Origin of the sequence: Rhizobium sp. P32RR-XVIII (assembly GCF_012641395.1) — a bacterium.
GTDB lineage: Bacteria > Pseudomonadota > Alphaproteobacteria > Rhizobiales > Rhizobiaceae > Rhizobium.
On record NZ_JABAIH010000016.1, the window covers coordinates 1 to 57246 of the forward strand.

General features: G+C 59.3%; 53 protein-coding genes and 4 pseudogenes. 24 read left to right on the forward strand and 33 right to left on the reverse strand.

What is annotated here, in order from left to right; translation table 11 throughout:
- Positions 1–238 precede the first annotated feature (238 nt).
- The gene (locus HGP14_RS28295) at positions 239–847 is read right to left on the reverse strand and encodes a J domain-containing protein (RefSeq protein ID WP_168833198.1); all 609 of its coding nucleotides are present in this window, start codon (positions 845–847) and stop codon (positions 239–241) included.
- Positions 848–1333: 486 nt separating this feature from the next.
- Here HGP14_RS28295 and HGP14_RS28300 point away from each other — a divergent pair, with 486 nt between their 5' ends.
- From HGP14_RS28300 to HGP14_RS28330, 8 genes and pseudogenes are all read left to right on the forward strand, one after another.
- The gene (locus tag HGP14_RS28300; protein ID WP_018902430.1) at positions 1334–1543 is read left to right on the forward strand and encodes a cold-shock protein; all 210 of its coding nucleotides are present in this window, start codon (positions 1334–1336) and stop codon (positions 1541–1543) included.
- A gap of 148 nt (positions 1544–1691) precedes the next feature.
- Positions 1692–1877, forward strand: a complete 186-nt coding sequence (locus HGP14_RS35790; protein ID WP_168833282.1) for a hypothetical protein — start codon at positions 1692–1694, stop codon at positions 1875–1877.
- 56 nt (positions 1878–1933) lie between these two features.
- Complete coding sequence (locus tag HGP14_RS28310; RefSeq protein ID WP_168833199.1) at positions 1934–2209, forward strand: hypothetical protein; 276 nt, start codon at positions 1934–1936, stop codon at positions 2207–2209.
- A 22-nt stretch (positions 2210–2231) separates the two neighbouring features.
- Positions 2232–2532 (forward strand): annotated as a pseudogene (locus HGP14_RS36785) (metal-dependent phosphohydrolase); the annotation flags it as partial.
- 149 nt (positions 2533–2681) lie between these two features.
- On the forward strand, positions 2682–2978 hold the full coding sequence (gene groES / locus HGP14_RS28315) for a co-chaperone GroES (protein WP_168833200.1): 297 nt from the start codon (positions 2682–2684) through the stop codon (positions 2976–2978).
- Positions 2979–3040: 62 nt separating this feature from the next.
- Positions 3041–4669 carry a chaperonin GroEL gene (gene groL, locus HGP14_RS28320; RefSeq protein ID WP_168833201.1) on the forward strand — a complete coding sequence of 543 codons (1629 nt, stop codon included), beginning with the start codon at positions 3041–3043 and terminating at the stop codon, positions 4667–4669.
- Positions 4670–4938: 269 nt separating this feature from the next.
- Positions 4939–5847, forward strand: a complete 909-nt coding sequence (locus HGP14_RS28325) for a beta-1,6-N-acetylglucosaminyltransferase (RefSeq protein ID WP_168833202.1) — start codon at positions 4939–4941, stop codon at positions 5845–5847.
- A gap of 366 nt (positions 5848–6213) precedes the next feature.
- Entirely contained in the window at positions 6214–6477 is a 264-nt protein-coding gene (locus HGP14_RS28330; RefSeq protein WP_168833203.1) for a DUF1488 domain-containing protein, read from the forward strand.
- Between the two features lie 333 nt (positions 6478–6810).
- On the opposite strand, the gene HGP14_RS28335 is transcribed toward HGP14_RS28330, so the two are convergent.
- From HGP14_RS28335 to HGP14_RS28370, 8 genes are all read right to left on the reverse strand, one after another.
- Positions 6811–7131, reverse strand: a complete 321-nt coding sequence (locus HGP14_RS28335) for a Na+/H+ antiporter NhaA (protein ID WP_205927385.1) — start codon at positions 7129–7131, stop codon at positions 6811–6813.
- A gap of 627 nt (positions 7132–7758) precedes the next feature.
- Entirely contained in the window at positions 7759–8946 is a 1188-nt protein-coding gene (locus HGP14_RS28340; RefSeq protein WP_168833204.1) for a mandelate racemase/muconate lactonizing enzyme family protein, read from the reverse strand.
- Positions 8947–8966: 20 nt separating this feature from the next.
- A complete protein-coding gene (locus HGP14_RS28345; protein WP_168833205.1) occupies positions 8967–10004 on the reverse strand; it encodes an ABC transporter ATP-binding protein in 1038 nt (345 codons plus the stop codon).
- Entirely contained in the window at positions 10001–10996 is a 996-nt protein-coding gene (locus HGP14_RS28350; RefSeq protein ID WP_168833206.1) for an ABC transporter ATP-binding protein, read from the reverse strand. The genes HGP14_RS28345 and HGP14_RS28350 overlap by 4 nt, the downstream gene beginning before the upstream one ends.
- Positions 10993–11364 carry an ABC transporter permease subunit gene (locus tag HGP14_RS28355; protein ID WP_168833207.1) on the reverse strand — a complete coding sequence of 124 codons (372 nt, stop codon included), beginning with the start codon at positions 11362–11364 and terminating at the stop codon, positions 10993–10995. Before HGP14_RS28355 ends, HGP14_RS28350 begins: the two co-directional genes overlap by 4 nt.
- Positions 11319–11834 carry an ABC transporter permease gene (locus HGP14_RS28360; RefSeq protein ID WP_168833208.1) on the reverse strand — a complete coding sequence of 172 codons (516 nt, stop codon included), beginning with the start codon at positions 11832–11834 and terminating at the stop codon, positions 11319–11321. The genes HGP14_RS28355 and HGP14_RS28360 overlap by 46 nt, the downstream gene beginning before the upstream one ends.
- A gap of 8 nt (positions 11835–11842) precedes the next feature.
- Positions 11843–12769: an ABC transporter permease gene (locus HGP14_RS28365; RefSeq protein WP_168833209.1), complete on the reverse strand. Its 927-nt coding sequence runs from the start codon at positions 12767–12769 to the stop codon at positions 11843–11845.
- Between the two features lie 32 nt (positions 12770–12801).
- Positions 12802–14316, reverse strand: coding sequence for an ABC transporter substrate-binding protein (locus HGP14_RS28370; RefSeq protein WP_168833210.1), 1515 nt, complete (start codon positions 14314–14316; stop codon positions 12802–12804).
- A 133-nt stretch (positions 14317–14449) separates the two neighbouring features.
- Between HGP14_RS28370 and HGP14_RS28375 the strand changes: the two genes are divergently transcribed.
- Positions 14450–15376, forward strand: coding sequence for a LysR family transcriptional regulator (locus HGP14_RS28375; RefSeq protein WP_168833211.1), 927 nt, complete (start codon positions 14450–14452; stop codon positions 15374–15376).
- A gap of 38 nt (positions 15377–15414) precedes the next feature.
- Here the strand turns inward: HGP14_RS28375 and HGP14_RS28380 are convergent, their stop codons facing one another.
- The 6 genes from HGP14_RS28380 to HGP14_RS28405 form a co-directional block, all read right to left on the reverse strand.
- A complete protein-coding gene (locus HGP14_RS28380) occupies positions 15415–17544 on the reverse strand; it encodes a beta-galactosidase trimerization domain-containing protein (RefSeq protein WP_168833212.1) in 2130 nt (709 codons plus the stop codon).
- A 97-nt stretch (positions 17545–17641) separates the two neighbouring features.
- Complete coding sequence (locus HGP14_RS28385; protein WP_168833213.1) at positions 17642–19264, reverse strand: ABC transporter ATP-binding protein; 1623 nt, start codon at positions 19262–19264, stop codon at positions 17642–17644.
- On the reverse strand, positions 19261–20184 hold the full coding sequence (locus tag HGP14_RS28390; RefSeq protein WP_168833214.1) for an ABC transporter permease: 924 nt from the start codon (positions 20182–20184) through the stop codon (positions 19261–19263). Before HGP14_RS28390 ends, HGP14_RS28385 begins: the two co-directional genes overlap by 4 nt.
- A gap of 5 nt (positions 20185–20189) precedes the next feature.
- A complete protein-coding gene (locus HGP14_RS28395; protein WP_168833215.1) occupies positions 20190–21107 on the reverse strand; it encodes an ABC transporter permease in 918 nt (305 codons plus the stop codon).
- An 88-nt stretch (positions 21108–21195) separates the two neighbouring features.
- Complete coding sequence (locus tag HGP14_RS28400; RefSeq protein WP_168833216.1) at positions 21196–22281, reverse strand: PD40 domain-containing protein; 1086 nt, start codon at positions 22279–22281, stop codon at positions 21196–21198.
- 84 nt (positions 22282–22365) lie between these two features.
- Positions 22366–23877: an ABC transporter substrate-binding protein gene (locus HGP14_RS28405; RefSeq protein WP_168833217.1), complete on the reverse strand. Its 1512-nt coding sequence runs from the start codon at positions 23875–23877 to the stop codon at positions 22366–22368.
- 161 nt (positions 23878–24038) lie between these two features.
- Between HGP14_RS28405 and HGP14_RS28410 the strand changes: the two genes are divergently transcribed.
- A complete protein-coding gene (locus tag HGP14_RS28410; RefSeq protein WP_168833218.1) occupies positions 24039–24947 on the forward strand; it encodes a LysR family transcriptional regulator in 909 nt (302 codons plus the stop codon).
- Positions 24944–25849 carry a LysR family transcriptional regulator gene (locus HGP14_RS28415; protein ID WP_168833219.1) on the forward strand — a complete coding sequence of 302 codons (906 nt, stop codon included), beginning with the start codon at positions 24944–24946 and terminating at the stop codon, positions 25847–25849. The genes HGP14_RS28410 and HGP14_RS28415 overlap by 4 nt, the downstream gene beginning before the upstream one ends.
- 22 nt (positions 25850–25871) lie before the next feature.
- Here the strand turns inward: HGP14_RS28415 and HGP14_RS28420 are convergent, their stop codons facing one another.
- On the reverse strand, positions 25872–26591 hold the full coding sequence (locus HGP14_RS28420; RefSeq protein WP_168833220.1) for an MBL fold metallo-hydrolase: 720 nt from the start codon (positions 26589–26591) through the stop codon (positions 25872–25874).
- A gap of 470 nt (positions 26592–27061) precedes the next feature.
- On the opposite strand from HGP14_RS28420, the gene HGP14_RS28425 reads away from it, so the two are divergent.
- Entirely contained in the window at positions 27062–27301 is a 240-nt protein-coding gene (locus HGP14_RS28425) for a hypothetical protein (RefSeq protein WP_168833221.1), read from the forward strand.
- Positions 27302–27355: 54 nt separating this feature from the next.
- Here HGP14_RS28425 and HGP14_RS28430 read toward each other — a convergent pair whose 3' ends face one another.
- From HGP14_RS28430 to HGP14_RS28455, 6 genes are all read right to left on the reverse strand, one after another.
- Entirely contained in the window at positions 27356–29143 is a 1788-nt protein-coding gene (locus HGP14_RS28430) for a gamma-glutamyltransferase family protein (protein WP_168833222.1), read from the reverse strand.
- Positions 29144–29153: 10 nt separating this feature from the next.
- A complete protein-coding gene (locus tag HGP14_RS28435; protein ID WP_168833223.1) occupies positions 29154–29936 on the reverse strand; it encodes an ABC transporter permease in 783 nt (260 codons plus the stop codon).
- A 3-nt stretch (positions 29937–29939) separates the two neighbouring features.
- The gene (locus tag HGP14_RS28440) at positions 29940–30803 is read right to left on the reverse strand and encodes an ABC transporter permease (RefSeq protein ID WP_168833224.1); all 864 of its coding nucleotides are present in this window, start codon (positions 30801–30803) and stop codon (positions 29940–29942) included.
- Positions 30800–31885 (reverse strand): ABC transporter ATP-binding protein, encoded by a 1086-nt coding sequence (locus tag HGP14_RS28445; RefSeq protein ID WP_168833225.1) that lies wholly within the window; start codon positions 31883–31885, stop codon positions 30800–30802. The genes HGP14_RS28440 and HGP14_RS28445 overlap by 4 nt, the downstream gene beginning before the upstream one ends.
- Positions 31885–33282 (reverse strand): hypothetical protein, encoded by a 1398-nt coding sequence (locus HGP14_RS28450; protein ID WP_168833226.1) that lies wholly within the window; start codon positions 33280–33282, stop codon positions 31885–31887. The genes HGP14_RS28445 and HGP14_RS28450 overlap by 1 nt, the downstream gene beginning before the upstream one ends.
- 66 nt (positions 33283–33348) lie before the next feature.
- Positions 33349–34413, reverse strand: a complete 1065-nt coding sequence (locus HGP14_RS28455; protein WP_168833227.1) for a PotD/PotF family extracellular solute-binding protein — start codon at positions 34411–34413, stop codon at positions 33349–33351.
- Between the two features lie 228 nt (positions 34414–34641).
- Here HGP14_RS28455 and HGP14_RS28460 point away from each other — a divergent pair, with 228 nt between their 5' ends.
- Positions 34642–35331, forward strand: a complete 690-nt coding sequence (locus tag HGP14_RS28460; protein WP_168833228.1) for a FadR/GntR family transcriptional regulator — start codon at positions 34642–34644, stop codon at positions 35329–35331.
- A gap of 429 nt (positions 35332–35760) precedes the next feature.
- Here HGP14_RS28460 and dhaL (HGP14_RS28465) read toward each other — a convergent pair whose 3' ends face one another.
- From dhaL (HGP14_RS28465) to HGP14_RS28500, 8 genes are all read right to left on the reverse strand, one after another.
- Entirely contained in the window at positions 35761–36417 is a 657-nt protein-coding gene (gene dhaL / locus HGP14_RS28465) for a dihydroxyacetone kinase subunit DhaL (RefSeq protein ID WP_168833229.1), read from the reverse strand.
- A gap of 54 nt (positions 36418–36471) precedes the next feature.
- Positions 36472–38556, reverse strand: a complete 2085-nt coding sequence (locus tag HGP14_RS28470) for a bifunctional sugar-binding transcriptional regulator/dihydroxyacetone kinase subunit DhaK (protein WP_168833230.1) — start codon at positions 38554–38556, stop codon at positions 36472–36474.
- 151 nt (positions 38557–38707) lie between these two features.
- Entirely contained in the window at positions 38708–39355 is a 648-nt protein-coding gene (gene dhaL, locus HGP14_RS28475; RefSeq protein WP_168833231.1) for a dihydroxyacetone kinase subunit DhaL, read from the reverse strand.
- A 15-nt stretch (positions 39356–39370) separates the two neighbouring features.
- On the reverse strand, positions 39371–40366 hold the full coding sequence (locus HGP14_RS28480) for a dihydroxyacetone kinase subunit DhaK (protein WP_168833232.1): 996 nt from the start codon (positions 40364–40366) through the stop codon (positions 39371–39373).
- Between the two features lie 22 nt (positions 40367–40388).
- Positions 40389–41159: an SDR family oxidoreductase gene (locus HGP14_RS28485; protein ID WP_168833233.1), complete on the reverse strand. Its 771-nt coding sequence runs from the start codon at positions 41157–41159 to the stop codon at positions 40389–40391.
- 59 nt (positions 41160–41218) lie between these two features.
- A complete protein-coding gene (locus HGP14_RS28490; protein ID WP_168833234.1) occupies positions 41219–42205 on the reverse strand; it encodes a substrate-binding domain-containing protein in 987 nt (328 codons plus the stop codon).
- 95 nt (positions 42206–42300) lie between these two features.
- On the reverse strand, positions 42301–43305 hold the full coding sequence (locus tag HGP14_RS28495; protein ID WP_168833235.1) for an ABC transporter permease: 1005 nt from the start codon (positions 43303–43305) through the stop codon (positions 42301–42303).
- Between the two features lie 40 nt (positions 43306–43345).
- On the reverse strand, positions 43346–44824 hold the full coding sequence (locus HGP14_RS28500) for a sugar ABC transporter ATP-binding protein (RefSeq protein WP_168833283.1): 1479 nt from the start codon (positions 44822–44824) through the stop codon (positions 43346–43348).
- Between the two features lie 187 nt (positions 44825–45011).
- Between HGP14_RS28500 and HGP14_RS28505 the strand changes: the two genes are divergently transcribed.
- The 5 genes from HGP14_RS28505 (at position 45012) to HGP14_RS28525 (ending at position 50032) form a co-directional block, all read left to right on the forward strand.
- Complete coding sequence (locus HGP14_RS28505) at positions 45012–45434, forward strand: RpiB/LacA/LacB family sugar-phosphate isomerase (protein ID WP_168833236.1); 423 nt, start codon at positions 45012–45014, stop codon at positions 45432–45434.
- Between the two features lie 161 nt (positions 45435–45595).
- Positions 45596–46231 (forward strand): PdxA family protein, encoded by a 636-nt coding sequence (locus HGP14_RS28510; protein WP_409527113.1) that lies wholly within the window; start codon positions 45596–45598, stop codon positions 46229–46231.
- A 105-nt stretch (positions 46232–46336) separates the two neighbouring features.
- Positions 46337–47410, forward strand: a complete 1074-nt coding sequence (locus HGP14_RS28515) for an ABC transporter substrate-binding protein (protein ID WP_168833238.1) — start codon at positions 46337–46339, stop codon at positions 47408–47410.
- 151 nt (positions 47411–47561) lie between these two features.
- On the forward strand, positions 47562–49037 hold the full coding sequence (locus tag HGP14_RS28520) for a sugar ABC transporter ATP-binding protein (RefSeq protein WP_168833239.1): 1476 nt from the start codon (positions 47562–47564) through the stop codon (positions 49035–49037).
- Positions 49038–49048: 11 nt separating this feature from the next.
- Complete coding sequence (locus HGP14_RS28525) at positions 49049–50032, forward strand: ABC transporter permease (protein WP_168833240.1); 984 nt, start codon at positions 49049–49051, stop codon at positions 50030–50032.
- A 324-nt stretch (positions 50033–50356) separates the two neighbouring features.
- On the opposite strand, the gene HGP14_RS28530 is transcribed toward HGP14_RS28525, so the two are convergent.
- Positions 50357–50614, reverse strand: coding sequence for a hypothetical protein (locus HGP14_RS28530; protein WP_168833241.1), 258 nt, complete (start codon positions 50612–50614; stop codon positions 50357–50359).
- Between the two features lie 490 nt (positions 50615–51104).
- On the opposite strand from HGP14_RS28530, the gene HGP14_RS28535 reads away from it, so the two are divergent.
- Complete coding sequence (locus HGP14_RS28535) at positions 51105–52262, forward strand: HlyD family secretion protein (protein WP_168833242.1); 1158 nt, start codon at positions 51105–51107, stop codon at positions 52260–52262.
- Positions 52263–52573: 311 nt separating this feature from the next.
- On the opposite strand, the pseudogene HGP14_RS28540 reads toward HGP14_RS28535, so the two are convergent.
- Positions 52574–52750, reverse strand: a pseudogene (locus tag HGP14_RS28540) (IS5/IS1182 family transposase); the annotation flags it as partial.
- A gap of 270 nt (positions 52751–53020) precedes the next feature.
- Between HGP14_RS28540 and HGP14_RS28545 the strand changes: the two are divergent.
- From HGP14_RS28545 to HGP14_RS28565, 5 genes and pseudogenes are all read left to right on the forward strand, one after another.
- Positions 53021–53202, forward strand: a pseudogene (locus tag HGP14_RS28545) (hypothetical protein); the annotation flags it as partial.
- 138 nt (positions 53203–53340) lie between these two features.
- Positions 53341–53862 (forward strand): hypothetical protein, encoded by a 522-nt coding sequence (locus HGP14_RS28550; RefSeq protein WP_168833243.1) that lies wholly within the window; start codon positions 53341–53343, stop codon positions 53860–53862.
- 424 nt (positions 53863–54286) lie between these two features.
- Entirely contained in the window at positions 54287–54508 is a 222-nt protein-coding gene (locus tag HGP14_RS28555) for a hypothetical protein (protein ID WP_168833244.1), read from the forward strand.
- 131 nt (positions 54509–54639) lie between these two features.
- Positions 54640–55016: pseudogene (locus HGP14_RS28560) on the forward strand (thermonuclease family protein).
- A 1154-nt stretch (positions 55017–56170) separates the two neighbouring features.
- Positions 56171–56395 (forward strand): hypothetical protein, encoded by a 225-nt coding sequence (locus HGP14_RS28565; RefSeq protein WP_168833245.1) that lies wholly within the window; start codon positions 56171–56173, stop codon positions 56393–56395.
- Positions 56396–56580: 185 nt separating this feature from the next.
- Here the strand turns inward: HGP14_RS28565 and HGP14_RS28570 are convergent, their stop codons facing one another.
- Positions 56581–56781: a hypothetical protein gene (locus HGP14_RS28570; RefSeq protein ID WP_168833246.1), complete on the reverse strand. Its 201-nt coding sequence runs from the start codon at positions 56779–56781 to the stop codon at positions 56581–56583.
- Positions 56782–57246 lie beyond the last annotated feature (465 nt).

Sequence of the window (57246 nt, forward strand, 5' to 3'; positions counted from 1 at the left end):
GCTCCTCAGCAGACCCCATACAGCAGCGACCCCGCGTCGACTGCGGACAGAAGCAAGCACTCGGCGAGGGATTGAGCTCATAAGGGATTGACTCGGGAAAGCCCGTTACAGAAGCGACCTCACTCTGCCACTGCGCAGGCCGCTACTCACCCCTGATGGGATCTCAAGGCGTTCGATTGCGCAATAGAAGGGTCGGCGGTTCGGTTCCCATTAAGACCACCAACGGGCAGTGTAGCACCTAGCAGAAGCCGTTCAGCTTGAGGATCTTATGGGCGTCGATCGTCGCCCTGAGGCTATCCTCTGACTTGCGATCTCCATCATTGGCGTCGGGATGATGCATCTTGAGCAATTGCTTGTAGCGGCTTTTGATCTCATCTGGCGTTGCATCCGGTGAAAGACCGAGCCTCTCAAAAGCTTTGGCTTCCAGCACCTTGAGTTTGCGCAGCTGAAAAGCTGCTCTGGCCGCCTGGCTTTGAGCAGTGTTTTTTCGCGAATTTATCGCCTTCGCAGTTCCGGAGCGAACCGAGGAGGGGAGCGGAATTTCCGAGGCCTGATCGATTCGAGTGCCCCAAGTCGGGCGGCTGCCGCTTGCCGCTTCTCTCTGATAGCGGGCCGTCAGAGGGTCAGACAGCTTCGTCACGAAGTTGTAGCCTTTGCTGTACTCACTTACGTGCCGGGGGCAAAACAACAGATACAGCCCCTCGGCATCCGCTCCGACGGGAGCGCGATGAGTGCCTTCCTCATCGCAGCCGTCCCATTGGCATTTCGGGCCTTTCGGTCCGCGGTGGGGATCCGGTTTTTTGCGGGTCGGTCGTAGACCAACGAAGATCTTTGAATCAGAAGTCATCGCGCCTTATATGGCTGCCCTGCCCGACCGGGCAAGATACAAGGGCATCGCCAACGGCAGTCGCCGAGCCCGTGTAAAGGGCGTTTAAGGGATCATTCGCCTTCAAGGCGAAGGATCCGGTTTAAAGGAATTCACACGTGTTTTGTCGGCTTTCGGCGCCAAAGCAGCTGTGGCTGAGATCCGAGACATGGTACTTCCCAATCCAGGCCTCATGGCTCACGGTTAACCGACCACGGCTTCACGACATATGGCATGCCTTGAGTGAATGCAACTCATAGACGCAAACGACAAATCTCGAAAACTAAACGTTGACGCGGCATTCTCGGTGCCGTATACGATGTGTCATCGATCTTTTGCTTGCCGAGCTTTGTCTACCGCGCGATTGGCAACGCGCTCTAAGCGAACTTCCGTTTCAAAAATAGTCGGTTTCTATCCGCGTGGCGTCCGCTCCGCGGTCCCTCACTCTATGCTTTGAAAGGGTTCATCATGACCACTGGCACAGTAAAATGGTTCAATTCCACCAAAGGCTTCGGCTTCATTCAGCCTGATAATGGCGGCGCTGACGCCTTCGTTCACATCTCGGCTGTCGAACGCGCTGGAATGCGCGAACTCGTCGAAGGCCAAAAGATCGGCTTCGAACTTGAGCGCGACATGAAGTCGGGCAAGATGTCGGCCTGCAATCTGCAGTCCGCCTGATTGGTATCTGCTTCCCTTTGACCACGGATGTACTGGCACTGCCGGAAGCACGTATCACTCCGAGGCCAGGCAGTTTGCCTGGCCTTTTTCATTCGGTTCCCTAGGTGGACTACGCCAGGAGTTCTCATGACAAAGACCTACAGCAGAGATTGCCTTCGGTAATCTTCAGGCCCCGTTTTTTGTCAAAAATCACGTAATGGACGAACTCGAAGCGATCACTCAGTCCCGAGACGCGAAGACGCTGAGGCTGCGGGAAGCGCGGCTATCAAAAGAACTCGCTGACCGGACCTCTGCTACGTCCGCCCTGCTTGCCAAATGTGGCCGAGCGGGCTGATCGCACCTCCGCATCGACAGGCTATTCTCGACTGCATTCCAACAACGGGAGCTCTTATGGCACTGCCTACGAACGAGATCCAGGCGATCAACACGGCTTGGCAGATCGCGATCCAGGAGATCCTCAGAATGGTCATCCGTGACATGTACCATGCGGGTGGTGAGGCAGCGTTCAACGGCCACATCAAACGTATCGAAGAAGCCGCCGTCGACAGTATTCTTACGGATTTGAGGCTCCGCGGCACCGACGAGTGGACAGAGGTCCTCGTCAAGGAGCGGGCAAGCAATTTCGTGACCAGCCTGTTGACGTCGTTCACCTACGACCGGGCGTAATGTCCAGTGGGCCGTAACGCGGGTGACCCATCTGACCCTTGCTATCGAAATCGCCTCATAGGCGCATGTTGGCCAGACCGATAAGAGCGGTCGACGAGTGCGCTACTCGTCCTGACGACGATGCCCGCACAGTCGCCCATCTCCGATACGTCATCGAGCAGGGGAGGGGATGGACGCCCCATCGGCTCGCGGAAGAAGGGTTTTCGCCAGCGGGTATTTCTGCCGTCGACGCTTTGACACGGCGTCCAGCGGAAACGAGCGACGCGTTCGTTGGACGAGCGGCAGGCAACCCGCTGGCCGTTCCTATCAAGCGGGCCGATATGAGCTCTATCTTTGCCATTGACCTATCATCCCGCCCGCCGATATCGGCACTATCAAAACTAGAATCATCGCTAGCACTCTCAACGTAAGACTGCTAAGAAGTTATATCGAGATCGGCCATTGGGCCGCGTTCTCGTCGAGGAACACCAAAATGATGAATACCGTTTTCCGGCCGTTGCACGACCGTGTTGTCGTGCGCCGTATCGAGGCTGAAGCCAAGACCAAGGGCGGGATCATCATTCCCGATACCGCCAAGGAAAAGCCGCAGGAAGGCGAAATCGTCGCCGTTGGTGCCGGTGCTCGGGATGAGAGCGGCAAGATCGTACCGCCGGATGTCAAGCCCGGCGATCGCATCCTGTTCGGCAAATGGTCCGGCACCGAAATCAAGTTCAACGGCGAGGACCTGCTGATCATGAAGGAAGCCGACGTGATGGGCGTTATCGGCTGATTTTTGATCACATCTATATCCTTTCATGACGACCATTGGGCGATCAGCCCGGGAGTTTTTCCATGTCTGCCAAACAAATCAAATTCGGCCGTGACGCGCGCGAACAGTTGCTGCGCGGCGTCGATGTCCTCGCTGACGCGGTAAAGGTCACGCTCGGTCCGAAGGGCCGCAATGTGGTGATCGACAAGTCCTATGGCGCGCCACGCATCACTAAGGACGGCGTCGCCGTCGCCAAGGAAATCGAACTCGAAGACAAGTTCGAGAACATGGGCGCCCAGATGGTCCGAGAAGTGGCGTCGAAGACCAACGACATCGCCGGTGACGGCACGACGACGGCGACCGTGCTTGCCCAGGCGATCGTTCGCGAAGGCGGCAAGGCTGTTGCAGCCGGCATGAACCCGATGGACCTGAAGCGCGGTATTGACCTCGCCGTCGCGGCCGTGGTCAAGAACCTGCTTGCGAAGGCGAAGAAGATCAACACCTCGGAAGAGATCGCCCAGGTCGGCACCATATCGGCAAATGGCGAGAAGGAAATCGGCCAGTACATCGCCGATGCAATGCAGAAGGTCGGCAACGAGGGGGTGATCACCGTCGAGGAAGCCAAGACCGCCGAAACAGAGCTTGAAGTCGTCGAAGGCATGCAATTCGACCGCGGCTACCTCAGCCCCTATTTCGTGACCAATGCTGAAAAAATGGTGGCCGAACTGGACGATGTCTATGTGCTGCTGCACGAGAAGAAGCTTTCCAACCTGCAGACGATGCTGCCGATCCTGGAAGCCGTCGTTCAGACAGGCAAGCCGTTGCTGATCATCTCGGAAGACGTCGAAGGCGAAGCCCTTGCAACGCTCGTCGTCAACAAGCTGCGCGGCGGCCTGAAGATTGCTGCTGTCAAGGCTCCTGGCTTCGGCGATCGCCGCAAGGCGATGCTGGAAGACATCGCCATCCTGACGGGCGGCACTGTCATCTCCGAAGACCTCGGCATCAAGCTCGAATCCGTTACGCTCGACATGCTCGGCCGCGCCAAGAAGGTCTCGATCACCAAGGAGAACACCACGATCGTCGACGGCGCCGGCGCCAAGTCCGACATCGAAGGCCGGGTTGGTCAAATCAAGGCTCAGATCGAAGAAACCACTTCGGACTACGACCGCGAAAAGCTACAGGAACGCCTTGCCAAGCTCGCTGGCGGCGTTGCCGTCATCCGCGTCGGCGGCTCGACCGAAATCGAAGTGAAGGAAAAGAAGGACCGCATCGACGACGCGCTCAATGCGACGCGCGCTGCCGTTCAGGAAGGCATCGTACCGGGCGGCGGAACCGCCTTGCTGCGCGCTTCCGTCGTTCTCGATATCAAGGGCGACAACGACGACCAGAATGCCGGGGTCAGCATCGTCCGCAAGGCTCTGCAGTCGCTGGTTCGCCAGATTGCCGAAAATGCTGGTGACGAAGGCTCCATTGTGGTTGGCCGGATACTGGAAAGCAATACCGACAACTTTGGTTACGATGCCCAGACATCCCAATATGGCGACATGATCGCCATGGGCATCGTCGACCCGGTAAAAGTGGTCCGGACCGCCCTGCAGAACGCGGCATCGGTTGCCGGCCTGCTGGTGACGACGGAGGCCATGATTGCCGACCTTCCTAAGAAGGATGCTGCCGGTGGCGGCACGCCTGATATGGGTGGCATGATGTCATAAGCTTCCTCCGGGAAGCTTGTGGGTAATTTGCGACAGAGGGCTCCGAGCGACCGGAGCCTTACACCCCATTAGACGAAACTGATATTTTATGGCCTGGAGGCGCCCCGCGCCCCCGGTTTACGCGCTTGCGCCCCGCACTCCCGAACCAAAGAACATGTCGGCCGATCAGCCCTGCTGCTTGCTCCCCGGCGCTATTCTGAAAGGATCGATTCAATGTTTTTCTATTCCGCCCCATGCCTTGGAACGCCCGTCTCCAGTAAGGTCCGCGCATGATTGGTTATTTGATCCTCGTTCACCGCTATCCGGACCAATTCAAGCGCCTGTTCAGGGCGATCTATAACGACCAGAACCATTATGTCGTGCATGTCGACAAGAACTCCGGGACTGATCTCGAAAGCGAAATTCGGGACTTCCTGCTGCCGTATGCAAACGCGGAGATGATCAGAAGCGAAAAGGCCATCTGGGGTGGCTACAGTCTCGTAGACACGGAGTTGCGCGGCATGGAGCGCCTGCTGGAAATGGGTGAATGGAGCCACTTCATTAATTTGAGCGGTCAGGATTTCCCCCTAAAACCTCAAAAGCAGATCATGGCGTATCTCGATGCCAACCTCGATCGCGAATTCATCAAGGTGCTGGACCAGGATCAGCATCGTCCGGACACGATGCACCGCGTCAGCGAGTATGTCATCGAACTTGACCAAAGCATTCAGCGCACCGCGCGTTCAAGGCCGTTCCTGGCCGACGCCACACCCTATATCGGTAATCAGTGGATGATCGTCACGAGGGCTTTTTGCGAGTTCGTCTGCCGCGACCCGAGCGTGGACCGCTTCAAGGCATTTTACGAAAACACGCTGATTGCCGACGAGGGCTTCTTCCAGACGGTGATGATGAACTGTGTGATTGAAAGCGAGATCACCGGCGATGACTTGCGAATGATCGACTGGGTTGCCGATGGTGACATCAAGCTGCGCCCCAGAACCTATCAGCGCGCGGACGCTGTCGATCTCAAAGCAAGCACCAATCTCTTTGCTCGGAAATTCGATCAGACCGTTGATGGCGAGATTCTTCTGGTCTTGGAGCAGCATCTCGCCAAACAGGCCGTCACCAATGTTGACACGTCGCGCGCCGCACCGGCCATTGCACCTTTGCCGTTTGCCGTCGAGAGAACCGTAGCGTGAGATGAGGCCCATATGTTGATATTGAACAAGCGGCGGCAGGCCGGATCTTGTCCCGACATGGATGACCTGGCGGCGATGTAGATCGGGCTATGGCTTGCTTTGGGCCTGTTGATCAATATTGGCGTTGGACCAGCCTGCCTTTGTGTGCGCTAGTTCGGTCGAGCATCTGGTAGCCAGTCGCTGGTAGCTGCGTTTTCGCCACCAGAAAGGCTGGTCAGATGCGGGGTGGTTTGTTGGAGCGCCACAACCGTTTTCCGATCGAAAACCCGCTGCTTTAGGGATGCTCGCTCCCCGGGGTGCGCTGGAATACGCGCATGCAGAAGCGTCGTTGCTGCCGATCCCGGCCCACTCATTCCGGACAGAGATATGCCCCTTCAATTTCCAAACAAAAGCCGGAGTTTCGACGACGCGAAACGGACGGTACGCTTTCACGGCTATGACGGCATGTTCGAGGTGCGTTTCCCGATCGAAGCCGCCGCTCTACTGGAAAAGACGAATAGTGGGGATGCGGAGGCGGATTACCTCAATGCCTTCGACAGGTCGCGCCCGGAAATTCAGAAGGCGGCGATCAGGGTCTATGAGCGCAATCGCCGATCCAGTTATTTGCTGACGGCCAGTGATCTCAAATGACGGTCCACACCGACGGGACTTGATTATGGCAGGCTTTGGATAGTGACCTACCAAGAGACTTGCCGGAAAGAGCCAAAAGCGGTTTGAAGCAGCAAGCTGCTTAGGTTGTTATTACGCGTAGTCTCTCGACTGCGGCAAGTCGACAACGATTGCCGTGGTCCGGACAGCGGGAAGTCAGCAATCTGCACCATGAATGCAGGAAGTGTTTCATGGTGCAGATTGCAATTAATATTGAGTCCATAAACAGTAGCTTAATTGTCGGAGAAATGCGTGCCATCGGTTCGAATTGGTTCAAGAGCTAGGGCTCGAAGATCAGAAGCCTGATATGATTGTTCAACTCAGCACGTGATATTGAAGCTTTCGTGTGCGACCTATTGCCTTCTTTGGTCGGCGAAGACGCGACCTGCCGCGAGTGAAATGAAAGCCGCACCAGACGAAAGCAGTGCCCATCTTCGCCCCATCCTGAATGTCCCAGCCGGAAAGGCCACGCTTGCGACGAAAAAGGGAAACGGTGAAGCCGATCGCGGCGACGCAGGCAAGCACAAACAGATCCTTGAAATTCATGCCCGCCGGCAGGCCAAAGCCCAGGAAACGGGCCGCGATAGAGCCGAAGAGCGCATTGCCGATGATCTCCTCGACCCTCGGGTTGGTCAACTCTCTGAGCAGGAGAAAGCACAGCGGACGCTCTGGTCAGATCGCCAATCGCCTCGACCATTCCCATCGCGTCATTCTCGACGAGCTGGGATATGGCCAAAGCATGCGAAGAACTCAAAGTCTGGCAAGCTCGCTTTCGAGCCTCGAACGATTTTTAGCTTCAATGTCCGAAAACGCGTCAATGGATGCGATCCTTCGCCGTGAACCTAGCCGGAACGCGCCCGTGCGAGCGGCGCGGTATTGCCAGGGAAAGGGTCACCTTCCGGCCAGAGCGAGGGCCCACGCTAATTGGTGGTTGTAGCCGCACCAGCGACCGGCTGCGTTTCCTCAAAAGTCTGGATATTAAACTGTGGCCGGACGCGCCGCCCGGCTTGCGCGGGGGATGCTGGAGGATCACACCCTTAGGATGGTGCCGCCCGCTATCACCCAGTGGCGCCGTGATTGTGAACCTTGGCGGTGCTGGTTATCGTCATATCCAAATGTCGCACGAGGCTGAGCCTGCGACCGATTTCGCCCTACGGTCGGGAAGCCATTGCTCCCCGACCGTCCGCCTCCACACCAGCCTTATTACGCTCCACATCCGTCGTGTTGAGCAGCATACGGTCTTATAAGTCCGCCCATTGCAAATCAGGTGCCCGCGGCCCACGTTCTCTTGCGTGGTACGCCGAGAATCTCCGGCCCTTCGATGAAGGACAGTTCGTCAAGTATTCCCTCGTTTAGCTCGACGCCAAGGCCAGGGCCGTTCGGGACTTCCAGAATACCGTCCTTCACCTTGACGGCCGGTTTGACGAGCTTGTCGCGGAAGACGTTGTATTTGCCCGGATCCCACTCGACATGACCGCGAATATGGGCCGGTATTGCCGCAGCAAAGTGAAGATTGGCGATCTGCGTCAAACCGTTATAGGTATGGGTCGCGATAACGATATTATAAGCGCTGGCAATCGCGGCGATCTTGATGGCTTCCGAAATACCACCAGACTTGACGACATCGGGTGTCAGGTAATCGACGCCGCCCTTCTGCGCCAGGTCCTTGAAGTCGAAACGGGTGAAGACATTTCCCCCTGACGCGATCGGTGTCAGACCCATACCGCGCAGCTTGCCAATCTCCTCACGATGATAGGCGACCGTGAAGTCGAACGGGTCTTCCATCCAGAACGTCTTGAACCGCATGAGTTCTCGGTTCAGGCGAACGGATTCCGACCAGCTGTAGCGTGCATTGACGTCGATCATGATGTCGATATTCGAGCCGACCGCAGCGCGGGTCGCCTCGACGGCAGCGATGTCGATATTGACTCCGCCGCCGCCACGAAGCTTGATGGCCTTGAACCCCTGTCCGACGTAGCTGCGAGCCTCCGCGACCAGCGTGTCGAGGTCCTTGATGCCGAGCGTCTGGCAGCCGACATAGGAGGCGAGCAGCGGCCCACGATCGCTCGAACCGTCACCCCCGCCGAGGAGCTTATAGATCGGCTGGTTTGTGACCTTGCCCATAATGTCCCAGAGGGCGATGTCGAGTCCGGCGATCGCCTGAATTGCGGCCGAGCCGAGGTGGATGCTCCCGAAGAACATCTTTTCCCACAGCGTCTGGATCTGCAGCGGGTTTTGCCCGACAAGCAATGGGCCAAGCTTGGTATCGATCAATGAGCGGATCGGATGCGGTGTATGGCCATGATAGCTGCTGCCGATACCGCTGATGCCTTCATCCGTATGGATACGAACGATCAACTCGTCACGTTTGGTGGCGGTCCCAAGCCCCATCACCCAGGGCTCTTGCAGCTTCTCCGAGATCAGTATAGTTTCGACCTTGATTATTTTCATTTCTGCTTCCTTTGCTTTGTCTACAGTTCTTTCGTGTGCAGACGAATTGAACTGTTGGGGCCAACCGGATTGCCCGGCATGGGTTTCGTTGATGCTTCAAGAGGATAGTGACAGGCAGCAGCCTGAGGCCCGCCATTCAGGTCGGGAAGGATTGCGCGGCAATTCGGTTTTCCGTGCCCCACGCTACATCTAGGTTCGAAGGCGCATCCGGTGATGATTGCCCCGGTACCCGGCGGCGATCCCGGAATGAACGAGATGCGGGGCATCTCGACCGATGGAGCGCTTCGGACAAGATCACGGGTGTAGGGATGTCTTGGCGATGCCAGCACTTCCGGCCGCTCCCCGATCTCCACGATCCGCCCCGCATACATCACTGCAACCCTGTCCGAAACCTCGCGGATCACCTCGAGATCGTGCGAGATGATCATCATCGACATGGCGTGTTTTGCCTTGAGATCCTGGAGAAGCCTGAGGATCTGAGCCTTCACGGTGACATCGAGAGCCGTTGTCGGCTCGTCTGCGATCAGCAGTTTCGGACGTGCCGCCAATGCGATGGCGATTGCCGCCCGCTGGCGCATCCCACCGGAGAATTCGTGCGGATATTGCTTGTAGCGAAGCTCGGGATCGCCGATCCCGACATCGGACAAAACGCTGAGGCTCGTTTGGTAGGCCTCCCGGGTGCTCAAGCCGAGCTGATAGCGACAGACTTCCGCTATCTGGGAACCGATTGTTCTGACCGGATTGAGGGCCGTCAGCGCATCTTGATAGACGAGGCCGACGGTCGTACCGCGAATGGTGTTCATCACATGCGCATCGGCCGAAACCACCTCCGTCCCGCTGACCTTGATCTGGCCTTCGACGGTACTGGTTCGAGGCAGCAGTTTCATGATCGCCAATGCAATGGTGGATTTCCCCGAGCCGGACTCGCCAACGATCCCCAACGTCTCCCCAGGCGCGATATCGAAGGAGACATGTTTAACGGCGACGGCTTCACGGTTGTGCGATCTGTAGCGAACGACAAGGTTCTCTGCGGAGAGGAGAGGTTCTTTGCCGGTCATAGGCGCGCCTCCAGCAAGCCGTTCTCGAGCGGAACATTGCAGAAGGCGATGTGACTGCTGTTTTGTTTGACGGTATCGGTGGCCTTCTCGCAGCGGTCGATTGCGCGCCAACAACGCGATCTGAACACGCAGCCTTGAGTACGTGCTGAGAGCGACAGGGCTTCATTGGTCAGCGCTTCGCGTACCTCATCAGCCATGGCGTTCCGGCCATCCGCGGATGCCGAAGACAGCAGCGCGCCCGAGTAGGGATGAAGCGTTCGGACAAAGACATCGCCGGTCGATCCGGCTTCCACCAGACGGCCGAGATACATGACCAGGGTACGGTCAGCGATCGCCCGCACCACTCCGAGATCATGTGCGATCATGATGATTGAAATATCGGTCGCTGCCTGGATATCTTTGAGGAGCTGGAGGATTTGCCCCTGGATGGAGACATCGAGCGAAGCAACCGGTTCGTCCAGCAGCAGAACCTTCGGCCGCGGCGCGAGAGCCCGTGCGATGCCGACGCGCTGACGTTGGCCGCCCGACAGCTCCCTCGGCCGACGATCGGCGTAGCTGGTGGAAAGGCCGACGAGGCTCAGCACTTCAGCAACGCGTGCCTGGATATCCCGGCGCGCCCAACCGAATACATGGAGCGGCTCGGCGACAATCTCCGCTACCGACATTGCCGGATTGAGCGAACTGTGAGGATCCTGAAAAACCATCTGCAGTTGTTGCGAGAGCATTCTACGGCCGCGGCGGTTGGCGACGTATTCGGACAGGCTTGTACCCTCAAAGACGATCCTGCCCTCGGTCGGCTCGATCAATCCAAGGATCAATTTCGCTAGGGTGGATTTTCCTGAACCTGACTCGCCGACTATTGCCAGACATTCGCCGTGATCGAGCGACAGAGAGACATCATGGACCGCCCACAATCTTCCCGAAACCGGCCCATAAGCCTTGGAAACGGAAGTGGCAGACAGGATTGGGTTGCTCTGCTTGGGAACTGTCATTTGACGCTCCTTCTAAGAGAGATCACCGACATGGCGATGCTGGTGCAGGCGATCACAAGGACGATGCCGGCAAACATCACCGGATAGGCGTTGATCTGGAGATAGTCCTTCGTGGTCGTGATGATGAGCCCAAGGGAGACGTTCGGGGGCTGCAGCCCGAAGCCTAGAAACGTAATCGTGGATTCCGCGAGCATCACGTTGGCGATCTGGCCGAATGCAATGGACGCGACGAGATCCGTAGTGTTCGGCCAGATATGCTTGGTCAGCACGAAGATGCTCGACGCCCCATAGCTACGTGAGGCGATGATGTATTCCTCGCTCTTCAGAGCCAGGACCCGGCACGGATCACCCGCGCATAGTTGACCCAAGTGACTGCAACCAGGACCCAGATGAGGGTCCAGAAACCGGGGCCGAGGGCCGTGGTCAACGAGATGGCGAGGATGATTCCAGGGAAGGTGTTAAACGCGTCCATGATACGGCCGAGCACGTCATCGACCCATCCACCGGCATAGGCGCTGATCGCACCGAGGAGCCAGCCGATGATCCCGGAAATGACCACCACCAGTGCCGAAATGACCAATGATGTACGCAGGCCGATTGCAACGAGAACGCCGAGATCGCGGCCAAGATTATCCGTTCCGAAGAGCGTGGCACCAAAGGGCGGCGAGAACCGGCGCGCCGGTGTGACGGTCAGCGCATTGGCTGGAGCGAGCAGCGGAAAGATGATCGCAAAAGCAACCAGCACAAATACGATGACATAGCTGATTTTTACGGATTTCAGGCCTGTGAGGCCGAAGCGCGGCGATCGAGCTGAAACTGTTGGAACAATTGAGGACATTGAGCACCTCACACGTGCGACAGGTCGACACGGGGATCGAGCAAGCCGTAGATGATGTCGAAAAGGATATTGAGGACGAGGACGATCGCGGTCGTGCAAAACAGCGTGGCACTGATCAACGGCAGATCGTAACGGTTCATGGCCTCGACGAACAACCGGCCGAGACCCGGCCACGCAAAAACCGATTCAATAACGACGACGCCGCCGATCGACATACGGGTGAGTTCGAGGCCACCAACCGAGACGATGGGAACGATCGCAGCCCGAAGGATATGATTCAAGATCAGAACCCAGCCTGGAAGCCCTTTGCTGCGGGCGACCAGTATGTAGGGTGTCTCCAGGACGGAACGGATGCTTTCCCGCACGACGTAAACGAGGCGCCCTATCGGCGGTATTGCCATCGCTACGGCTGGAAGGACGAGATAGGTCAAGCCGCCGTGGCCGCCGGTCGGCAGCAGTTTCAGGTGCACAGCCATCACGATGATCAGAACCAGGCCCGACCAGAATTCGGGGATGGAGGCAAGCACGGAAGCGACCGCCTGAATTATCCTGTCGGTAGCACTGCCCTCGCGAAGCGCGGCCGCCGTGCCAAACAAAACCGCAACGATAATCATGATCAGGCTCGATGCCGCCGCAAGTTCAAGCGAGAGCGGGACTGCGCCCAGAGCTGCCTGCAAGGCTGGAACGTTGCGGGTCGTCGAGATCCCGAAATCGAGACGCGCAAGGCCGACGAGATAGTGGCTCAGCCGTTCGAGCAATGGTGCAGCAAAGCCGTTTGCGACACGATAAGCCTGGATCTGTTCTTCGGACGCATTGAGCGGCAAGGCTCGTCTGGCGGGATCGCCGATCACTTCGAAGAGAAAGAAGACCGCGACGGTGACGATGAAAAGCGTGAGCAGCCCATAGGCGAGACGTTTCAGGATGTACCGTGTCATCGCGGCCTCCATTCTTGGATGTTCGGGAGTGATCAGTCGGTCGCACGGCTCCAGTCGGCCCAGTAGACTGTCGATCCCTCATTGTAGATCGGTCCGCGTATATCCTTGCCGACAGCGACAACCGTGCTGGGATTGGTCAGCCACACGAAGGCCGCCTTATCATGAGCAAGCGCCATGACCTCCTGATAGGCCTGGGCCTGTTGCTTTTCGTCCGAGAGGCTGAGCGCGCTCTTCGCGCTCTCGGCGAGTTCCTGGTCGCAGATCGTCGAACGATCCGTCCCGCAGGTGAAATAGTTGCGGATCTGCGGTGTGGCGTCGAGCGTCTCGCTCCCTGCCTGAATGTAGAACAGATCCGGGGGCGTCAGTTTGTTTTGAGGCGCTAGCAGGCCTTCCTTGATCCATCGGTCGTGGGGCAGGAACTGCAGGTTCACCGTGAGCCCGATCGCCTGGTAGTCGGCTTGGAGTGTCTGGCAGGTATCGACGCCCACCTGACCGTAATATTCCGAAGGACACATGAGATTGATGGTGGCGCCGTTAGCACCTGTCTCGTTGATGAGTGCCTTCGCCTTTTCGGGATCATAGCCATAGTCCTTGATATCCGGGTTATAGCCGTGAACCGGCTTCGTCACCGATTGTCCATTCGGCAGACCGGCGAAACCGAGCCGGATATTGTCTGTCAGCACCTTCTGATCGACGGCATAGTTGAGGGCCTGGCGAACCCTGACGTCGTTCAGCGGCGGGTTCAACGCATTGATGCGCAGGATATCGACTTCCGTGGCAGGGGTCGTGAGCGAAGCGGGAGCGGCCTGGGCAAGGTCTGGCGCAAGATCGAAAGCGACATCGACCTCGCCTGCGTTGAGCGCGGCCAGTCTTGCTCCTGAATCGGGAATAACCCGCAGATCGATCTCGTCAAAGAACGGCTTCTGCCCCCAATAGGCATCGTTCCGGGTCAGCGTCGCCAGGTCACGGCCGCCCGACACGCTAGCGAGCGTGTAAGGCCCGGTTCCAACAAGTGTCTCACCCGCCTTCTTCGGATCTATTTTTCCCCATCCGTCTGGCTGGATGACGATTTCTGCCACGGCTCGATAGACAAAGAAATCCGGGCTCTTGGTGATGATATCGACGGTCTGGTCGTCCACTTTTACGGCGCTTGCAATATTATTGAGGATGCTGGTCTTTCCGGAGGCCGGATCGGCAATTTTGTTAACGGAAAAGATGACATCTTGAGCGGTCATAGGCTTGCCGTCCGAAAATTTGACGTCAGAGCGAAGCTTGAAGCGCCAGCGTGTCTTCTCGACCTGTTCCCAACTTGTGGAGAGCCAAGGTACCCAGCTGAGCTTTCCGTCGGTGATCACCACCTTGGTAAGGCCTTCGCCAACATTGCCTTTCAGGAGCCTGCGCGAGGTTCCCTCAAGACTGGAATTGATATCAAGATTTCCGACCTGACTTCCGGCCGACCAGGTCAGCTTGTCTGCGGACTGCGCGAACGCGGCGGTCGAGGCAAGAAGTGCAGCCAAGGCTGCTGCCGGCACGATAAAATACCTCATTGTGTCTCCTCCCATTTGTTTCTTTATGGCGCTGCGTAATCCTCCCAGACGGCAGCGCATTCCTCATATCGAAATCATCTGTGCGCTCGCGTATAATGTCCAATTAAACGTTCCTATACAGGACATCATTCTGATGAATAATCGACGCGGCGATCTCAATCTGTTTCATATTTTCAAGGCGATCATGGAGGAGCGAAGCGTCGGTCGCGCGGCAAATCGCCTGGGACTGACGCAGCCGGCTGTCAGCAACGCGCTCAATCGCCTTCGCTACGTTTTTGACGATCATCTCTTCATGCGCACCCCTGACGGGGTCAAACCGACCCAGAAAGCGCTCGACCTCTGGCCAAAGGTTCACCAGGGAGTGGACATGCTGACCGCCACGATGTTCCCGCCCGAGTTCGAGCCGGCGCTCACGACGGATACGTTTCGGGTTGCCATCACCGACGCGCTCAGAAGCGATCTGACGGTGTCCCTTGGCGTTGCGTTCTTTCAGTCGGCGCCGAGAGCCCATCTGCAATTTCACCATCATACGAACATGACATCAGGCCTTGCGCTGCAGAATGATGAGATTGATTGCGCCGTCGGTATGTTTCCCAGGCCTCCAAGCGGGTTGAATGTCACGCCGCTAATGACCGACGAATATGTTTGCGTCCTGCGCAAAGATCATCCTCTGGCGGGCAGGGGACTAACGCTCGAGGCTTTCACGGCGTCCAGCCATGTCCTTGCGAAACCGTCCGGTATCGGTTCCGACACGATCGACTACTGGCTGGCCCTGCATAACCTCAACCGCCATATCTCCCTGGTCGTCGCCTATTTCGCAGACGCCATGCGCATATCAGCTGTCAGCGATCTGCTCAGTTGCGTTCCCGTCCGGCACCTCAACGAGAGCACAATGACGGAGCTCGGGCTTGTCGCGCGGCCGCTGCCATTCGAAACCGAGAAGATCCTTTTCAAAATGGTGTGGCACGAAAGAACGGAACGGTCCGCCAGCCACAGCTGGCTGCGAGATCTCATCGTTGCGAAGCTCGCACTCAGCGCGGGCGAGCCGCGGGATCCTTGAATCTCGCCGTTTGTGGACTGTCGCGGCAGGTTTCAGTATCAGCCGTATAGAAGTTCGACCGTCTCCATGGCTTCGAGCCGCGGGATTGTCAGGCAAACCCGATCGTCACCAAGCCGCGCCAGCGGGAGCTCGGCTTCGCCGAAGACCAGCCGAGCCTTTTCGCCGCTGAAGGACGACGGGACCCTGACCACGAGTTCGAGGTCATGCAGCGGGATCAGTTCCTCGATAATCCTTCGCTGTCCGGTGTTGAAACTGCCTGGAGCGGAGAAATTCACCAGCGTGATCACCAGCCGATCGCTCTTTTCCATCACCGAGACGTCGATGAGACCCGGTCCCTTCACGGTGACGATGTTCTGCCAGCCGTCGGCCTGTTTTATCGCATTGGCCAGCAGTCGGAAGAGGTCACGGAAGCCGTAGCGGAAGCCGATGAGGTCGGGTTGCCATGGAAAATGGACGATCCGTCCGTTGCCGACCTTTCGGTCGATGACCATCGGATAGTCGGTGATGTGATCGATCTTGTTGAATTCGGGCACCGATATTCCGCTGCCAACCTCGCCTTCGACGGGCGGCACAAGTGTCAGGGGGGCAAGGGTAGAATGATCTTCGGTTCTGACGAAGGTGACGTCGCCTGCGACAGGCAGGAGGTCGGTACCGTCAAAACCGGCAAGCAGTGGCGAGGATGGGTCGCGGATTGCAGCATAGGCGGCCCGCAGGTTTTTCCAGGTCACGCCCGTCGCCTTTGCGCCGATCAGCCGGCCGAGCAGCGTATTGGAGCGTGGCGCTCCCATCTCGTCGAAATTGCCGCTGAGATAGGTGGAGACGACATGGCCGCCGTTGCGGATGTAGGTCTCGATGGCCTTGCAGGCTTCATCCGAAAGGCAGGCCGCATTGGGAAGCACGACTGCCTTGTACTTCGCCAACGTCGCCGCGGTGATCCTGGTGCCGCTGAAGATGTCGAAGGCAAGACGCTGGTCCATCATCGCATTATAGGCGCCGCGGAAATGATCGAGATAGCGACCTGTCGGATCCTTGTGCCCGAAATTGTCGAGGCTGTGGCGGGAGTAGACGAGGGCGACTTCGGCTACCGATGTCGCCTCCATATAAGTTTGCCGATTGCGATCGAAGCGGGCGAAGAGTTCCCGCAAACCGTCAAGCCCGCGATGGTCGAACTGCTCCTTCTGGTAGCCGGTGACATGGATCCACGGCATGACGCCCTGACTTATGACCTGGCCGGCCCACATCTGGTTCTCGGCAACCGGCACCCGATAAAAACGCCACCAGGGCAGGAAATAGCTGGTTGTGATACCGCCGCCTTTTCCCGGCGCGAGAGAACGCATGTAGCGGGCCTCGAGGCCAGGCCAGAACATATTGGCATAACGCCGCTGCGCCTCGAGGACGATACCGTCCTGGTGGGGCTCGGTATAGTCGAGGTCCCAGCCGCCGACGCGGGAATGATCCCAGGATTCGGCGACCTGGCTGAGCGGCATCCAAGCGCAGGATGGGCGCACACGCGTCTTTGCTGCCTGGACCCTTGCATTCCATTCCGCGATGCACTCGTAACGCCATTCGTTATACTGCCGCCACGTTTCGCTTCCCCAGTCCTCGTCCGGGATCGCCTTGCCGGTCTTTGCCCGGAATTTCTGCTGGCAGACGGCACAGTGGCACTGCGGCGTGTGCCAAGGCGAAAATTGCGCGGCATTCGCCCAAAGGCCGTCGAACGGGTAGCGCGTCAGGATTTCCTCGACGACCTTGATCATGAAGTCGTTGTAATAGCCACCGTTCGGGCAGGTGATGAAATGGCCGTGGACTTCCACCGGCTTTCCGCTCTTGTCCTGCACGAACCATTCAGGCCGTTCGGCGTAGAGCGCGCGTGATGCCATGCTCGGGTCTATACGGGCGATCGGCCTGATGTTTCGCCTTTTCAGCGACGCAATCAATTCCGCCGGCAGGTCGCGCTTGCCAAGGGTCGATGCGCGGGGGTGAAGCGGAATATCGGTCGGATAGAAGGCCATGATGCCGCCGACCGAAAAGCCGAGCGCGTCCAGTGAGAAAGACTTCGCGAATTCGGCCATCTCCTCAGTGTTCCAGATACCCGCATCGGCCTCGCGAAGCGTCATGATCATGACAAGCGAGGTGCGGAGCCAGCTGTGATCGGGTTGCTGCGTCATTGCGTTTCTCCCATGGGCGGCGCCGAAAAAGGCGCAAGTTTGAACCGCCGGCGACGTGTGCGTGCCGGATGCCAAAATGATGGCGTGGGTAAAGGCTCTAGGCGCTCAACTGGGCGCCGAGGACCGGATCGGATTGCAACAGTTCCCGTGTGTAGGGGTGCTGCGGATTGCTGAAGAGATCCTCTGTCTTTCCCTGTTCGACGATCTGCCCTTTCCTCATCACCAGCACGCGGTCGGCAAAGCTGCGGACGACCGGCAGGTCGTGGGCGATAAAGATGTAGGAGAGGCCGTAATCGTCCTTGAGACTTTTCAAGAGCGCGATCACCTGTGCCTGTACCGAGACGTCGAGCGAGGACACAGCCTCGTCGCAGATGATGATGTCGGGGCGAAGCGCCAGCGATCGCGCGATGGCAATACGCTGCCGCTGGCCGCCTGAGAACTGGTGCGGATAGCGTGCCGCATGGTCTGGCGACAGCCCCACCTGTTCGAGAAGCTCGCCGACGCGAGCCTTCCAGTCCTTCTTCGGCAGGACGTCCCGATGGATGGCAAGGGGTTCGCAGATGATCTCGGCCACAGTCATGCGCGGGTTGAGCGATGCGGTCGGATCCTGGAAGATCATCTGGATCTGGCGCTGGAGCACGCTCCGTTCGGCAGGCGTCGGGTTCAGCATATCGCTGCCCTTGTAGGAGGCCGTCCCGTTCGAGGACTTTTCCAGCCCGAGAAGCGTGCGGGCAAGGGTCGACTTACCGGAGCCGGATTCGCCGACGACACCAAGCGTCTCGCCGCGCGCCAGCGTGAAGGACACTTTGTCGAGCGCCAGCACCAATGGATTCCTGGAGGAACTCGGATAGCCTTTCGACAGCTCGTTGACCGCGATCAGCGGTTCGTTTTGCCTGTCTGTTGTGCGCGACATCGGAAAGTCCTGTTTACCCGGAATTGCGCCCAGAAGGTCGCGTGTATAGGCATGCTGCGGCGCGCCGAAGACCTGCCGTACCGGTCCCGTTTCGACAATCTCCCCCTTGTTCATGACGGCGACGCGATCGGCGAGCCCTTCGACGATGCCGAGATCGTGGGTGATCATCAATAGACCCATGCCGCGCTCCCGCTGCAGATCCTTGAGCAGGCGCAGGATGCGGGCCTGGACCGACACGTCGAGTGCCGTCGTCGGCTCGTCGGCGATCAAAAGGTCCGGGTTCAAGGCGATCGCCATGGCAATCATGATGCGTTGGCGCTGGCCGCCGGAGAACTGGTGCGGATAGTCGTTGAATCTCGCCCGTGCATTCGGCAGTTCGACCCGTTCCAGGAGGTCGAGAGCCTTTTCGCGGGCCTGCTTTCGATCAATGCCATGGGCGCGAAAGGTTTCGGCCACTTGCCAGCCAATCGGATAGACCGGATTGAGGGCGGCAAGCGTGTCCTGGAAGATCATGGCGATCTTCGAGCCGTTCAGTTCGCGCTGTCGCTCGTAGGAGGCTTTCAACAGGTCCTCGCCGCGATAAAGGACTTCGCCAGAGCTGATACGGCCCGGTGGAATGTCGATCAGACCCATCAAGGCTGAGGAACTCACGCTTTTGCCCGATCCGCTTTCGCCGAGGATCGCAAGCGTTTCGCCCCGGTCGATAAACCAGCTGACATTGCGTACGGCTTGAACCGTGCCCGCCTGCGTATGGAATTCGACGGACAGGTTGCGCACGTCGACGAGATGCTGGTCGTTTCCGGTCATGAGGACTTCTTTCTGGATTCCAGCCGCCAGCGCTGGACCGGATCGCCGACGATGCGCAGCCAGTTTGCGAAAAGATTGAGCGACATCGCCGTCAGGGTGATCGCGAGACCCGGCCAGAAGGCGACCCACCAGGCGGTGCTCAGATAGCTCTGGCCCTGAGCCACCATCGCGCCCCACGTGAAGGCCGGCGGCTGGATACCGAGGCCGAGAAAGCTGAGGCTCGATTCCGACAGCATCACGAAGGCGAATTCGAGCGTCGCAATCGTAATCAGTGTGGGTGTGACCGTCGGACGGATATGCCGCCAGATGAGGCGGGTCGGCGAGGCGCCCATGAGCCGCGCGGCCGTTACGAACGTCCGTTCCCGCACTTCAAGCACCTCGGCGCGGGTGGTACGCAAGTAGATCGGAATCCGGGTAATGGCGAGCACCAGGATGACATTGCCGATGCCGGGCTTGAGCACATAAAGCACGATCAGAGCAAGCAGCAGCGAGGGGAAACTCATCACCACGTCGGCGAGGCGCATGATCACGGCGCTTATCCAGTCATTCCGGTAACCGGCGATAAAGCCGAGCAGCGAGCCGATGAGCAGGGAGCAGAGCACGGCCGAAGCCGCAAGCAGCATCGTATTCTGCGCGCCGACCAGGAGCCGCAGGAGGATCGATCGACCGAGCGAATCCGCTCCGAGAATGAAGGTCCAGCCGTATTTGAACGACAGCGGCGGGGCGTTGCGGGCAAGAAGGTTGATCTTGTTGGACGAGCCCTCGAAAAGAGCCGGGCCGAACAGGGCGGCAAAAGCAACAAGCATAAGGAAGATCACCGCGATCGTTGCGAACTTGTCGTGCCACAGCAGCAACAGATACCGATGAAGCGCGGATCGCTTGGCGGGATGGTCGGAAGAGACGATAGTCGTCATGGTCATCGGCCTCAATTGTACCGGATGCGCGGATCGAGCAGCGCATAGGAAAGGTCGATCATGATGTTGAGTGCGAAAATGGCGACCGCTGTGAGAATGACGCCGCCTTGGATCATCGCGAAGTCGCGATACTGGATGGAATCGATCATCAGCTTGCCGATTCCGGGAAGGCCGAAGATGACCTCGATCACAACCGCACCGTTGATCATTCCGGTGGCTTGGTCCCCGGCAACAGTGATGACGGGAAGCATGGCGTTTCTCAGCGCATGAACAAAGACGATGGTCGTGCGCGCCACACCCTTGGCGCGCGCCGTCTTCACATAAGCCGACGAAAGCGCGCTGATCATGGAACCGCGCACGATCTGGGCGATCAGGCCGCAGGGGCGAATGGAGAGCACCATGACAGGGAGGATCCAGTAGACGAAGCCGCCCGTTCCAGACGTCGGCAGCACTCTCAGCCAGACAGCGAAGACCAGGACGCTGACGATCGCCAGCCAGAAATTCGGCAGGCTGGCGCCTGCAAGGGAAATGACGTTGACAAAACGGTCGAGGACGCCATTCGGCCGCTGGGCTGCAAGCGCACCGGACACGATCGCAATAATGAGAGCAAACAGCATGGCGAAGAAGGCGAGCAGCAACGTGGTCGGAAAGGCTGCCAGGATGAGATCCAGAACGGGGCGGTCCTGCCGGAGGGACATGCCGAAATCGAGATGCAGCAGATCCCGCAGGAAATGCCAGAACTGCACGACCAGCGGATCGTTGAAGCCATGCGCGGCAGAAAATGCCGCTCTCGCCTCGGCCGAGGCTTCGACCGGAAGATAGATATCCGCAGGATTGCCTGTGAGCCTCGCCAGAAAGAAGACGAGGACGACGAGTCCCACCATTGAAATGGCGCTATGGGCTATTCTAGTTCCGATGTAGCGGTGCAAAGCGGACTCCTCCCTTTTCCTCGATCCGTCCAACTCGGACACGGCGGCCGGCGGTCTCCTTCCGCCGGGCCATCCAGGATTCTAGCGCCTATTTGGTCTCCGCATAGGTGCCGTCCTTCTTGCGGATCGCCGCCCGATCTTCAGGTGTCTCCCATTCCTGGGCATATTCGCTCTTTTCCCAGGCCTCGAGATCCATCAGGCCGATACCCATGCCGAAGCCGGGCTCGCTCGTATAGGTATTGACCATGAAGGCCAGCCATTTGCCGTCCGGGCTGACATTGGAGTTGCTGGCGCGCCACGGCTGCCTGTCGAAGAAGCGCGTCATGCGCACGCGACGGCCAGAGCCGTCGAGCTTGAGCTTCCAAAGATCGATCGGCGGAAACTGATCGACGAAATCGCAGGAGGATTCCAGGCAGATATGCTCGTGGTCGGGGAAGATACCTTCGCATTCATTGTGCGTCAGCGGTTCGTCAATATAGGTTCGGACGTCAAGTGTCTTCAGGTCGATGCCGCGCGTCTGGGTCCGCCAGGTAGTGCTGCGATCCCGCGGGCCGATATACTCTGCCATGATCACTTCGGTATCGTTATTGCGGAAATCCTGCGGCTCGGGACGGCGCAGTCCGGTAGGGCTGCGGTATATCGGACGTGTCGCGCCGATTTCAGCGCCGTTCGGGCCATACTCCAGTTCGGACACATAGCATTCGAAATCTTCGAACTTCCCGAGGCGTGGATCGTGTTCACCGTGGCGTGAATAGGTGATGCGGTTGGCGATTGCGGAAACGCCGATGCCCTCGAAGAACGTCAGGCCCATCGGACGGGGCGGTGTCTTCGCGTCGCGATCCATAAACCAAAGTTCGGTTTCGATATAGCGGCTGGTGTTGTGATCTTTGAACTCCTTGGGGCCAATCAGCAGATAGTCGCCGTTGGGAAGGAAAAGCACGCGCAGAAAGGAGTGGTGAGTGCCCAGATTGCCGGTGAGGTTACGGATCTCACGCGTCTCGACATTAATCTCGTGGACGTCGCCATAGGCTTTCTCGACGAAGGCGATGCGCTTGCCGTCAGGCGACCAGTAGGGGCGTGCACCGTAGTCGCAAAGCTTTTCGTGAAATGGCGGCGGGTTGTTCAGGACATGAGGACCTTCGTAAGGCTTGTTGTCCCATTTGTAGATAGGCATGTCGGTACCTTCCGTTTTGAGCGGATCACATCGTTCGGGAACTGGAGAGGCGGCCATGCCGCCTCTTTCGTCTCTTCGGGGGATTTACTTCAGGGTGATTGCCGCGAGTTCAAGCTGGCCGCCGGTGGTGAAGTCCGGCTTGAAGCTGACGCGCTGTCCGATCCGCATGTAGCTCACCATGTGAAACAGCATGATATCGGGAACGATGTCCTGCTGGATCGTGCGGTTGGCCTGCTGGAAGAGCTGGCGGCGCTTGTCGCCGGTCGAGATGCTCGCCTCTGTGAGTGTCTCGTCGAGCGTCGGATCGGAAATATTGGAGAGAGCGCCGGCCGACGTGTAATAGACCATCATCGTGAAGAACGCATCGCCTGCGGTATTGTCATGCAGTTCGTGGACCATGGTCGGGCCGCGATCGGTCGGGTAGGGTTTGCGGCGCATGGCGGAATGCTGAATCTTGTCCACCATCCGGATCTGCACGTTGAGCCCGATCTCCTGCCAGCTCTGGACGAGCGTCTGCAGCATCTCGTCGAGATTGGCCTGCATGAAGACGCTGCCATAAAGGTCAATCGGGGTATCGACCGGCACGCCGGCGGCCTTCGCTTCGGCCACCAGGGCCTTTGCCTTTTCCGGATCGTAGGGCCACGGTTTCAGGCTGTCGTCATAGCCATTGACGCTCGGCAGCATGTATTGGCTCGCCGGCTTTGCATCCGCCGCCATGATCGTGCCGAGGAAAGCGCTGCGATCGAAGGCCATATTAAGTGCCTTGCGAATGCGCACGTCGTTGAGCGGCGGCTTGTCCATGAAGATGCGGATGCGGCTCGTATCGGCGTTCAGATAGCCGACATCGAGATTGGGGTCGACATCCTGCGGCGCGATCTGCAGGCCGAGATCGGCCTCGCCGACCTTGACCATGGAGGCACGCAGCGCCGGCTCCTCGCGCCAGACATAGGTCGCCTGGTGGACCTGGGGCTTTTTGCCCCAATAGCCGTCGAAGCGGGTCAGAACCAGCTTGCTTGCCGGATCCCAATTCGAAAAGACGTAAGGACCGGTCCCGACGGGCGATTTCGTCACTTCCGTCGTGCTCGTGCTCGGTGCGGTCATGCCGATCTGGGAGAGTGTCGTCGGCATCAGCGGGACCGGCGTGCTCGCTTTGATCTCGACCGTGTAGGGATCGAGCGCCTTCGTCTGGATCGTCGTCTGGCCGAAGAGGCGGATCGTGTCACGGCATTGAAGCTGGGGGCTGAACTGACGGTTAAGTGCCGCGATCACCGCATCGGCGTTGAAATTCGTGCCGTCCTGGAATTTTACCCCCTGGCGCAGCTTGATCTGCCAGGTCTGCGGATCGGTCTGCTTCCATTCGGTGGCGAGGTTGGGCTTGATCTCGCTGGTCTGCGGGTCCATGCGGGTCAAAGTCTCGACTACATTGCCCTTCAACACCTGGCCGATGTAGCCGGTGGAATTCATATGGCATGGTTCGACGACATCGACGGCCGACGACAGAACGATGGTTATGTCACCGGATTTGTCCTGGGCTTGGGAAGGGCTTGAAAGCGCCGCCACCAGTCCCAGGCTCAAGAATAGCCTGTTGATCTTCACGATATTCCTCCCTTGGTGATACGCGCGGGCACCTCCATGCCCTGAGCGTTTCGAATGATGGCCTTGCGACTTCACTCTGAAGGGAATGCTAAATATAAACATTATGATTGATAAGAAGCAAAAAATGCAGTTCATTCTATACAAAAAGTACGGGAATGGGCGTGGACAAGCTTCGTGAGATCGAAACCTTCGTTGCCGTCGTGGAGGCGAAGAGCTTTGCGGCAGCCGCCCGCAATCTTGCACTGACACCTGCGATCATCGGCCGCCGGATCAGCCAGATCGAGGCAAGGCTCGGCGGTCTCTTGCTGTCGCGTTCGACCCGAAAGCTCGAATTGACCCCGCAGGGTGAGGATTATCTCAATCATTGCAAGGAGGTGCTGAGGAGGCTCGATACCGCTGAGCGGCTGGTCTCGGACGGACGCAAATACGCGACCGGCCACCTGATCGTCTCGGCGCCAGCCGCCTTCGGCCGCCGTCATGTCGCTCCTCATCTTCCCGGATTCATGGCGGAAAACCCGGATGTGCGCATTTCGCTCAATCTCAGTGAGCATGTGACAGATCTTGTACGCGACGGATATGAGATCGCCATCCGCCTCGGCCCCGTTATCGACACGAGCCTCGTGCAGCTGCGGCTTGCTACGAGCCGCGCCGTTTTATGCGCCGCGCCAGCCTATCTCAAAGAACATGGCGTCCCGCAGGTTCCGGGAGATCTCGCGCATCATAATTGCCTGGCGTTCAACGAATATGGGGGCCAGCCGCGCGGCTGGTTCTTCCTCGTCGACGGCCGCGTCGTGCCCTTCAAGCCATCGGGACGGATGTCCTGCAATGACGGCGAGGTGCTGACGCAGTGGCTCTGCGATGGCCAGGGCATTGCCTGGCGTTCGCATTGGGAAGTCGCAGACGAGCTATCAACCGGAAGGCTGGTGAGCGTGCTCGATGAGCATATGCCGGCAAGTTACGATGTCACAGCCGTCTATCCCGTCCAGCCGCATCTTCCCGCAAAGGTCGGTCTTTTCATCGATTGGCTGCGAGCGACCTATGCGCGGCCCGGCTATTGGGAAGCGCGATGAACCGTTACAAGGAAATGCGAGCCTTCGTTTCCGTCGTCAAGGAAGGGTCTCTGGCCGCTGCCGCCGTCAAGGAGGGGATCACCTCCTCGATGATCGGCCGTTATATCGACAGTCTCGAGCGCCGCCTGGGGATCCGGCTTCTTCACCGGACGACGCGCCACCTTTCGTTGACGGAACCCGGACAGCTCTTTCTCAAGCACTGCGAAGTGATCCTCACCAAAATCGAGGTCGGGGAGACGGAGATTTTCCCGGATATTGCCCAGGTCGGCGGCCGGTTCACTGTTCTCGTACCACCGCATTTCGGGCGCTATCACGTGACGCCGCACGCCGGGGCCTTCGTTGAGGCGCATCCGAAGGTGCAGCTTTCCTTCAATCTGTCGAACGACTATGTCGATCCGATCACCGCCGAATACGATCTCTGTATCCGGATCGGCAATGTGATCGATCCGCGCTTCATCACGGCCAAGTTGATGACCAACAAGCGCGTCGTCTGCGCCACACCCGAGTATCTCGCGCGCTTCGGCGTTCCGCGCACGCTTGAAGATCTTGGTCGGCACAATTGCCTTGGGGTCAACCTGAGGGCCGGTACACACCGTGAATGGTTGTTCCAGGAGGGCGGCAAACCGATCTCCGTCACGGTCGAGGGAGCCGTAGATTGCAACGACGCCGACGCGCTGATCCGGTGGGCGCGCGAGGGTCTGGGGCTTGCCTGGCGCTCCACCTGGGAAGTCGGCGCGGAGATTTCTGCTGGCCGGCTGATCACCGTTCTCGACAATTACGCCCCGCCGAGCTTTGATATCACCGCAGTCTACCCGCGCGACCGCCCGGTCAAGGCAGCCCGGCTGTTCATCGATACCCTCAGGCAGGCCTATGCCCGTCCCGATTACTGGACCGCGATATAGTGCCCCCGTCGGCTGGCCGCGCCTAGACCTCCAGCGTGATCCGGCGACCGTCGAGCGTCAGAATAACCTCGGCCGCAAGCGGGGATGCCGCAAGCACGCGGCCGTCCTCCATGATCAGGGTGCCGTCGTGACCGGGAACGATGATATCGGCCATGTCGACGATGCGGCGGATGCTTTCGCGCCCCGCTTCCTGGTCGAAGGCGCCGAGCGGAATGCCGGTTTCGATCTCGCCCCGATGCTTGATCGCGTCCTGAGCAAGCACGATGCACTTGTCGCCGACGGTGATGACCAGCGAGACGTGACCGCCGGTATGACCCGGGGTCGAAATCATCCGGATGCCCGGCAGCACGTCGGGTTCACCGGAAACGAGCGTGAGCTGCGGGCTGCGCAGCAGGCCCTCCACCTGGTAGCGGGACAAGGCGGGATCGTCATCCATGTGTTCCCGGACATAGTCGACTTCGCTCTGATGAAGAACGATCTGCGCTTTCGGAAAATACTCAGAGTTGCCGATGTGATCAAAGTGGAGATGCGACAGAATGACGGTGCGGATGTCCTTCGGGTCAATGCCGCGCTCGGTAAGTTTCGCCATCAGCCCCGGCCGGTCGCCACTGCCGCCAGTATCGAAGAGTGCATATCCGCGGCGGGTTTGCAGCAGCACGATCGTGCTCCAGCCGAGGAAGCCGCGGGCGCTACGCGCGGGGAAGCCCGACATCAGGATCTCATGAGATAGGGTCTCTGGCATGGAAGCACTTTCATCTGGTCGGAGACTGCGGATCGACAGGCGAGCAGGGACGCCACGATCCTGGAAGAAACGGGCAAATCCTCGGCATGCTACAGGCATGGCGCGCCGAACGCCATGGACTCGTCCGGCCACCGGATACGATATGTCCCATGACGACGCACGACCGACACGGCGCGCTGTGGAGGGTATCGACCAATTTGACAAGCGATAAGTGCCGGGTCCTGCAACGCCGGCGGCTGGAGCCGACCGCATGCCAGCTGATCGAGGCGCCGTATCTATTCTGAAGGTTCTTTCGACACGTCCCTTTGGAAAGCAGTTGCACAACGGAGGTAATGATCATTTTGCGGACAGGTCACTTGCTCGATCGGCTCGAATGTTCGATTCTCGCCAAGAGCTTAAGATTGCGTGGTCGCACGTCGAATGATTTTCGGTAATGACGCCATCTTCACCGATCGACGGGGAACGGTCGAATGGAAAGCCTCGTGCTTCTTCTTCTGATGCAGATTGATATAGTGAACAATCCGGCCCACCATTTCATCGAGCGGCTGTTCGAATGTCGTCCGGCCACTCGGGAAAGAGTGGGTCATCAATCCGCGCGCTGGAACGGGCTAAAGTCCCAGGAACACGAGGATTTGACCTTTGGTACGGTTGGTTACCAGGAAGGCTATCAGCCGCGTTCTAGCCATGAAATGTTGCGCAAAGCTCCATGAACTGCAGATTCCCCACACGAAACTGAGTTACAGCCGCGGCTTCGTTGGCCGGGCCTAGCGCACGATTGCATAGCTCTGGGCGTGGCGAGGCGTCGCCGCCCCGTAAAGCAGGCCGTCCCTTTTTTGCACGGCACAGACGCGGCCCAGGGACCAGCTGTCGAGGACGGAGAGCTTGTGGCCCCGCTCACGCAGCGCATCGAGAACCGATGCATCGTACCGGTCTTCTATGAGAAGGCGGCCGAGTTCGTATTCGCGCGGATAAAAAGAGCCCGGCCAGTGTTTGCTATGGAACATCGGGGCATCGATCGCGCGCTGCAGCCCGTGCCCGTGCAGGATGTGCCGCAGGAACACCGTCAGCGGCCATTGGTCCTGCTGGTCGCCGCCCGGTGTCCCGATCGCCAGGAAACCTTCGCCGTCCTTCGTCACCAATGTGGGTGTCAGCGTGGTGCGGGGGCGGGTCCCGGGCCGCAGCGTCGAAGGCAGGCCGTCATCCAGCCAGAACATCTGGGCGCGTGTGGAGATCGGAAAGCCAAGCCCCGGCACGACCGGCGAACTCTGCAGCCAGCCGCCGCTCGGCGTTGCCGATACCATATTGCCGAACCGGTCGACGATATCGAGATGCACGGTGTCGCCCTCGACCTCCGGAACGGCCGCGAAAGTGACTTCCCCGCCGCCCGGCCCCTGGGGAACCTCGCTGCCGGCGCGCGCCGCGATGCGCTCCAGCCGTTCGGCGGCGCCCGCCAGATGGCTCGCGACCAGCCGCTGCGACGCTTCCGAGCCGACCAGCCTGGCGCGCTCACGCGCGTAGTCGTCGGAGATCAGTATTTCGATCGGGATGCCGGAACTGTTCGGGTCGCCGTAAAATGCCTCGCGATCGGCAAAGCAGAGTTTGGCGCCTTCGACGACCGTGTGGATGAAGTCGGCGCCGTAGGGGTCGAGACTGCCGATGTCGAGTTGCGACAGCAGGGCAAGCTGCTGCAGGAAGACCGGGCCCTGACCCCATGGTCCGGTCTTGTGGACCGTCAGTCCGCTGAAGTCACGCGAGACGGTCTTTTCTTTGGTCGCCGACCAGTTGGCAAGGTCGTCGCCGCGAAGCAGACCTCCGTTGCGGCGGCCTGTCGTGTCGAACAGTTGCTCGGTCCGATAGAAGCGGTCGATGGCCTCCGCGACGAAGCCGCGATAGAAGGCCGTTCTCGCGGCTTCGATCTGGGCGATCCGGTCGCCTCCGGCCGACTTCGCCTCGTCGAGAATACGCCGGTAGGTCGCGGCGATGCCGGGCGTGCGCATCACGGCGGCGGGTTTCGGCACCCGGTCATGCGGCAGCCAGACCTCGGCCGAGCTCGGCCATTCATTGCGGAACAGATCCTCGACTGGAATGATCGAGGCGACCGCCCGTGGCAGCAGCGGAAAGCCGTTTTCCGCATAGCCGATGGCATAGGAGAGGATGTCTTCGAGCGGCAGGGTTCCGTAATCGCGAAGCAGGAGCATCCAGGCATCGAAGGCGCCGGGAACGACGGCCGGCAGAAGCCCCGTGCCGGGCACCATGGCAAGCTCCAGCGAACGGAAGGCGTCCAGGCTGGCCAGCCCCGGAGACACGCCCTGACCGCATATGACGACTGGCTCGTCCTCGCCGACGCTCTTGAGGATGATCGGTACCTCGCCGCCGGGACCGTTCAGATGCGGTTCGACGATCTGAAGGGTGAAGCCGCAGGCCGCGGCCGCATCGAAGGCATTGCCGCCGCGCTCCAGAACCGACATGCCGACCGATGTGCCGAGCCAATGGGTGGAGCTGACGGCGCCGAATGTGCCGCTGAGTTCGGGGCGCGTGATGAAACTTGGCATGTCCGCCTGCCTATCTCTGAGTGATCCGCTTGGCGCCGACGAGCCGTTCAGCCAGCACCAGGACGAAGAGGATGATAAGAACCTGCAAGGCGGAGGCCGCTGCGACGACGAGCTGGTTGCCCTGGAACTGCAGGTAGCTGAAGATCTCGATCGGCAGCGTCACGACGCCGGGTCCGGTCAGGAACAGCGCGGTATTCAGCTCGCCGAAGGAGACGACGAAGGCAAACAGCCAGCCGGAAAGAACGCCCGGCCAGATGATCGGCAGCGTGATCAGCATGAACGAACGCACCGGCCCGGCGCCAAGGCTCTGGCCGGCCTCTTCCAGCGTGGTGTCGAAGCTTTGGAGAGACGTCAGCACGGCGCGGAAGGCATAGGGAAGGCAGACCACTACATGGGCGATGAAGAGGCCCGGCAGGACGCTCATGTTGACCGTCTTGTAGAGGAGCAGCAAGGCGAGCCCCAGGATGAGCGCCGGAAACACCAGCGGCGCGATGATCAGCATCTGCAGGAAGGCCGAAAAGCCGTTCCGATGGCGAGAGACGTAGATCGCGCCCAGGAGACCCAGCAGGGCGGCCCCGCAGGCCGAGGTCAGCGCCAGAAGGATGCTCAGCATGAAGGCGTTGCGCATCTCGGCAATGCCGAAGAATTCGACGAACCAGCGCAGCGAGAAGCCGGGCGGCGGGAAGACGAGCGCGTCGCCGGAGCTGAACGAGACGATCAGCACGACGAGGATCGGCCCCATGATCAGTGTCAGCGCGATGCCGACGATCAGGCGGAGGATAACGTTTCCCATGGATCAGCCCTTTCCCTGGACGCGATTGGGCCGGATGACGAGCTGGATGATGACGGCGATGATCAGCGCGATGATCAGCAGCGCAAAGGAGAGGGCGGCGGCGCGAGGCCAGCGGAAGGTCGTGACGCTGTCGAACACCAGGCTCACCAGCAGCTTGTAGCGCGGGCCGCCGAGGAGCGCGATGGTGACGTAGGCGCTGAGCGTCAGGAAGGTGACGAGCATCAGGCCCGATGCAATGCCCGGACTGGACAGCGGCAGGGTGACGCGCAGGAAGGCGCGCCACGGGCTGGCGCCCAGGGAATAGGCGGCCTCCGTATAGCGCTTGTCGATGGTGGTCAGCGAATTGGTGAGCGATACTATCATGAAGGGCAGGAGGATCGTCAAAAGCCCGAGGGTGACAGCCTCGAACGTATAGAGATACTGCATCGGCCTTTCGATGATGCCGGTTCCCGTCAGCGCGCTGCTGACCACGCCGCGCCGGCCGAGGATGGCAACCCAGCCATAGGCCCGGACGACGTTGCTGACCATCAGCGGCACCATCATCACCATCAGCATAATCATGCGGCCGCGCGGCGACAGCCGGGCGGCGTAGAAGGCGACGGGATAACCGATCAGCAGGCAGAGGATGAGGACGATCGCCGTCGACAGCAGCGTCCGCTGGATGATCGTCAGGTAGAAGGAGTCGGTGAATATCTCGACATAGTTGATCAATGTCGGCTGAAGGTCAAAGAGCGACGTTCCCGAATTCGTCATGAAGCTGACGAACAGCAGATAGCCGAGCGGCACGACGAAGAAGAGGCCGAGGATGACCAGCGGCGGCAGGGCGACCGCGTAGAATACCGACGGGGCGGGAAAGACCCTGCTCATGCCGGATCCTCCAGCGCCACGGCACTTGCCGTTTCCCAGGAAAGCCCGACGGACGTGCCGGTCTCGACGTCCGCGGGTATCGCGGCGGCATTCTGCAGCACGGCGTTCAGCGCAATCCCGCCCATGTCGAGATAGAGGAAGGTCTGAGCGCCGCGATAGATGACATCCTTCACCACAGCCCGGATGCCGCTCTGCGGATCCAGGACGATCTTTTCCGGCCTGAGCGCAAAGCGCAGCTTGCCCTGGCCGGCAGGCGTTCCCGGAACTTCTATCATATTGCCGGCAAGATCCACCACCGCCCGGTCGCCTTCGCGGCCGCGCACCTGTCCTTCGAGGATGTTGCTTGCGCCGAGGAAGGTCGCGACGAACTCGGTGCGCGGACGGTCGTAGATATCCTTCGGCGCCCCGGCCTGCTGGATCCGGCCGTGGTTCATCACCGCCACCCGGTCCGACATGGTCAGTGCTTCTTCCTGGTCATGGGTGACGAAGACCGTCGTCATGCCGAGGCGGCGCTGTAGCTGGCGGATCTCCACCTGCATCTGCTCGCGGAGCATTTTGTCGAGAGCGCTGAGCGGCTCGTCGAGCAAGAGGACGTCCGGCTCGAACACGACGGCGCGGGCAAGCGCGACGCGCTGCTGCTGGCCGCCGGAAAGCTGGCGCGGATAGCGATCCGCAAACTTTCCGAGCGCCACGAGATCGAGGACGGCGGCGACCTTCTGGCGGATGACGTCCTTCGCGACATGGCGCATCTGCAGGCCGAATGCGACGTTCTCGGCGACGCTCAGGTGCGGGAAGAGCGCGAAATTCTGGAAGACCATGCCGAAGCTGCGCTTGTAGGCCGGGATGCCGGTCACATCCTTGCCGCGGATGAACACATGTCCCCTGGTCGGCTGCTCGAAGCCGGCGACGAGGCGAAGCGTCGTCGTCTTGCCGCAGCCGCTCGGTCCGAGCAGCGCAAACAGCGTTCCCCGCTCGATCTCGAGGTCCAGGGAGTGCAGGGCGGTGGCCGTGTCGAACGACTTCTCGACCGAGACGAAGCGCACGTCAGATGAGCCGGCCGGGGCGGGGTTATCGGTTGTCATTATAATGTCTCCAGGGCGTTGTCGCACCGCATGATACGCAGTCCGGCGGCGCAGAGCCTCACGGGCATTTCGGTCAACACCAGGGTTTCGGTAAGTTTTGAAGAGGCGCCAAGCGAGGATGTGGAGGCCGTAAGCACACCGATCAGCGCGTTGGCGAGCCGGGTATCGACACGGCCCCCCGCACTTTCGGCGCGGATGCCGGCCAGCACGTCCTGCCATTCCTGCCCCAGCCTTGCGAATTCGGCAGCAAGCAGCTGCTGCATGGCCTGGGTTTCCGAGCGGGCCAGGGCGTCCAGCCTGCCGAAGGAGGCGGTCATGGCCGTATCGAGCTCGCCCAGCAAGTCCAGCAATTCATGCGCCGGCGCCTTCTCCATCTTGAGGGCTGTACTGCCGCCGCGCGCTTCGAACAGGCCGAGATAGACGAGCGCGTTGTAGATCAGCCGGAAGCCTGCGCAATCTTCCTTCATGAAGAAACGCAGCGTCTCATCCATAACCTTGGAGCCGCGAATGGGAAGAAAGCGCCGGACGTAGGCTTCAAGCACGATGCCCTTGCGCAGGAACTCGCCCATTTCCGGGTGCGGCGAAAAGACGATCACCTTGCCGCGCCCGAGATCGGCGGAAAGAACGGCGGGCGTGTTCTTCATCTCGCGGTCGAAGAGCGAAGGCGCCAGCGGATTGTCGATGAACAGCCGGCTTTCCGAGATGAAGTTGCGGAATTGGCCGAGCGAGACTGCCGCCCGCGCCGAATTCGAATAGACCGGCCCGTGATAATAGGGCAGTTCGATGGCCTCCGACAGGCCGCGGCCGAGAACCGGATCGCTGATCGATATGCCGAGAACCGCCGCTCCGGTCGACAGATATTCCTGCGTATAGTTGGGCGTCGCGTCGATCGCACCGAGCCAGCCCGGCCGACCGTCCGAGGCGTAGAAGCCGCCGCCGCAAGAGCCCATGAACGCGCCGCCTTCGCAAATGAAGGCATGAATCGCTGCATCGATGCCGGCGAGATTTTCGGCGCGATCGAGGCCCCAGGTGGCGAAGCCGCCCGGCATGATCAGCAGGTCGAATTCCGAAAGTGCGCCGCCGACGATCTCCCGACCGTCGATCGGCGAGAAGGTCAGGCCCAGGCTGAGCAGTGCATGGGCATAATAGGCCCAGTAGGGATAACCGATCGCCTCGCCGGCATAGATTGCGATGCGCGGTGCCGTGCTTGTCGCAGGCAGGCCTTCGACCGCGTCGCCGGTCAGGCCGAGTTTTGCAGCGGCGTCAGCGACGTTGCCGTCGGCGGCAAATCCTTGGGCGTCGTCGGAGGCGGGGATCCGATGTGCACGGCACCGGTTGAGAAACGTCAGCGGAGTGCCGGTGAACGCGCCGCGGTCAGCCAGCTTTAAAATCGTCATGAGATTGGGATTCCTGCCATCGGGTGCGGCGGCCTTGAGAGGCTCGAGGCCGCCGCCCATTGTCTATCAGCCGCCCGAAATGACGCGGTTCCAGCGATCGGTCCACTGACCGCGGTTGGCGGACATGAATTCCTGATCGAGATCGACGATTCGCGCAGTTTCTTCCGGCGAGAACTGGACCCGCTGCTGCAGCTCGACCGGCAGCTTGGCGAACGTGTCGGGATGCGTGCCGCCATAGTTGAACACCTGCGCGACCCAGCCCTGCGTCGCCGGATCGATCGTCATGTTGACATATTGCTCGGCGAGCGCCTTGTTCTTGGTGTTCTTTGCAATGCCGGTGCCGGAGAGATAGGAGATCGCGCCTTCCTTCGGGAAGACCCATTCGACCTTGCCGCCCTGCTGCAGCACCGTATAAGTCTGCGACTTGTAGAGGAGGCCGACGGCGGCTTCCTCGTTGACCAGCGCGCTCATGATCGTGTCCGTGTCCTTGGCCCAGATCGGATCGAGAGCGGCCATCTTGGCCAGCATGTCGAAGCCTGCGTCGGCGTCCTTCTGGCCCTTGCCGGCAGCCATCGCCCCGATCGGAATGATGTAGGGGCCGATCGAATGGGTGATCTCGGGCAGGACGATCTGGCCGCGATATTCTTCGTTCCAGAGGTCCGCGAAGCTTGTCGGCGGCTTTTTGACCAGCTTCGGGTTATAGGCGATGCCGAGCGCCGAATAGATCATCGCTACCCAGCCTCTGCGCTTGAAGCGATCAGGTACGGCGGCGAGGAAGGGCAGGTTCGGAGAGTTCGGATCAAGATCTTCCAGAACACCTTGTGCTTCGGCCAGCGGCACGACGCCGTCGTGTACTTGAACAAGATCATAGACCTGGTTGCTGAGGCTGATTTTCAGCTTGGTGATGCGCTCAACCGGGCTCGATCCGCGATCCTGGACGATCTTGACGCCGGTCTTCTCAGCGAACGGCGCATCGACATTCTTCGCCATCCCGTCACCCCAAAGGCCACCCCATGTCATCATGGCAAGTGAGTCAGGTTTCGATTGTGCGAACGCGAACCGCGCTGAGCCCAAAGCCGGTGTTGCGAATGCAGCCGAGGCTGCAAGTTTCATGAAACTACGTCTGTCCATCACGTTCCCCTTTTTGAACCAATTCGAATTGGTTCGATTATTTTATAAAGCGAGGCCTTATTGCTGTTATTTCTTCGGCATCAGCCCGTCGTCGTCAAGCCAATTTATCAAGAAAAAATGCCGAATTGTGAATCAGAAACAAAATCTGCTTATTTTATTGCGCGCTTCATACCTTGATGAATGGTTCGCAATGGTTCATGTTGCGGGTGCGAACCTGAGGGGTGAGACGTGCCGATAGAGGCCAAACATAATGTGCTGGATGCGCTGCGTGAGGCAATCCAGACAACGGATGAGCGTTTCATCATCGATGAGAGGCTCTTGCCCGAGCGGGAACTCAGTGAGCGGCTTGGCGTCGGGCGTCGAGCAGTCCGTCAGGCGTTGAATGAACTAGAGGGCGAGGGGCTGCTATTCAGAAAGCAGGGGCTAGGAACGTTCGTTCGGGAGGTCGGCCCCAAGTCCACCAGCCTCAAATCGTTGACGAACCGGACCAGCCCGAACGACATCATCGAAGTAAGGCTTGAGGTGGAGCCGGTGCTGGCGCGTTTGGCTGCGACCCGGGCGACGCCGAAAGACATCGACCAGATGCGGCTCTTCGTTCGTCGGGCAGCCCAGGCTGCGACGCCGCGGGAATACGAGCAGTGGGACAGTGCTTTCCACACCAAAATCGCCGAAAGCGTGCGCAATACGATGTTCTGGGGGGTATTCCGGCTCATCAATTCGGTGCGCAAGGAGCAGCACTGGGTAAATTCCAGAAGTCGCGTCTTCACGTTTGGCGTCAGTGAGGAAATGGTCAGGCAGCACCACGCGATCGTTGCGGCGATATCAGCCCGCGATCCCGTGGCCGCCGAGGAGGCGATGCGCATCCACATTTCAACCGTCGGCCTGCGGATCAGCCAGTCAATGCCGCATCCGGCATGAGCGTCGTTGCGATTCGGATCGAGGACGATCTTGTGTCCCACCTCGATCATTCTGGCCGGCCGGTATCGTCACCGCTCCGGCGATTCGAAGTACCGCAAGACCCTTAGGCGCAGGAAGACCCAATGCTGCCGTTACACCAACCGTCGTGCGATATATGGCGGGCGGAGCGGCTGACGAGTTCGCGATTATTATCGACGCCGACAACTAATTAGCCGCCGCGCGTGAGGCGATGAGATCGGCCAGCGGTCGATCTTTCTCTTTGACAACCGCGCTTCGGCCTTTCCTATCGGGAATGACTGATACCAAGACATCCATGTCAGCGGTGATACGCTCTTCCGTCGAAACTACCTGCATTGTCGAATGCCCAACACTATCATGCTCTTCGGATCGAAGGACCAGATGTGATCTTTCGCGATCAACGCTGAGTGCTCAAATGGTAGGTTCATTTTCCGCGAATGCGTCCCTCATCGCCTTTATGATGACGACGGCCGACGCCGCGCCCGGATCGATATGGCCGAGGGATCGTTCACCGAGACGGGCCGCACGGCCGCGGGTCGCGACCATCGAACGTGTCGAGCGTGCTCCGGCATCAGCGGCATCGACAATCTCGTTCCACATATCCTGAAGGCTGGCCTGCCGCTCACGTGCTGCCGCAGCGGCTTCGGCCGCCGGAATCCATGCATCGAGCATCGTCTTGTCGCCGCGCTGCCCCTTACCACGCTCCCGAATACCCAATGTCATCGCTTCGAGGATGGATGCTTGGCAAGCGACCGACAGCGTCTCGTCCTGCTTCAGTGACAAAGCCGCCTTGCGAAAGGCCGTCGCATAGAGAGGGCCGGTCGAGGCGCCGACGGCATCAAGGAAGGCCGAAGCGGCAGCCGAAAATACCTCGGAGGCCCGCATCTCATCCAAATCGCGCTTGGCCAGTTCGCTGTTCACCGCCTGGAAGCCAAGGGACATGGTGATGCCGTGATCAGCATCCCCGATCGCGCCGTCCAGATCGGAGAGATGATCCTTATCAGCCGAAATCGCGACCGATATCCGATGAAACATCCTGCTCAAGCGGCGGGCCGCGTTTGCCGACATGCGTATCCTCCCAATTCACACAACCCGGTCACCGAGATGTTCTTTGCTTTCAGTTTACAACCTGAGAAACGCCGTATCGCAGGGATGATGAAGCAGATCCGTCAGTTGCTGGTCAAGGTGCAGGATCGATATGGATGCACCGACCATATCGAGCGATGTGCAGTAATGCCCCACCCAGTTCGCTTCGATCTTGACACCCTTGGCGCTCAAGCGCTGTTCGACGCGCCGGTAGAGAATATAAAGCTCCATCAATGGTGTGCCGCCGAAAGAATTGACGAGAACAGCGACGCGGTCTCCCGAGATGGGTTTCATCTCCGAGAATATTCGATCCATCACAACGTCGACGATACCATCGGCACTCCTCATCTTTTCCCGCATCACGCCGGGTTCGCCATGAATACCCATGCCGATTTCCATGTCGTCCGGACCTATCTCGAAATTATGCCGTCTGGTTTGCGGCAGCGAACATGGCTCCAGCGCGACCCCCATTGTGAAGGTGCGGGCATTGGCCTTGCGCGTCGCTAGTTCGCAGGCATCGAGTGACAGACCCTGATCGCAGGCCGCACCGGCAATCTTGAAAATGAAAAAATTGCCTGCGACACCGCGGCGCCCGTCCCTGTCTTCCAGCGCGGAAGACGAAATATCGTCGGTCGTCACCACCGTGCGCACCTCGATATTGTCGTCTGCAGCCATTTCGGCTGCCATTTCGAAATTCATGACGTCGCCGGCGTAGTTTCCATAGACGAAGAGCACGCCCTTGCCGCCGGAGGCAGCCTTTGCGCATTGCAGGATTGGTCCCGGAGGCGGCGAGGAAAAGATATTGCCGACAGCAACAGCGTCGGCGAGCCCCTTGCCGACATAACCGAGAAAAGCCGGCTCGTGGCCCGTACCCCCGCCGACGACCAGTCCGACCTTACCCTCGCGCGGGCCGGATCGGGCAACGAGCGCGCGGTTGGAACTGTCGACCGGTCGAAGGTAGCTCGCGTGCGCTTTGACGACACCGTCGAGCATTTCCTCGACGACATCATCGGGGTTGTTGAGGAACTTCTTGATATGGGTCCGGAAGCTGTTGGATTGAGCGGAGATCTCGCTTTCTACACGTGGGCGCTGGGAGATCTTCTGGTCGACTTCCGTAACGCCATCGGCGTTCAAGATGCCGCGGCCGGTAGCAGCGTCGGTGATGAGGACATTGACATAGCCGCCGCGAAGCGCGGCAAGAATAGCCGGCACTTTGTCAAAGCCGCCTGCAACGGCGATGCGCGTCTTGATCTTCTTCAGCAACTCGAGCGAAATGCCGACCGTGCAGTCGTCCAACGGTCCTGCGACGGAGCGTCCATGGCCGTCGATGAAGCGGCCGGCCACCACACCGGTGGCATCCTTGGCCAGATAGTCCTGCAACGAAACGGAATCGAAAAAGCCGCTTGTGTGGATGGTGGAATTCGGTCGCATGGAGGCGATACCGAAGATCACCTTGTTTGCCTGTGAAAGCGCCTCGAACTGCCGGTCGATCAGCGGCTCCCGCAGGAGTATGTCTCGGACGGCGGGGCTGGAGACGATGGCAGGTGCTGCAATATTGATGAGCTTGGCATCGACTGCATCGGCAAAGGCCGCAGCACAAAGCTCGGGCGTATAAGCAAAAGTCGCGTTCGTTCCGCCGGTTGCCTGCACAACGGTCATGTCCTGCAGCCCCGATATGGAAGCTTGTTCACCGACCGCCAAGATCGTGCGCCCCCAGACGACCGCGAGTGTGTCGCCGGACTTCAGGATCTTCTGTAGGGCCTGGGCGCCAGCAGAGCCCAGCCGTTCGATCAATGGACGGGCACTGTCGTCGCTCGGCACGACCAGACAGTCGTGCAGCCCGAAGTGCCGTTTCAGTTCCTGGGCGATGGTCAGCGAGCTTAGTCGCGCCGGTTCGATGGATATGTTGACGATGCCGCGGGCACGCGCATCGGCGAGGTAGCTGTTCACCGTCGCGCGCGAGATTCCCATCGTTTCGGCAATATCACCCTGGGTCATACCGTCTTCGTAATAAAGCCAGCACGCCCATACGTAGGGGTCGTCGCCGTAACGCAACGGGATAGGTTCGGCCGCGATATCAGCGGTACCATTCTTTCGCGCCGATGATGTCTTAGCGGTCATCCTGCCTGGTTTCCCTCATCCAAATCGACGGCGAAGATGAGCGTAAAAGCCGCAGTTTTCAACGTGCCCTCGCCTGATTGTTCCCGGCCGCCGCAGCGGCCGGGAAGGTGATGCAAGGGAGGATCACGGGCTCTCACCAAAGCCCGACCTGTCAGGCGGGCTGAAGCCTCGTCTCCACGCCATCAGCCAGCGACTTGAGGATCAGTGCACAGGATGTTGCGCCGGCATCGAGCACGCCGAGCGAACGCTCGCCGAGACGGCTTGCCCGGCCGATCATGGCGACGAGGTCGCGCGTGCTATCCCGTCCGGCTTCGGCGGCCACGATGAGTGCCGTGAGCGCCTCGGCAAAAGACTTGCCGCTGCCGATAGCCGCGTCGAATGCGGTGATTGCAGGCACCAGCGTGTCAATCAGCGTCTTGTCGCCAACCTTGGCAGAGCCTATCGCCTGGATGCCGTCGAGGCCGTTGTGCAGCATGGTGCTGAAGGTCGCAGCATCGATGGCATCGGATTTTTCGATCGTTTCGGCAAACTGCGTGAACATCACGCCATAGAGCGGTCCCATTGAGCCGCCGATCTCCGTCATCAGCACGGTGCCGAGCGTGTCGAGCGCTTCAGCCAGCGACATGTCGGCACCCTTGATGCGTTCGGCCGCCATGCCGAAACCCTTGGCCATGTTGACACCATGATCTCCATCGCCGATCTTGCCGTCGATTTCGCTGAGATAGGCACGATTTTCGATGATCCTGTCGGCCAGTGAGAGAACGATCTCGCCCGATTTCCCATTCTGAAATTTCTGCATTACCTCTGCCTCCCCTTAGAGCATCGCGGGGCACTGAACATCGACCTCAAGCAGCCGCTTCAGCTCGTCGTCCAGCGCCATCACGGTCAATGTTGCGCCGACCATTTCCAGCGATGTGAAATAATTGCCGACATAGACCTTGTGGATCTTCAACCCGCGTCCGGCAATCTCGGATTCGATCGTGTCGTGGAGAATATAGAGCTCGTTGAGCGGTGTGGCGCCGAGACCGGAGACGAGGACTGCAACCTCGGTTCCGGCAGCAAGCTGATGATCGTCAAGAACGATCTTGGCCATTTCCTCGGCCACTTCCCTGGCTGATTTCAGTGGCTCGACACGCACGCCGGGCTCGCCGTGATGGCCGATGCCGACCTCCATCGTCCCCGGTTCGATGGTAAAGTTCGGATGGCCGACCGATGGAAGCGTGCAGGGGCCAAGGCCAACGCCGATCGAACGGCAATTGTCGATCGCCTTCTGCGCCGTCGCCTGCACCTCTTCGAGGCCGGCGCCTTCTGCAGCCTTTGCTGCTCCGCACTTCCACATGAAGATTTCGCCGGCAACGCCGCGGCGCTTTTCTCGCTCCTCTGGGCTAGCGGAACATACATCATCATTGGCAACGACGGTGGCGATCTCGATGCCTTCCTTCGCCGCCAACTTGATTGCCATCTTCACGTTCATGTTGTCGCCGGCATAGTTGCCATAGAGGCAGACGACACCCTTTCCGCCATTGGCTTCACGCGCAGCATCGAGAAAGCTCTTTGCCGTCGGCGAGGAAAAAAGTTCGCCGACAGCGACGGCATCCAGCATGTTGCGGCCGGTATAGCCGATGAAAGCAGGCTCATGGCCCGAGCCACCGCCGGTAATGACCCCGACCTTGCCGGAGACCGGCGCCTGGCGAGAGGCGATCACTCGGGGATTTTGTGCGGATTGCCTGACGATGTCGGCATGGGCCTTGAGGAAACCCTTCACCGTATCTTCGACGACTTCATCCGGATTGTTGATAAACCGCTGCATTCTAACTCCTATCTACCGCGCGTCAGATAATGGTGTAGCCGCCGTCGACCAGAAGGTCCGCGCCATTGATCATATCGGCGCCGTTGGAAGCCAGGAACACCGCCGCCGCCGCAATCTCTTCGGGGAACGCGAAGCGGCCGGATGGAATGCGCTGTTTCAGCGCTTCACCACGCGGGCCGTCCCATGCCTTCCTGCCGAGATCAGTCAGGACGACGGTCGGAGAGATCGTGTTGACGTTGATGCCGTGTTTGCCCCATTCGGCGGCAAGTGTCTTAGAAAGGCCGATGACGCCGAACTTCGAGGCACAATAGGCGACATGCTGATCGATGGCGACAGTGCCAGCCTGGGATGCCATGTTGATGATCTTGCCGCCCCTGCCCGCCTTGATCATGGCGCGGCCAGCCGCCTGGGACACCAAAAAAGTGCCCTTGAGATTGATGGCGATGGTCTTGTCCCAGGCATCGAGGCTGAGTTCCTCCGCCGGCGCGAGCATGACGACACCGGCACTGTTGACGGCAATATCGACGCGACCAAACGCGGCCACCACATCGGCGACTACCTTTTCAACGGATTGCGGGTTGGATACGTCGCAGACGAATGATTTCGCGCCGTTGCCGAGTTCGTCGGCCTTGGCCTTGGCAACAGATTCATTGATGTCGACCACGCCAACGATCGCGCCTTTGGCAGCCATGGCAGATGCGATGGCACTGCCGATGCCTGAGGCACCGCCCGTAATCAGAGCGACCTTGCCGCTCAGGGAAAAGTTCAAATCAACCTGTTTGGTATCAGTCATGGCTTTCTTCTCAACCTGTCGGGATTTGGGGCGGGATCTTCATCCCGCCCCAGGGAGGATCACTTGCGGGTGGAAAGCAGTTTATCGACGTTTTCAGCCGTCACCGGGGTCCACGGAACATTATAGGTCTTATCCTTGCCGTCGTTCCACGGCATATCCTTATAGGTCGTCCAGATATCGGATTCCGGCTTGTAGTTGCCCTTCTTGGCATTGAAGATCGCAAGATCCAGAGCGCCCTGCGCCTGGGCGCGGGCATCCTGAAGGATCGAGGTCATTTCGCCGGCCTTGGCGGCCCGCAGCGCGTCGGTGACACCGTCGATACCGGCAATGGCGAAGCTCTTGACGTCAAGGCCGGCAGCCTTGATCGCCTCGATGGCGCCGAGCGCCATTTCATCGTTCTGGCCGATAATGCCGTTGATCTGGTTCGGATGCGACGTCAGCCAGTTTTCCATCAGTGTCTGGGCCTCGGCGCGCGACCAGTTCGCGGTCTGGTCTTCAAGGACCTTCACATCCGGGCACTCGGCAAGCGCTTTTTTGTTGCCTTCCAGACGCTGGATCTGGGCAGACTGGCCGACCGGGCCCTCGATGATGACGACATTGCCCTTGCAGCCGATCTTGTCCAGCACGCTCTTGGCTTCGAGATAACCGGAGACCGTGTCGTCGGAACCGACATAGGAGGTCAGCTGGTCGGAATTGACGCGGGTGTTGGAGCCGATGACCGGAATGCCGGCATCGACCGCGGACTGAACGGCAGATGCACCTGCATCGACATCGATCGGCGCAAAGATGATCGCGTTGTACTTCTGCGTGATCATCGTCTTGAACTGGTCCTGCTGGACCAGCGCGTCATAGCGGCCATCGAAAACCGTCAGCTCCACCTCACCGCTCTTGACGGCCGGGTGATCCTGCAGGGCCGCGGTCCAGATCTGCATGAACTCCGCATTCAAGCCGTAGGGTGCTGCGCCAATCTTGATCTTTTCCTGGGCTGCGGCAGACGTCGCCAGCAGCGCTGTTGCCGAAGCAAGCGCAATCAAAAGCTTTTTCACTATCGTTTTCCTCCACTTTGGGTTTAGGCTGCCGGCATGGCTTGCCTGTCTGACGGGGCGGCGAGCTGCCTGCCCCGAATTTCTGTAGATCGAGTTCAGGCTCCGAAATTTCGTTTCTGGTCGAGCATCACGGCGCCGACGATTAGGGCGCCCTTCAGAACCTGCTGGTAGTAGGACTGGATACCCATCAGATCGAGGCCGTTGTTCATGACGCCGATGATGAGGGCGCCGATCAGCGTTCCTGTCACCCGACCGACGCCGCCTGAAAGGCTCGTGCCGCCGATGACGACCGCCGCGATCGCGTCCAGCTCGTAGGCGACGCCGGCCTGCGGCAGGCCCGAACCGGTGCGGGCGCTGAGCAGGATGCCTGCCAGTCCTGCGAGACCGCCGGATATGACGTAGACGGTGAAGCGAATACGGTCGGTATTGATGCCCGATGTCTTGGCTGCATGCGGATTGCCGCCAACGGCATAGATGTAGCGACCGAACCGTGTGCGGTTGAGGATCCACCAGGAGACCGCAAAAACAACAGCAAGCACGATAACCGGGGCAGGAAGGCCAAACACATCGCCGGTGCCGATCCAGCGGAAGGCGGGCGTAAGGGCCGGAACCGGGCGGCCGCCGCCGTAGATCAACGTCATGCCGCGGGCTGCTGAAAGCATGCCGAGCGTCGCGACGAAGGCAGGCACCGAGAAGCGCGAGACGATGACGCCGGAGATCGAGCCGCAGACGACGCCGACGAGCACGCCGACAAGCAGGCCGATCGCGACCGGATAGGGCGAACCGATAACGCCGGCCGTTTGCGAGGTCGTTGCAAAACTGGCGCTGACGATGCCGGCGAGCGCAACGACCGAGCCGACCGAAAGGTCGATGCCGCGCGTCAGGATCACGAAAGTCATGCCGATCGCCAGCACGCCGTTGATGGACGTCTGCAGCAGCACGTTGGAAATATTGCCACCGGTCAGGAAGAACTCGTTCGAGAACGAGAGAATGACGACCAGCAGCAGGAAGGCGAGGAAAATGCCGTATTCCTGCACGATCAGACGTCGCTGCTCCGTCTTGAACCAACCGCCCGCACTCTTATTGTCACTGACTGACACTGCTAGCTCCTGTGCTGCCGGACGAACGCTCTGACCCTGATCAGGTCGATAAGTGGACGAGTGATTGGGCATTCGTCTCCTCCCGGCTGTATATTCCGGCGCTCCTGCCAGCCCGCATCACCATGATGCGGTCCGACATGCCGAGAACTTCGTCGATTTCCGATGAGATCATCACCACGGTGCCGCCGCCTCCGGCGAAGTCACAGATGATGCGATAGATTTCACGCTTGGCGCCGACATCGACTCCGCGTGTCGGTTCATCCAGCAACAGGACCTTGGGGTTGCGCAGAAACCACTTGCCGAGCACGACCTTCTGTTGGTTGCCGCCGGAAAGGCCGGACACCGGCATCGTGTCGCGCGCCGCCTTGATCTGAAACTGCTCGCGCATGCGGCGGCTGGCATCCACTTCCTTCGCATGATCCATGGCAAAGGCGGGGCTCAGCTCCGGCAGGCTCGCCATGCAGATATTGGCGCGAACGGAATCGGAGAGGTTGAGGCCGGTCTGCTTGCGATCTTCCGTCACCAACGCCAGACCATGGGCCATGGCATCCGAAGGCTTTGCGACCGAGATCGGCGCGCCGTCCACTGCAACTCGGCCGGCCGACGGTTTGTCGAGGCCGAAGAGGCAGTTGAAGATTTCCGTGCGGCCGGAGCCCATGAGGCCGTAGATGCCGAAGATCTCACCCTTGCGAGCGACAAAGGAAATATCCTCGATTTTGTTCGGGCAGGAGAGCGCACTGACCTCCAGACCGATCTCTGATGTCGGCATATTGGTCTTGACGTATTCTTCTGACAGTTCGCGCCCGACGATCATGCGGATCAGGCTCGGCCGGTCGATCTCCGACAAGGCGCCGGCACCGACAAAGGAGCCGTCGCGGAAGACCGTATAGGAATCGGCGATTTGGAAGATTTCTGAGAGCCGGTGCGAGACGTAGACGATACCGCGACCCTGCGCCTGCAAGCGACGGATCGCCGCGAAGAGTTGCTGAGCTTCGCGCTCGCCGATCGCCGATGTCGGCTCGTCCATGAAGATGACCTCGGCATCGTGGCTGAGCGCCTTGGCGATCTCCACCAGCTGCATCTGCGCGACAGACAGGTTCATCATGTATTGCGTGGCGCGAATATCGAATTCCAGCCCGTCGAGCAGCTTCTGCGCCGCCTTGTTCATGCTGCGGAAGTCGATACCGCCGAAACGGGCGGATGGCTCACGGCCGAGATAGATATTCTCGGCCACTGTCATATGCGGAACCGGGCTCAGCTCCTGCTCGATGATCGCGATGCCTGATGAAAGCGCATCTGCGGGGCTCAAAAATTCGACGTCCCGCCCACGGCGGCGGATCGAGCCGGCGTCGCGCTTGTGAATGCCCATCAGGATTTTCAGGAAGGTCGACTTGCCGGCACCATTGCCGCCACACAGCGCATGAACCGAGCCGGCACGAAGTTGGAAATGACCATCGCGCAAAGCTGCGACACCGCCAAAGGACTTCTTCAGTCCTCCCACTTCGAGCAGAAACTCCACCTTGATATTCCTCCATACAAGCACCTTACGGACCCTCCCGGCGGACGATCGACATTGAAAAATCTCTGCCCGGCGCTTTCATGACAATATTCAATAGACGCTCGACAAATGTCAAGTTATGCGCAATCATATAAAAAGTTAGAAGGCTTTGGTGCGCCGGAATCGAGAAGCCTGAAAGGAAAACCTCATGAAGATCGCAATCGGAGCGGACGGAGCTGGTAAACCTCTGCTAGATGTCACCGCCTCGCACCTGTCTGGTAAACCCGATCTCACGGTGGCGGACCTGAGCGAGCCAGGCTTGTATGCCGACGTGTCTCAGAAGATTCTTGACGGTGAATATGAGCGGGCAATGCTGTTCTGCGGAACAGGCATCGGCCCATCGATTTCGCGCAACAAGGTTCTGGGAATCCGGGCCGCGTTGACGCATGACACCTATTCGGCAGAGCGCGCGGCAAAGTCGAACAACGCCCAGATCATCGCTATGAGCGCGCGGGTGATCGGCCCGGAGCTTGCCAAGGCGATCGACGCATTCCTTGCCTCCAGCTTCGATCCGGACGGTCCCTCCGCTGAAAACGTCAAGGCAATCGACCGCCTCGATCGGGCCAGATGATGAACGATCGGGAGTCCCGCCACCAATCGGATCACGACACTGCGGCGTATGGACGTGCGTCTGGACTGCCGTTCGTTGACGTTGATCCAGCGCGGGCCGGCGTGCCGGTCACTCAATCCATGGCAGCCGGCGGCAAGATTGCCTTCGATGCGACCGCCTCGATGGTCAAGCTTGCCTTAAGCGGTGTGGCGGACGCCATTTGCGCCGGCCAGTCCAGCAAGGATGCGCTTGATAGTGCGAGGCTACGCGCCCACCGAAACGTGCGAGTGGGCCGCATCACCAGACATATCGCTCAGGAAGATGTTCCAAAACACGTCAAGCCAAAGTTCAGCCGTGTCGTTGCCCTCACCGACGGCGCGTTGCACATCCTTGGGCTGGAACGGCCTAAAATCGCCATCGCCGCGCTCAATCCGCATGCAGGGGAGGGTGGCCTCTTCGGCCGGCAGGATATCGATGTGGTCGAGCCCGCCATCAGCGCGCTGCGCGAAGACGGTTTTGACGTCGAAGGGCCGGTGGGCGACATGGTGTTCGTGAAGCTGCGCGCACGCCAATTCGATGCTGTCGTCGCAATGCATCACGATCAGGGGCATATCCCCGTGAAATTGCTGGGATCCTCGGTGGATGAGAAGACCGGGCGCATGGAGGCGCTCAGCAGCGTGAATGCCACGCTCGGCCTGCCGATCATCCGGACTTCTGTCGATCACGGCACCGCATTCGACATCGCCGGAAAAGGTATCGCTAGCGAAACCAGCCTGATTGAAGCCATTGAGCTTGCCGTGACCATGTCGCGGGCGTGAGCGGATGACCTTGATGCGGCGGTGACCTGGACCTTGTGCCATTTCCAGTCTGATCGGCTCCGGCCCGGTCAGATCTTGCCAGTCTAGCCGGTTTGGGAGGAAAACATGATCGCTAAACACATCCGCAAGGTAATGGTCTCAGTTGTCGCGCCGTTGCTTTTGAGCGTCACGACCGCCGCTGCCGCCGATTCCGGCAGGCCGACGATCGGCGTGGTCGTGCCGACACTGGCGGCGCAGTTCTGGAACAATTACGTCGACTTCATGAAGAAGGGGGCCGACGAGCTTGGCGTCGATCTTGTTGTCCTCAACGCCGATAACAAGCCGGATCAGATGATCAAGTCGCTGGAGGATCTGGTCGCAAAGCCGGCTGATGGCATCATCTTCACACCCTATTGGGCGACTGCTGCCCGAGGCCTGACCCTCGCCAAGGACGCCAACATTCCTGTCATCCTGACCGACAGCTATCCCGATTTCGATCCGCAGACCTCACGTTTTCCGAATTATCGCGCTTTTGTCGGACCGAGCGACGAGGATGCCGGCCGCCAGATGGCCGAAGCCCTGTTTGCCGCCGTCCAGCCTGACGCCTCCGGCAAGAAAGTCATCGGTGTCGTCAACGGTACCGCAGGCACATCGGTGGCAATCGATCGCCGCAAGGGGCTCGAGGATGCCTTGAAGTCTCATCCTGAAGTCGTGGTCGCAGGTGAAGTCGACGGCAATTTCGTACGCGACACCTCGCAGACCGTGTTTGAATCCCTCTATCAGGGCCACCCCGACATCAAGGGCGTATGGGCTGCCAATGGCGGCACGGCGACCGGCGTCATGACGGCGTTGAAGAACGCCGGCAAGCAGCCGGGCAAGGACATCTTCGTGGTGGCGATGGACCTGAATCCTGAGAATGTCGAAGCCGTCAAATCCGGCGAGCTTCTGTTCGATATCGGCGGCCACTGGCTGCAGGGCGGCTTTGCGCTGACCATGCTCTATGACGAAATCAAGGGTCATGCAGTGCCGAAGGATGCTGACAAAGTCAAGCTGACGCTGTTGCCTTTGACCAAGGACCGTGTCGCGCAGTTCCAAGCCGATTTCCCGGGAGGTGTGCCGCCTTACGATTTCAAGGCGCATTCCAAGACCTACACGCCTAACGCCGCTGCCGCGTCGTTCGAGCTGAAATACTCGAAGTAATCAGGCCTCCGACGCCGGCTGGCATGACCTGGCCGGCGTTATCTCTGATGACCAGCAAGCCTTATCGCAGCCCGCCCGCGCATTCTCGAGAAAACGAGTACGGCCGCGCGCGTCCGCCAGACGTATGTCCCCTCACCAAGGATCGTGTTCCGTGCAGATCGTCGCAGAAGATATCGAACGAAGCTTCGGAAACACCCGGGCATTGTCGGGAGTCTCCCTGACGCTTCGGGCAGGCCGGATTCATGCTTTGGTGGGCGAGAACGGTGCCGGCAAATCGACCCTTATGAAGATCCTTGCCGGAGCCGAGCGTCCTGACGCCGGCAGCATGACCATCGATGGCGATCGCTACGCTCCTCGCAATGCCGCCTGTGCGCGTGAGCGCGGCGTTGGCCTCGTCTTCCAGGAAATGACCATAAATCCGGCCCTGTCGATCGCGGAGAACATTTTCACAGGGCAGTTCGCCCGTTATCGGCGCAACGGCTTCCTGAACTACCAGAAACTGCAGCAAGATGCGCAGGCGCTGCTCGATGGCTTTTCGGCCGAGATATCAGTGCGCCAACCGCTCAATAAACTCGATCTCGGACAGTGGAAATGTATCGAGGTGGCGCGCGCACTTTCGACGTCGCCGCGTGCGGTCCTGTTCGATGAATCCACGGCCTTTCTCAATCACCGCGAGGTCAACCTCGTTCTCGGCGCAATGCGGGCGCTGAAGGCGCAAGGGCTGATCGTCGCCTTCGTCTCGCATCACCTTGCTGAGGTCGAAGAGGTGGCGGATGCCCTGACCATTCTGAAAGATGGACTCAAGGTCGGCGATTTCGCGGCGGGTGACCTCGACCGCGATCAGATCCAGAGCCGCATGGTGGGGCGCGACCTCTCCAAGGGGCTTTATCCGCAACGTGCCATCACGCGGTCGAAGCAGGAAAGGCTGCGTCTCGATAATATCGTGACCGATCGCCATGAGCCTGTCTCACTGTCTGTCATGGAAGGCGAAATCGTCGGCATTGGCGGCTTGAAGGGCGCAGGTGGCGAGCGTCTCCTCGAGGTGGCCGCCGGCGCGGTGAAGCCGGCATCCGGCAAGGTCGTGCTCGAAGGGCAGCAGAAATCCTTTGCCTCGCCGGCCGATGCTTGGCGCTCCGGCATCGCCTACCTGCCGGGCGATCGCACCGCCGAAGGGCTGATTGTCGACGCATCGGTGCTGGACAATCTGGTGATGGCGAAGCCGCCACGCCGCGGACCGCTTTTCGACCGCAAGAAGGCAAATGCGCTCGCCCAGTCGCTGATTGAACGGCTGACGATCAAGACCAGTTCGGCATCTGCCCGCTCAGGCTCGCTCAGTGGCGGCAATCTGCAGAAGGTCGTGCTGGGCAAGTGCCTGGCCATTGTTCCGCGTGTCCTTCTGCTCAACAATCCCACCCGCGGCGTCGATATCGGGGCACGCGTAGAAATCTATCGATCGCTGCGTGAAGCCGCCGCATCCGGCCTCGCCATTCTGGTCGTCAGTGAAGATCTCAACGAACTCATCGGGCTCAGTGATCGCATCGTCGTCATGCGCGGCGGCTGCGTATCGGCCGAGATCGATGATCCGGCCGCCACGACGGAAGACGTCGTGATCCGGTCCATGATTTAAGGAGTGCCTCGATGTCCGACCTGTCTGCCCGGGAGCCCGCATCAGCCAACGGCAAGAGTTGGCTCAATCGCGTGGATATGCGCCGCTTTTTCCCTATTCTGCTGCTGCTCGTTCTTGCGGGTATCTTTACTCTGGCCTCGCCCCGCTTCCTGCAATTCAACAATATGATGATTGTCTCGCAACAGGCGGTCGTTCTGTTGGTGGCCGCGCTCGGCATGACGTTCGTCATCATCGCCGGATCGATCGATCTGTCTGTCGGGGCAATCGTCGCGCTGTCGGCGCTGGTGGCGGCCGTGACATCGTCGACGCTCGGCGTCTTCGCCATCATTCCGGCCTGCGCCGTAGGCGTGCTCTGCGGCACGATCAACGGAACGATCGTGGCCAAGGGCAAGGTGCCGTCCTTCATCGTGACGCTTGGCGCCATGGTGATCTACCGCGGCATCGTGCTGTTTTTTACCCGCGGCGCGCCTGTCTCCATCGAGGACGAGATGTTTCTGGACGTCTATTCCGGGCGTACCGCCGGCATTCCGCATTCCCTGTTGATCGCAATCGTCATGATCGTCGTCGCGGCGGTGATGTTGAACCTCACCGTGTTCGGACGCGAAGTGCGTGCTATCGGCGGGGGCGAGCGTATCGCTCTGCTGACCGGCATCCGCGTCGATCGTGTGAAGATCGCGATCTTCGCCCTGCTCGGGTTCCTGTGTGGTGTGGCGGGTCTTCTGCAGAGCGCCCGTGCGATGTCGGCGACCGCCCAGCTTGGCGAGGGACTGGAGCTCGATGCCATTGCCGCAGTTGTGGTTGGCGGCACGCCGCTGACCGGTGGGATCGGCAGCCTCCAGGGAACAATCCTCGGCGCGCTGATCATAACCATCCTGTCCAACGGGATGAACATTGTCGGTGTGGATCCGTATTTCCAGAACCTCGTAAAAGGCTTGGTCCTCGTCCTCTCCGTATTCGTGACGATCGACCGAAAGAAAATAGGCATCATCAAATGAGGAGATCGAATTTCTCACCTCGGTGAAACCGCAGACAAGGCCGAAGTCACCAAAACAGTCCTCGGGCGGCATGAAGAGTGAATAAAGCGTTGTGCTCTGCATCAGGCTGCTTCCGAGCCTGCGATTGGGCTGCCAGGGTTTGCCCGGCCGGAAAGCTCGGTCACCAAGCAGTGAAGGTTGTAGAGCCGAAAGAGCTGTGGAGCGAAGTCACTTTCTTCGGGTGGATTGTTATTCTCATCGGTCTCAGTGTTTCCCCTAATTTCCCCTGGGGCCGGCCCAAGAGTGATGGCATCTTTTCGCCAGCATATGACTGTTGAGTCCCGTTCAGCCAGCTTTTGCAAAAAATAACGCATCTGGCTGGGTGCGAATTCCTTTTACAAAGCTCCGACTGCTCGCCTCACGGCCTTGATCGATCAAGTCGCCTTTTTCGTTGGCGAAGGCGCGTAGCACCGCGAGCGGCTTGTAGACAATTGCAACGGCTTCAGCCGCCGATAGACGCGCCGGCTGATTATCGTCGCGCATCTTTTGTAGATGCCGCTCAAGCTCGTCCAAGACGGCAAGTGCCGCATCCCTGAGATCCATAAATGCAGGGCTTTGGTGCAGGGGTCGGGACTTGAATGGATGCCGGTCTTAGATGGAGCTGTCTACATCACTAATGTGGCCGCAGCGTGGGCTGGGGTGCGGCGGCCGGTCGGTCTGGGGACCCTCAAGCCGCTGTCAGGAAGCCTCTGCTCACACGCAGGGATTAAGCTGCGCACCGCAACCACACGCACAGGGCATGTCGTTGGAACCCAGCGGATGGTGAGCATCCCGAGCTCGAGATGTTCGGTAGTCCTAATCGCATCGCGGATGCAATGCCATCATAAATACCTATGTGCCATGACGATACTGCGTTATGGTAGCGCCCATTCACGTCATTGGGGACCTAATGGGGCAGTTGACAACAGGAGAACGCGCTTTGGGCCTGCGCACTGACTGAAGTTATACGCCGAGGCGCAGGCTAACGCGGAAATCGCCTGCATAGAAGGATCGCAGCACTCGAAGCGCGAACGCTGGAGAAGGAAAACTCCTGATGGACCTGCTCCTCATCCTTACATATGCCGCGATCTGCTACGCGATCTTCAAGATATTCCGGATTCCGGTGAACCAGTGGACGCTTTCCACGGCTGTGCTCGGTGGAATTTTTCTAATCTCCGCCCTGCTCCTGCTGATGAGCTATAATCATCCCTATACGAGCGACGCCCGGATCTACTTTACGTCGGCGCCCATCATTCCCGTTGTTGGTGGTCAGGTCGTGGACGTGCCGGTGACGCCTAATATGCTGCTGAAGAAGGGAGATGTGCTTTTCCGCATCGATCCACGTCCCTACCAATTCGCAGTGGACCAGAAAACGGCCACGCTGGCCGAAGCCAAGCAGACGGTGCTGCAGCTGAAGGCGGCACTCGATGCCGCTACTGCAGCCGTGACCGGTGCCGAAGCTTCAAGAGACAGCTCGTTGCAAGCCTTTCAGAAATTCCAGCAGTCGAACGAAAACTCAAGGTCGAGCGGCAAGGGAGCCGTCTATTCCGAACTCCAAGTCGAGAACCGGCGAGGCATCTACCTGACCTCGGAGGCGGCCGTCGACACGGCGCGCGCTCAGGCCGCACAGGCAAGGCTCGCTTATGAATCCGAAATAAACGGCATGAACCCCACTGTTGCGCGGCTGCAGGCCGAGTTGAGCAATGCCGAATACGACCTCGACCAGACGACGGTCCGCGCGCCGAGCGCCGGCTACGTCACGCAGGTCTTTCTCCGGCCCGGCATGATGGCAAATCCGCTCCCCTTGCGGCCCGTCATGGTATTCGTCAATCATGACGATCAGATGCTGGCTGCGGCTTTCATCCAGAATTCGCTCCAGCGCGTTCGGGTTGGCGACGATGCCGAGGTGGCATTCAAAGCAGTCCCCGGTAAGATATTCAAAGCGCGCGTGCAGAGCATCATCGATGTCATGGCCCAGGGCCAATTGCAGCCGACCGGCTCTCTGATCGACCCGCAATCACCTGAACGCATCCCGGCCGGCCAGACGCTGGCACAAATCGAGCTGCTCGAACCTACCGACCAGTATCAATTGCCCGGCGGCGTGGTCGCCGAGGTCGCCGTCTACACTGATCACTGGCACCACGTCGCAATTCTCAGAAAGGTGCTTCTGCGAATGAGCAGCTGGATGAACTACGTGTTTCTCGAACACTGACCTGAACCTTAGGAACTACCAGAAATCCGGATACCCGGCGGCGGGAAGGAACCCCCACGGAAAAGCGATAGGAGCTCGCGTGATAGGCAGTAGTCCGATGTTGCGTGGCCTGGCTGGCTTCGATCGCAATGGGCTCCGTCACGACATTCCAGCGGGGCTTTCAATTGCCGCCGTCGGATTGCCGAGCGCCATCGCCTATTCCAGAAAGCGCCCTCTCGAGATCTACCCCACGAACCACGGCTACATTGCCCTTACAGGGCTTTGGTGCAGGGATCGGGACTTGAATGGATGCCGGTCTTTGATGGAGCTGTCTACGCGGTAGTTGCTTTGCAGCGGACGGATTTCGGGCGTGCGCAGGCGAGCATGCGGTTGAGCACGGCGCAGGCGATGGCAACTTCTGTCTGTTGGGCGTGAAACGAGCGGGCCCGCAGGCGCCGACCGATGATGGCTTTGTACCGTCCGTTTGCGGTCTCGACGAGAGATCGTCTGACGACCTGTTCGCTCTGATAACGGCTCTCGGCTGGGCGGTTGACCAACCCTCATTCGCGCCGCGGGCGGATCATCTCGTTCACCTGATTACGAGCGCCATCCTGACAAATCCGCCTGGCAACGATGTTAAAAAGGGAACGCGTTGAAACAGATCGGTTTCGGATGGCAGCAATGCGCCCTCATCTCGCCCGTTGACTACACGCAGCTCCCCATTTCAAACCTGACTTCCTCCACCAACGCTGGCAATGCGCGGAGATGGGTTTCAGGAATATTCAGTGAAGGACCGAATTGACGCAGCGCATGATTACGGGTGAACCTGAAAGCTGAAATCGAAATAATGGCGTTGCATGACAAGCTGAATCAGATGCGCTCAACTGAATTGAAAGCGCTTGTAGAAAAGCAGCTGCAGCAAATCGACCTCCTTGCCAAACTTGTCGTCGGCCCTGGCTAAGCATCTTATCTGTGACCGATCAAGCTGCTGATCTGCTTGAATTGGCAGTCGGCTCTTACTATATCTCATACTATGGCGATGCTTTTGTGCAGGGTTTCCAGTCGCTGCCAAGAACGCCCCGACCGAAAGGAGGACGTGATGTCTTCCGCAATTACCACCCAAAATCTGACTGACGACAACATGAACATGCTGCATGGCGTTTTGAGCGATGCCGGCTATACGGACGATATACTTCTTACACAGCCTCAGGGCTTCAACCTCGCAACCAAGCTGATGATCCGCCTCTTTAGAGAGGGAATGACGGCTCCCGCCGACCTTACCATCCAGCTTGATCGACACTTCGGGATACCCGAGGAAGAGGCCGCTGCTTACGCCGGTCCACTTCCTCGCTTTGCAATCCAAGGTCTTCCGGCAGACCTTCGTCGTACGGTATTGCCGGGCAAGGGTATTTCCACAGTGACCGACGAAAGCAAAACAAGCCACTGGCAAGCCAGACATTCGGGTTCGCTGGCGCCCAAGACTGGCAAGTACCTTGGGGACAACCCATACAATCCCAAGAATGATCCTGTGCACTTCACGCTCTGGAGAGAAGCCTACTTCAAGGCACAGAACCAGATCGATCGATTCAAGCAAGAAGACGGTGGATATCGCAGCTTGTAACCACCTGCGCCATCCACAGGGAACCCGACTTATGACAATTCCGCTCCATCACGGAAAGCGCGCGGTCCTCTGGATCAGATTGCCCCGCATCCGCAAGGCTTTTTAGCCTACGGTAGCGGGCTGGAACGCACTGCCCGTTCGCTCGATACTTCGGTGGATTGCGCATATTGCCTCTCCTACCAGCGCATCCCGCCATCGGTTCTGACGACCTGACCCCGCAACCACTCTCCACCGACAGGCGGGGTTCTTTTTCTCCGTACGCTAGCGGACTGGAACACCGACAGACTCACTTCGTTAAAACTGTGGCCGCGCGGCAGTGTTCCAGACCCTCAACTACCAGCGATGATGCGCACCATCCTGGTACCGCGCGGCCACCATATCCCGAAACCTGTTCTGTTCTTGTAGGGCTTTTTTTGGGAGGATTGTGAGCCGACTTGACGAAACCAAAGCCGCCATTGTGGAACGCCTGAGGGCCCTTCGGGCTGCCCCTCAGTACCCGATCGATCTGTACGATATCTGCGTACTGCTTAGGGCCGCTTGGTTCACGCCGGACGAGCTTCACGTCCCCTTGACAAGTCGCGAGCAGGAGGCAGTCATCGAACTGATCAAGGGCAATAGGCTGCTCGTCACGAACCCCTTGGCGTGATCCTATGGACGCACCGGCACGGAATGGGGCTGCTATGGCTTCGAGGAAAGCAGCGCGATTACGCTCTGGTATCGGCTGAAGCATCAGCCGCTGAACTATCGCGGGCTGCCTCCGCATGGCGGGATGGCGCGATGATTGCCGAGCTGATTGTCTGTGCTTCGATGGTCGCCGTCGACGGCGACACGGTGAAGTGCCTGTTGCGCAGTCAGATTATGAGGCTTCTTGGGGAAGGTGTTCCTTTCGTCTCCGGGATAGACACGCCGGAGATCGGATCGCACGCGGAGTGCATCAAGGAACGGAAGCTGGCGTTAATCGCCAAGGGAAGGCTGAAAGAGCTTTTAGCTGAAAAGGGCTTACGGATCGAATGGAGCGTCGCGATCAACAAGACGCCGTCACACCGGCCTCTGGTGAATATCTATCGGGGCAATGATAAATCGGCAAGACGTTGTTCAAGGAAGGCTTCGCTCGAGAGTGGCGGCCGGGGCATAGAAACGACTGGTGCGATTGACTCTAGAAACCTTTGTGGGAGGGTGGGCCGATCGCAATGGTCCGGCGCGGCCCAGCCATGACCCCAGAACGATTTTCAGAATGCCTCCTGCATATCCGATGGACGAGCCGGGTCTAAGCGACACCCCGCCACCCGCAGAGAGATCGTCAGGGCAGGATCGCCCACATAATTGTGCCGAAAATGACTATGAAGCAGATTGGTACGCTAAGGAACCGGAGCATACCGATGTTGGTGTTGAGGCGCCCGACCCAGGCGAACCACCAGCCTGGCCCCTGATTTTCATCCTGCATGAGATCACTCCCATTTCTAGATCTGATCAGGAGACCGAACTCCGTCGGAGAATAACTGTTCCGCCCTTCTCACTGGCAAGGGCGCGGCAACCCCGTCGCCCGTGACGCATGTGACGAGGCCAAGCAATGAGGCTAAACCGGCGGGCTATCTCAATGCCTATCGCAACGGCTGTGTTCGATATCCTAGTGGTGATCCTGTTGCCTTGGTCGATCCTAGGCAAACTGCCCTCGCCACCGCTTCCAAGGTGGTAAAGCCAACCACGGTCGAAGAGTATCGCTTGCATACGTGGACGCATGGAGGCATCTGCGATGATTGCGGATGCACATATTGAGGCCTGTCACGCGTCGATCCATGCCCCGGCACCACTACCCTCCAACCCCCCGGCATGCCCGCCTCGGGCACCTTCAGAATGCCGATAATCTGTTCGTCCGTGAGACGGTTGCGCTTCATGCTCTGGTCCTCTCAATGGGCCAGAGCTTACTTCAAACTGGATTATTTCAACGGGGCAAGGTCACGCGCTACACATAGGAAGGTTCTACCTGCGAAAAGCATCGTGCGGCGACATTTTGCCGATTGTGGAGACAACACCCTGCTCCTGGCATCCGGATAGCTCAATCAGACTACGACGCTGAGTTACAACCAATCGAACTACGCTGTCGCCTTGCGTGCTCGCAACGGCGAAGAATGCGAATGACCAAGCAACCTTGACTGACCGGATTCGATTAGACAACCACTCCCTGGGACGTCATCGCATCGTCGCGCCGCCTAGCCGAAGATCTGAGGGTAGAAGGGGATCTAGGTAAAAGATTTTTCGCAATCCAGGCTGAGCGCCCTATGTTCTTGTCTTGAAGAAGGAGAAGGAGATGGAACATCTGAAGGAGTTTGCATCGAGCACCAATGGTGATCGATGGTTCTTAGGAACGGACGACGTTACTAATAGTGAATTCGTCCTTCACCGTGGTAACCCACCGTCGGGTGGCCATGAAACGACGATGGCTCTCACAGCATTTTTCGATCGGCGGCCATTTGGTCCCGAACGCGATGCGTTGATCATGTTGCTCGCTGACCGTACGGGCAGCCCACGGTGAAAGCGGTCAAACCCCTATCAAGCCGGCCGAATGCGGGTGCTTAGTACTTTGCCGCGGAATAGTAGGGGGAGCGCTGCTCACATTGCGGCGGCTATGAGGGATGACGCCGTACGCATCGTTCTTATCGTGCTCTGCCTCATTGGCATTGCGGCACTGCTTTATGCGTACCGGTAGGAACAGTTTTCTCATTCGACCCAATCGAGGTTTCGGGCACGCCAAACGTCTTTCACTTTGGCCTCGATGTCTTCGATTGAGAGATTATCAAAGTTGGACCAAATGGTCACAGCCATGGCTTTGACGTCTGTCGGTCGACCTCTGTTTTGTTCGGCCCGGTCGGCAAGCGCGTTGATCTCCAGCATAAGCAGTTCATCGTCTTTTTCGCTCATCTGGTCCTCCCAAGGTTAGCCCAAGGCCAGTCCGGGGCATTTCTCTATTCGGGTCGGTTGAATCCGGCTTACGTCGCCGAGGAATATAGTGGACTGTTGCCCCCTGACCGGTCTTCCACCCAATGCCGTGACTTCCTCTGTGAGGATATAGCCGACACTCTGAAGTGTGTTTGGCAAATCGGCCATCGAACGACTGTCTTCGATCGTGAGATGTCCGACCTGTTCAACCGAGTGTCTCAAATAGACGGCGTATCTAGCCATGTGGGTTTCCTTTTTTGGTTGCATCGACAGATAACGATGAACGCCAACGAGGCGCAGTGCAGTTTAACAGCATTGCCAATGCTAGGTTATTCCACGGCATCAGGCTTGTCCCCGGCAACAGGGCAATGGCCACACTCGTGAGGTGGAGAGCCGCGCTGCCGCTCCGGGGTTAGCCACCCTTCATACACGGCGTGAAAGTGGATC

Excerpts from the sequence above, each read along its gene's own strand:
- HGP14_RS28295 (WP_168833198.1), bottom strand. The coding sequence starts at position 847 with ATGACTTCTGATTCAAAGATCTTCGTTGGTCTACGACCGACCCGCAAA.
- HGP14_RS28300 (WP_018902430.1), top strand. The coding sequence starts at position 1,334 with ATGACCACTGGCACAGTAAAATGGTTCAATTCCACCAAAGGCTTCGGC.
- HGP14_RS28310 (WP_168833199.1), top strand. The coding sequence starts at position 1,934 with ATGGCACTGCCTACGAACGAGATCCAGGCGATCAACACGGCTTGGCAG.
- groES (WP_168833200.1), top strand. The coding sequence starts at position 2,682 with ATGATGAATACCGTTTTCCGGCCGTTGCACGACCGTGTTGTCGTGCGC.
- groL (WP_168833201.1), top strand. The coding sequence starts at position 3,041 with ATGTCTGCCAAACAAATCAAATTCGGCCGTGACGCGCGCGAACAGTTG.
- HGP14_RS28325 (WP_168833202.1), top strand. The coding sequence starts at position 4,939 with ATGATTGGTTATTTGATCCTCGTTCACCGCTATCCGGACCAATTCAAG.
- HGP14_RS28330 (WP_168833203.1), top strand. The coding sequence starts at position 6,214 with ATGCCCCTTCAATTTCCAAACAAAAGCCGGAGTTTCGACGACGCGAAA.
- HGP14_RS28340 (WP_168833204.1), bottom strand. The coding sequence starts at position 8,946 with ATGAAAATAATCAAGGTCGAAACTATACTGATCTCGGAGAAGCTGCAA.
- HGP14_RS28345 (WP_168833205.1), bottom strand. The coding sequence starts at position 10,004 with ATGACCGGCAAAGAACCTCTCCTCTCCGCAGAGAACCTTGTCGTTCGC.
- HGP14_RS28350 (WP_168833206.1), bottom strand. The coding sequence starts at position 10,996 with ATGACAGTTCCCAAGCAGAGCAACCCAATCCTGTCTGCCACTTCCGTT.
- HGP14_RS28360 (WP_168833208.1), bottom strand. The coding sequence starts at position 11,834 with ATGTCCTCAATTGTTCCAACAGTTTCAGCTCGATCGCCGCGCTTCGGC.
- HGP14_RS28365 (WP_168833209.1), bottom strand. The coding sequence starts at position 12,769 with ATGACACGGTACATCCTGAAACGTCTCGCCTATGGGCTGCTCACGCTT.
- HGP14_RS28370 (WP_168833210.1), bottom strand. The coding sequence starts at position 14,316 with ATGAGGTATTTTATCGTGCCGGCAGCAGCCTTGGCTGCACTTCTTGCC.
- HGP14_RS28375 (WP_168833211.1), top strand. The coding sequence starts at position 14,450 with ATGAATAATCGACGCGGCGATCTCAATCTGTTTCATATTTTCAAGGCG.
- HGP14_RS28380 (WP_168833212.1), bottom strand. The coding sequence starts at position 17,544 with ATGACGCAGCAACCCGATCACAGCTGGCTCCGCACCTCGCTTGTCATG.
- HGP14_RS28385 (WP_168833213.1), bottom strand. The coding sequence starts at position 19,264 with ATGACCGGAAACGACCAGCATCTCGTCGACGTGCGCAACCTGTCCGTC.
- HGP14_RS28390 (WP_168833214.1), bottom strand. The coding sequence starts at position 20,184 with ATGACCATGACGACTATCGTCTCTTCCGACCATCCCGCCAAGCGATCC.
- HGP14_RS28400 (WP_168833216.1), bottom strand. The coding sequence starts at position 22,281 with ATGCCTATCTACAAATGGGACAACAAGCCTTACGAAGGTCCTCATGTC.
- HGP14_RS28415 (WP_168833219.1), top strand. The coding sequence starts at position 24,944 with ATGAACCGTTACAAGGAAATGCGAGCCTTCGTTTCCGTCGTCAAGGAA.
- HGP14_RS28420 (WP_168833220.1), bottom strand. The coding sequence starts at position 26,591 with ATGCCAGAGACCCTATCTCATGAGATCCTGATGTCGGGCTTCCCCGCG.
- HGP14_RS28425 (WP_168833221.1), top strand. The coding sequence starts at position 27,062 with ATGGAAAGCCTCGTGCTTCTTCTTCTGATGCAGATTGATATAGTGAAC.
- HGP14_RS28430 (WP_168833222.1), bottom strand. The coding sequence starts at position 29,143 with ATGCCAAGTTTCATCACGCGCCCCGAACTCAGCGGCACATTCGGCGCC.
- HGP14_RS28435 (WP_168833223.1), bottom strand. The coding sequence starts at position 29,936 with ATGGGAAACGTTATCCTCCGCCTGATCGTCGGCATCGCGCTGACACTG.
- HGP14_RS28440 (WP_168833224.1), bottom strand. The coding sequence starts at position 30,803 with ATGAGCAGGGTCTTTCCCGCCCCGTCGGTATTCTACGCGGTCGCCCTG.
- HGP14_RS28445 (WP_168833225.1), bottom strand. The coding sequence starts at position 31,885 with ATGACAACCGATAACCCCGCCCCGGCCGGCTCATCTGACGTGCGCTTC.
- HGP14_RS28450 (WP_168833226.1), bottom strand. The coding sequence starts at position 33,282 with ATGACGATTTTAAAGCTGGCTGACCGCGGCGCGTTCACCGGCACTCCG.
- HGP14_RS28455 (WP_168833227.1), bottom strand. The coding sequence starts at position 34,413 with ATGGACAGACGTAGTTTCATGAAACTTGCAGCCTCGGCTGCATTCGCA.
- dhaL (WP_168833229.1), bottom strand. The coding sequence starts at position 36,417 with ATGTCGGCAAACGCGGCCCGCCGCTTGAGCAGGATGTTTCATCGGATA.
- HGP14_RS28470 (WP_168833230.1), bottom strand. The coding sequence starts at position 38,556 with ATGACCGCTAAGACATCATCGGCGCGAAAGAATGGTACCGCTGATATC.
- dhaL (WP_168833231.1), bottom strand. The coding sequence starts at position 39,355 with ATGCAGAAATTTCAGAATGGGAAATCGGGCGAGATCGTTCTCTCACTG.
- HGP14_RS28480 (WP_168833232.1), bottom strand. The coding sequence starts at position 40,366 with ATGCAGCGGTTTATCAACAATCCGGATGAAGTCGTCGAAGATACGGTG.
- HGP14_RS28485 (WP_168833233.1), bottom strand. The coding sequence starts at position 41,159 with ATGACTGATACCAAACAGGTTGATTTGAACTTTTCCCTGAGCGGCAAG.
- HGP14_RS28505 (WP_168833236.1), top strand. The coding sequence starts at position 45,012 with ATGAAGATCGCAATCGGAGCGGACGGAGCTGGTAAACCTCTGCTAGAT.
- HGP14_RS28510 (WP_409527113.1), top strand. The coding sequence starts at position 45,596 with ATGGTCAAGCTTGCCTTAAGCGGTGTGGCGGACGCCATTTGCGCCGGC.
- HGP14_RS28515 (WP_168833238.1), top strand. The coding sequence starts at position 46,337 with ATGATCGCTAAACACATCCGCAAGGTAATGGTCTCAGTTGTCGCGCCG.
- HGP14_RS28525 (WP_168833240.1), top strand. The coding sequence starts at position 49,049 with ATGTCCGACCTGTCTGCCCGGGAGCCCGCATCAGCCAACGGCAAGAGT.
- HGP14_RS28530 (WP_168833241.1), bottom strand. The coding sequence starts at position 50,614 with ATGGATCTCAGGGATGCGGCACTTGCCGTCTTGGACGAGCTTGAGCGG.
- HGP14_RS28535 (WP_168833242.1), top strand. The coding sequence starts at position 51,105 with ATGGACCTGCTCCTCATCCTTACATATGCCGCGATCTGCTACGCGATC.
- HGP14_RS28550 (WP_168833243.1), top strand. The coding sequence starts at position 53,341 with ATGTCTTCCGCAATTACCACCCAAAATCTGACTGACGACAACATGAAC.
- HGP14_RS28565 (WP_168833245.1), top strand. The coding sequence starts at position 56,171 with ATGGAACATCTGAAGGAGTTTGCATCGAGCACCAATGGTGATCGATGG.
- HGP14_RS28570 (WP_168833246.1), bottom strand. The coding sequence starts at position 56,781 with ATGAGCGAAAAAGACGATGAACTGCTTATGCTGGAGATCAACGCGCTT.